This is a genomic window from Nocardia sp. NPDC004278, from assembly GCF_053602975.1.
Genome location: NZ_JBSGEQ010000032.1, coordinates 1 through 56,805, shown reverse-complemented (window position 1 = coordinate 56,805; position 56,805 = coordinate 1). Strand labels below are relative to the sequence as shown.

Genomic DNA, 56,805 nt, shown 5'->3' with positions numbered 1-56,805 from the left:
ATGCAGGCCCGCGGCGAAAACCCAGGCGCCCGCGGTGCGCATCTCGTCGTTGAGCGCCGCCAGATCGCGCATGATCTCGTCGAGATTGTCCGGCGGCGACCCTTCGCCGGGCTGATAGATGGTGAGCAGGTACTGCTTCATGGCTCCTCCTCATCCCCGCTGATAGGTGGCGATCACCACGCCGGTGGTGGTCGTGACGCTGTCGACAAGCCGCAGTTCGCCGAGGTCGACGCTGTCGAAGAGGCGCTGCCCGCCACCGACCACGATCGGATGGATCAGCACTAGATACTCGTCGACGAGATCGTGGCGCATCAACGTTTGCATCAGATTGCCGCTGCCGAGCACCACGAGATCCTGCTCCAACTTCGACACCGCGGCGACGATATCGTCGCCGAGCAGGGTGGAGTTCTGCCAGGGCAGCGGCTCGATCAGGGTCCGGGATGCGACGAACTTCTCGGTTTTGTCCAGCACCTCGGTGAACGGGTTGTCGGTCTGCTGCGGCCAGAAGCCGAAGAAGTCCTCGTACGTCCGCCGCCCGAGCAGCAGCGCACTGTCATGATGGGCCGCCATATGTTCGGCGATCACCCTGGCCTGCACGGGATCGTTGAAGCGATGCCCCCAGCCGCCGTACCGAAACCCGTTCCGGGTGTCCTCGTCGGCCCGGCCGGGTGCCTGCATGACGCCGTCCAGGGTGATGTGCTCGACCGCGGTGATCTTGCTCATGGGAGTCCTTTCAGCTGGCCGGTCCGTTACCGGCTGCACCTCCTACACGAATTGCTCCTCGCCGAATCGACATCATCGACAGAATTTCTTCGAACGAATTATTCCGAGCCCGTGATGGCCTGGATTTCGCGGTAGGTCGGGATGCCCGAAGGAATGGCCCCGCCGTCGCGTACCGCTCGTGCGATATCGACGATCCCGGCCAGCGCCGCCCGATACAGCAGCGATCCCGTGCTGATCCGCCGCACACCCAATGCCGCGAGCTCCGCGATCGACGGTCCGGCCACCGAGTACAGCATGTTGATGGGCAACGGCACCGCCGCGACGATCCGGGTGATCTGCGCCGGATCCGTCACACCGGGCACAAAGATTCCATCGGCACCGGCCTGCAGGTAGGTCTCGGCCCGGGCCAGCGTCGAATCCTGTTCCAGCTGCAGCCAATACGTATCGACCCGGGCATTGACGAACAACTCGGGCACACGGGATTTGATCGCGGCGATCAACTCTGCCTGGTGCCCGGCATCGGCCAGCGCCGTATCCGCGCGCCCGTCTTCGAGATTCACCCCGGCAATGCCCAAAGCGGCAAGCTGCGTGACGTATTCGGCGACCGTCTCGGGGTCCTCGCTGAACCCACCCTCGATATCCACGGTAACCGGCACCGGCAAACGCGCGAGTCTCGTTGCCAGCGCGAGTGTTTCATCGCGCGTGACACCGGCCCCGTCGGTGAGCCCCGCCGCCACCGCGACGCCGAGACTAGTGGTGCCGATTGCCGAGAACCCCTCGGCGGCCAGCACCGCAGCCGAGCCGAAGTCCCAGGCATTGGGCAGCACCAGCGGCTCGGCACGGTGGTGCAGGTCGTGGAAAGTCTTCGTCTTGTTCATCAGGACCTCTCGATGATTCCGGCGGCAATGGCGATGGCATGGTCGCGACCGGGGCATATATGCGGCCCCGCGCCGAATCCCAGGCCCGTGAGATCGACTTCGACCAACTCCTCGTCGACAACCCGTCGAGTGCGGCGCACCGGCGGATCCTCGACCATGGTGCGTGCGATGACCTCGTCCGCGGTGCCTTCGAACCGGCGCGCGTTGTCCACCAGCGCCCCCGTCGCCTGACAAGCCTGGATCAGCAGACCGATCCGAGCGGCCGCGCGCTCGTCGGCCACCCCGCCGCAGGCGGCCACCAACTCGGCGACGGCCCGGTCCGCCTCGGCGCTGTCGGGTTCATGGGGCTGGTAGTGCGCGGCGGCAATCGCGACTGCCGATACCGAGATGTCCGGAATCCCAAGGGTCTCCGCCAGCACTCGGACATGGGGAAGGTCGCCCTCGACCATGCGGACCCGTTCGCGCAGCACCTCGGGCGACAATCGAGCCAATTCCGCGACGACCAGCGCGCGCCGCCGATCATGCTCGACCCCATCGCAGAATCGGGCGACATGGGCACGCAGCCAGCCGATGCCGACAGCTCGCGCGCTCCGCGGTACCGCGGGCATCGGTGCGCCGGTCAAAACCTCCCGCACCCGATCGGGCTCGGTGATCAGATTCATGCCGCGACGGTATCCCCCTGACGTTTCGGTGGCCGCCGAAATAACCCGGCGCGATCATGGTGTGGTGCAGACCCGAGGAGCCGAACTGGCGGGACTGGCCACCCTGCTGGCCGATCGCACCCGCGCCGATATGTGCCTGGCCCTGGTCGACGGCCGTGCCTGGACGGCCGGGGAACTGGCGCGATATGCCGGAGTCGCGCCGTCCACCGCGACCGAGCATCTGAACCGGCTGCTGGACGGGGGTCTGCTCGTCGAGCGCCGTCAAGGCAGGCATCGGTACGTGCAGTTGGCGAGCCCGCAGGTGGCCGAGCTGTTGGAGACGATGGTCACCCACCTGGAGCCGTCACACCCCGAGCCGACGACGCTGCGCGCGTCCACCGCCGCCGCGGCCCTGGCCCGTGGCCGAACCTGCTACGACCACCTCGCGGGCCGACTCGGCGTCGCCATCACCGACGCGATGATCGAACGCGACCTGCTCGACGACGATGGCGGCTTCGCCCTCACCGAGGCCGGGGTGGCGTGGCTCACCGGCCCGATGGGCGTCGAAGCGACGACACTGCACGCGACGCGTCGTCCGGTCGCGCGCCCCTGTCTCGACTGGACCGAACGCCGCACCCACCTCGGCGGTGCCGCCGGAGCCCAGCTGTGCCGCCGGTTGCAGGCACTGGATTGGGTGCGGCGCGTTGGATCCGGCCGTGCCGTGCGCCTCACACCGACGGGCGAAACCGGCCTGTTCGAGGCGCTCGGCATCGATCCCGGGTCAGTTGCTTGACGGAAAGTTTCGTTCCGCACGGACCGCCTCGGCTCGGGAGCGCGCCCAACCCGTGCGCTACGTCGCGACCGGCCTGCCTGTGGTGGCCCAGATCGTGACGAGCACCGGTCTGATGGGATAGAGACGCTGGTCGCCACCACGGTGCTGAGTTTCCGGCTCACCGTCCGTCCGCACGGAGTGTGCCGAATCTCATCAACGCGATTGAAGCGGCTTCATCCCGGGTATGACGGCACGGGCAGGAACCGAACGACCCGGTGACCAGGGTCCGGCCGGGCGATGCGGCACCCGGTTCATGAATGGGCTTGCATAATCGTGCATAATCATCACATGGTTGATTCGTCGGGCAACCCGGTCTTGCGGGTTGCGGTGGCCGGTGCGAGTGGATACGCCGGTGGTGAGGTGCTGCGTCTGTTGCTGGGCCATCCGGCCTACCACGACGGGCGCCTCGTCATCGGGGCGCTGACCGCCGGATCGAATGCGGGCAGCACGCTGGGGGAGCTCCAGCCGCATCTGCTGCCGCTCGCCGATCGCGTCCTCGCGCCGACCACGGTCGACGAGCTGGCCGGTCACGACATCGTCTTCCTCGGCCTGCCCCATGGGCAGTCCGCCGCCATCGCGCAGCAGCTACCGGCGTCCACGGTGATCATCGACTGCGGTGCCGACTTCCGGCTGACCGATGCGTCGGCATGGGAGAAGTACTACGGCAGTCCCTATGCGGGCAGCTGGCCGTACGGGCTGCCGGAACTGCCCGGCGGACGCGACCGGCTCCGTGGCACGACCCGGATCGCCGTGCCCGGTTGCTATCCCACGGTCGCCAGCCTCGCGCTGGCACCGGCGATCGCGGCCGGAATCGTCGAGCCGACGGTGAATGTGGTTGCGGTGAGCGGTACTTCGGGCGCGGGACGCAAACTCGACGTCGGCCTGCTCGGCTCGGAGGTCATGGGTTCGGCGCGGGCCTACGGCATTGCGGGCGCGCACCGGCACACCCCGGAGATCGCGCAGAATCTGAAGGCCGCGGGTGGCATCGACGTCGCCGTATCGTTCACCCCGGTGCTGGCGCCGATGCCGCGGGGCATTCTCGCGACGTGCACCGCCCCGACCAAGGTCGATGCCGAGCAGGCACGGGCGGTTTATGAAAAGGCCTACGCCGAAGAACCATTCGTGCATCTGCTGCCGGAAGGCACACTGCCGCAGACGGGTTCGGTGGTCGGCTCCAACGCCGTCACCCTGCAGGTCGCGGTGGATCCCGATGCCGGGCAGCTGGTGGTGATCGGCGCGATCGACAACCTCACCAAGGGCACCGCGGGCGCCGCGGTCCAATCCATGAATCTGGCGGTCGGATTCGACGAGACCGCAGGACTTTCCACCGTAGGAGTGGCACCGTGACGACGTTCGAAACCGAGACCGGCAAGCTGGTCCGGACCCAGGGCGTAACCGCGCCGCTCGGCTTCCGGGCGGCCGGCATCGCCGCGGGCATCAAGGCCAGCGGAAAACCCGATCTGGCATTGGTATTCAACGAGGGTCCGGAATATGCGGCGGCTGGCGTGTTCACCCGCAACCAGGTGAAGGCCGCACCGGTGCTGTGGTCGCAGCAGGTGCTCAGCGGCGGCCGGTTGCGCGCGGTGATCCTGAATTCCGGTGGAGCCAATGCCTGTACCGGTCCGGGCGGCTTCCAGGACACCCACCAGACCGCCGAGGAACTGGCCACAGCGCTGAGCAATTGGGGTACCGAAACCGGCGCGGGCGAAATCGCGGTCTGCTCAACCGGTTTGATCGGCGACCGACTGCCGATGGACAAGGTGATTCCGGCCGTCACCGAAATCGTGCACGAGATGGGCGGCGGCATGTCCGGCGGGCTCGATGCGGCACACGCCATCATGACCACCGACACCGTGCCCAAGGAAGCGGCGTTCCACCACCGCGACAAATGGAATGTCGGCGGTATGGCCAAGGGTGCTGGCATGCTCGCGCCCTCGCTGGCGACCATGCTCGTGGTGCTCACCACCGATGCCGTCGCGAGCGCCGAACAGTTGGATCGCGCGCTGCGCAACGCGACTCGGCTCACCTTCGACCGGCTCGACGTCGACGGCTCCTGCTCCACCAATGACACCGTGCTGCTGCTCGCCAACGGCGCCAGCGAGGTCGCACCGGCACAGGAGGAGCTGGACGCAGCGGTACTCGCGGTGTGCGACGATCTGGCCGCACAGCTGATGGCCGATGCGGAGGGCGTGACCAAGCGGGTGCTGATCACCGTCGCCGGTGCGGCCTCCGAGGACGAGGCCCTGATCGCGGCGCGCGCCGTCGCCCGCGACAGTCTGGTCAAGACCGCGCTCTTCGGCTCCGACCCCAACTGGGGTCGAGTGCTCGCCGCCGTCGGCATCGCCCCGGTCACCCTGGATCCGAACCGGATCTCGGTGTCGTTCAACGGAAATCCGGTCTGCGTCGACAGCGTCGGCGCGCCCGGTGCGCGCGAGGTCGATCTGTCCGGCGCCGATATCGAGGTGCGGATCGAACTGAATGTCGGTGACGGCATCGCCACCGTGCGGACCACCGACCTGTCGCACGGCTATGTCGAAGAGAATTCGGCATATAGCTCATGAGCGAGCGCAGCGAGCGAACAATCAACACAGCCAGCTTCGCTGGGCATGGCGGAGCTGAGCGCAGCGAGGCGAAGCCATGACCAGCGAAGCTGTGCAGGACCTTTCGGCATTGGACAAGGCGCACGTCCTCGCCGACGCGCTGCCGTGGCTGCAGAAGTTCCGCGACAAGATCGTGGTCGTCAAATACGGCGGCAATGCGATGGTCGACGCGGACCTCAAACAGGCCTTCGCCGCCGATATGGCATTCCTACGCACCGTCGGGGTGCATCCGGTGGTGGTGCACGGCGGCGGACCGCAGATCAGCGCGATGCTGAAAAAGCTGGGTCTGCAAGGCGAATTCCGCGGCGGCTTCCGCGTCACCACACCCGAGGTGATGGATGTGGTGCGGATGGTGCTGTTCGGTCAGGTCGGCCGGGAGCTGGTCGGGCTGATCAATGCGCATGGTCCGTACGCGGTCGGCATCTCCGGTGAGGACGCGCGGCTGTTCACCGCGACCCGGCGCACCGTCGATGTCGACGGCGAGGCGACCGATATCGGTCTGGTCGGCGATGTCACCGAGGTGAATGCCGATGCGGTGCTCGACCTCATCGGCGCGGGCCGCATTCCGGTGGTCTCGACCATCGCACCGGACGCCGATGGTGTGGTGCACAACATCAATGCCGATACCGCCGCCGCCGCACTCGCCGAGGCGATCGGCGCGGAGAAGCTGGTGATATTGACCGACGTCGAGGGCCTGTACACGAACTGGCCGGACCGATCGTCGCTTACCTCGTGCATCGATACGGCCGAATTGGCCGGGTTGCTCCCGCGCCTGGATGCGGGCATGGTGCCCAAGATGGAGGCCTGCCTGCGCGCCGTGCAGGGTGGGGTGCCGACCGCGCATGTCATCGACGGTCGGGTCTCGCATTCGGTGCTGTTGGAACTGTTCACCGGAGAAGGAATCGGAACGATGGTGACGCCCGCCCCGCTCCCCATGAGCGCGGCGGACACACTGAACGGAACGAAATGATGAGCGACACAGCAGAATTGCAAGAGCGGTGGTCTGCCGCGCTGATGAAGAACTATTCGACACCCAAGGTCGCGCTGGTGCGCGGTGCGGGCGCGGTGGTCTATGACGCGGACGGCAAGCGCTACGTCGATTTCCTCGGTGGTATCGCGGTCAATAGCCTCGGCCATGCCCATCCGGCGATTCTGGAAGCGGTCACCCAGCAGCTCGGCACGCTCGGGCACACCTCGAATATCTACGCCAACGAACCGGTCATCGAACTGGCCGAGCGGCTGCTCGCGCACTTCGGCGACGGTGAATTCGGCGATGGCCACGGCCGCGCGTTCTTCTGCAATTCCGGCACCGAGGCCAATGAGGCGGCCTTCAAGATGGCGCGGCTGACCGGGCGGCGCAAGATCATCGCGACCGATGAGGCCTTCCATGGCCGGACCATGGGCGCGCTCGCACTCACCGGGCAGCCCGCCAAGCGCACACCGTTCGAGCCGATGCCGCCCGGTGTCGTGCACGTGCCCTACGGTGATGCCGAGGCCCTCGCGGCGGTCGTGGACGAGGACACCGCGGCGGTATTCCTCGAGCCGATCATGGGGGAGAGCGGCGTTGTCGTGCCGCCCATCGACTATCTGGTGAAGGCCCGCGAGATCACCGCGCGCCACGGCGCGCTGCTGGTGCTCGACGAGGTGCAGACCGGTATCGGGCGGTGCGGAAGGTTCTACGCGCACCAGGCATTCGGCATCGTGCCGGATGTGATCACCCTCGCCAAGGGACTCGGTGGCGGGCTGCCGATCGGTGCGGTGCTGGCCACCGGACCGGCCGCCGACCTGCTGACCCCGGGCCTGCACGGCACCACCTTCGGCGGCAATGCCGTCTGTGCCGCAGCGGCTTTGGCTGTCTTGCGGACCATCGATGAGACCGATCTGCTCGTGCACGTCGAATCGGTCGGCAAGCGGCTCAGCGATGGCATCGAAATGCTCGAGCACCCGCTGATCGATCACGTGCGCGGCGCCGGTCTGCTGCTCGGCATCGTGCTGAACGACGATGTTTCGGCCGAGGTGGAGAATCGGGCTCGCGATGCGGGCTATCTGGTGAATGCGCCCAAGCCCAATATCATTCGGCTCGCGCCGCCATTGGTGCTCACCGAGACGCAGTCCGATAATTTCGTCGCCGATCTGCCCGATATCCTCGACGGGGCGATCGCCGATGCCAAGGGGGACAAATGAGTACAGCATCGCGTAGCGATTCCGTGAGGGGTGGCGGTCGGGAGACGGCTATTCGCCACTTCCTGCGCGACGATGATGTGACGCCCGCCGAACAGGCCGAAATCCTTGCACTCGCGGCGGAACTGAAGAAGGATCCGTTCGCCCACCAACCGCTGGCAGGGCCGCGCGGAGTCGGTGTGATCTTCGAGAAGAACTCCACCCGCACGCGCTTCTCCTTCGAAATGGGCATCGCTCAACTCGGCGGGCATGCGGTAGTGGTCGACGGCCGCGACACCCAGCTCGGCCGTGAAGAGACCCTCGGCGATACCGGCAAGGTGCTCTCGCGCTACGTCGACGCGATCGTGTGGCGGACCTTCGAGCAGGTGCGCCTGGACGAAATGGCCGTCACCGCAACGGTTCCGGTCGTGAACGCGCTGTCCAATGAATTCCATCCGTGCCAGGTGCTCGCCGATCTGCAGACCCTCGTCGAGCGCAAGGGCAGCCTGACCGGCCGCAACCTCGCCTATTTCGGTGACGGCGCGAACAATATGGCGCATTCGCTGCTGCTCGGCGGCGCGACCGCGGGGTTGAACGTAACCATCGCCGCCCCAGCGGGTTTCGAGCCGCTGCCGTGGATTCTGGAGGCCGCGCGCAAGCGTGCCGCCGAGACCGGCGCCACCATCACGCTCACCGGCGATCCGGTGGCAGCTGCGGACGGCGCGGACGCCCTCGTTACCGACACCTGGACGTCCATGGGCCAGGAAAACGACGGCCTCGATCGCGTCGGCCCCTTCCGTCCCTTCCAGCTCAATGCCGACCTGCTGACCAGGGCCCAGCCGGATGCCGTTGTGCTGCACTGCCTTCCGGCGCACCGCGGCGAGGAGATCACCGACGACGTGATCGACGGGCCGCACAGTGTGGTGTGGGACGAGGCGGAGAATCGGCTGCACGCGCAGAAGGCGCTGCTGGTGTGGTTGCTGGCCAAGCGAGGTGAGGCGCAGTGAGCGCACGCGAGCGAGCATGGGCCGCAGGGCCGACGGGCACGGTTGCTCGGCGTGACCAGCCCCGCGGCCGATCCAACGTGGCCAGCTTTGGGATCGCGGACAGACGCAGCGACGGGGTGTGGTCATGACCGTCCAACCCGACGCCGGTAAGTCCGCTCCCGCCATCGCCCGCACCCGCGCCGGTCGGCAGTCCCGAATCATCGAACTGCTGACCGCGCACGCGGTCCGCAGCCAAACCGAACTGGCCGCCCTGCTCGCCGCCGAGGGCATCGAAACCACCCAGGCCACCCTCTCCCGTGACCTCGATGAACTCGGCGCCGTGAAATTGCGCGCCGCCGACGGCGGTGCGGGCGTCTACGTGGTTCCCGAAGACGGCAGTCCCGTCCGCGGCGTCACCGGCGGCACCGACCGCCTCTCCAAACTGCTCGGCGATCTCCTCGTCTCCACCGACGCCAGCGGAAATATCGCAGTACTGCGCACCCCGCCCGGTGCCGCCCACTACCTGGCGAGTGCCCTGGACCGAGCGGCTCTGCCGTTCATCGTCGGCACCATCGCAGGCGACGACACCATCGCCGTCATCGCCCGCGAACCGCTCACCGGCGCCGAACTAGCCGCCAAGATCGAGGCACTTGCCTGAGTAGTCTCTTGATCGGCCCGTTCTGCTCGGTTGCCGTCGTCATGCCCACCCCGAGGGTATCGTGATGTACACCCCCTCGGTCCGCTGAGGCGAGTCCGGAAAACACTGCGGGCCAGCGTCATTCGGATCTGCTTAGATCGCACATCCACATCGAGAACAGGATCTCGGAGCTATCCTCCATGCTGTCCGCGAACCGCGGTTCGTAGCATCGTCAGTGTCCGGGCAGCCCGCCCACCAACACTCCATGACGTGGTGAAGGTGCTGCGAATCCTTGATCTGCCAGCGTTCGTCGGCCTACGACTATGCGGCGAGCCTGGCCGAATCGTTCTGGCGCGGATAATCGATGAGCTGGAGATGGCGGCCCACGGTGAGAAATACCGGCCACCGCCGACTGAGAAACTCTGGACTAACGCCGTACCGGCTACGACAGGTCGAGATGGCGATTCATCGACATCGCAGCATCGGCCAGCTCCGGCAGTTCGATCACGCTGACGCCGTTCTCCTTCAACTTCTCGACACCGATGCAGTCCTCCACGAATGTCGACGGTTCACGCCATGCGATCACGACTACTGGAATTCCGGCCTGCAGAATGCGATCGGTGCACGGCACCCGGTTTTTGGTGGCCCGCTCCGAGCATGGCTCCAGCGTGCTGTAGATCGTTGCGCGCTTCAGCCGCGCATCGTCTGCGTCGAGTTTGTCGAGCGCAGATTCTTCGGCGTGTATCTTCTCGTCAGTCTCGCGGGAATAGCCGGTCGAGATCTCCTCGCCGTCGGCAACGATCACGGCGCCGACTGAGAAGGCGCCTTCTACGACCGGGCACAGCTTGGCGAGCTCGATAGCCCGGTTCATCCAGTGAGTGTGGTCGAACTCGGTCACCGGTCTGTCTCCTTTGATGGTTGGTAGCGCAACAGGGCGACGTCGCCGATTTGGGTGACGTCGAGCAGATGCATCCTGCGCGTGGACCCGCCGGGGAAGGTCGCTGGGTTCGTGAACCGCGGTGCCTCCGGGTCGCCGACGAGCGTAGGCCCTATCGCGATCTGTAGTTCGTCGGCGAGCCCGGCCGACAAGAATTCGGTGTGCATATGGCTGCCGCCTTCGACCATCAGCCGCTCGACCCCACGCTTACCGAGATCGTCCAGCAGGGCACCGAAATCGACTGCCGCGCCGAGTGATACAACCTCGGCGAGGTTCGCGAGCCGGGCAGTGATCTTCGCCGCGCCCTCGACGGTGGTGTATACGACGGGCCGCTGCTCGAGGGTGCCGTAGTGCCAGAACTTGGCCGAACCCGCCGCACAGGAGCATGGCGGTGATCCTCGCCGCAGGCCCGGACGCAGTCATGGACCTCACTACCAACCCCGAAGGGGTGGCGCTGCGCGCCGACTTGAAGGAAATCGTGGGTGTGCCGCTCGGCGCATGCCTGACATACGATCTGTTCGCCAATCCGCGTAAGAGGCTGGGCCGCAATGAATTCCTGGAGCGGTTCGAACTCGGACTGGCTCCTGGCGTCGACTTCGTGCTCATCCACGCGGGCATCAACCCCACACTGGTCGAGATGAGCGTGAAGTCCGATCGGATCATGCCCACCACCTCGCGCGGCGGCGGCCTGCTCGCCCGCTACATGCGGATGCACAACTGCGGCAACCCGCTGATCGAGTACTTCGACGGCATCATCGACATCTGCCGTCGACATGAGGTCGTGCTGGACCTCGGCGACATCTTCCGTCCCGGCGCTACCGCGGACGCAGGCGACGAATTGAAATGGCTGGAAGTCCAGCTGCTCGCCGAGCTGCGCAAGGACGCACTCGCCGGGGGCGTGCAGGTGCTGTGTGAGAGCGGTGGACATATACCGCTGCACCGGATCCCGGAGCTGATCCCTGCCTACAAGGAAGCCCTCGGCGGTGCACCGCTGTGGCTGGCCGGGCCCATGGTGATCGACAACGGCGTGACCCTCGACGACACGGTCAACGTCCTCGGCGCCGCGGCCGCAGGGCAGTGCGGCGGCGACATGTTCGCCTCGATCACCCACAACGAGCACTACGCCATGCCGACCGCCCCCGACACCGCGACGTCGGTGCGCATGGTCCGTGTGGCGATCGCCGCACTGGATCTGGTGCGCGGCTGGGAACCCGAGATCGCCAAGCAGCGCGCGATCAGTGTCGCCCGCCGCGCAAACGACTGGGAAATCCAGCAAGGCCACGCCCTGTACCCGGGGCTGGCGGGCAACGTGTTCATCCAGCATGGTCTCCGAAAAGGTGCCCCCTGCACGATCTGTGGGTCACTGTGTCCACACATCACCGCGAAGAAGGAACATGAGGAGACACCCGTCGCGGCCGCGCCGGTACTTCTGCCCATGCCCGCGGCAGGGCCGCGTGGTGAGGTCGGACCTGACGACGACGCAGACCCCAACGGCGACACCGATGCGGGCACACTCGCCGCGACCAGCCAGACGGAGGCGTGAGGTGAAGACTGTAACCCTCGCTGAGCGCATCACCTCGCGGCTATCCAACGCGCCCGAACTCGAGCACGCGGCTCGGGGCATCGCCGACGATCTGCGGTCGCTCGGACATTGCGTACCGGCCGACGATTGGCTGATCGTCGGCGGCTCCCTGGCCCGTGGCGAACCCACCTTCATCCGCCACCAAGGCGATCCGCTGCTGATCAGCGACGTCGATTTCCTCTACGTCCACTATGGCGACGCACCGTCGATGTCTGTCGGGGAGTTGCGGATCCTCGCCGAAAAAACTTTCCCCACAGTCGATTTGATGACACTGCCACTCGGCGACTACCGCGCCATTCAGACCTCACTTGGATTCGATTTCAAGGACCTCGGCCTGGCCGTCACCGACCACGGCCTACCTGAGCACGAATCGGTGCAGCTCGACACCCGCGACGCCTACGAGATCCTGCTGTACTACACGCAGGCGTATTTCTGGCTCGGTCTCCATGAACAGTGGTGCACCGGAACGGATTCGGTGCACTTCCACCTCATGGTGAACCGACTCTGCATGAAGATACTGCGGGCTACTGCCATGATCGACGGCGCATACGCACACCACGATTTCGATTCGATGGCACCACATCTAGCCGAGCAGATGCGCGCCGAACTCCACTGGCGGCGCGATCCGACGCAACCGCCCAAGGATCCAGGACGGTTCTGGACGTACTTGTATGACGCGTTCCAACGGTTCGACACCGAGTTCGGGCAGCCGCGCGCCGACGCGGTCAACTACAGCCGCTACGCGACGACCAGTAGCGGCCGGGTGGTGGCTCGTCATCATCAAGCTGTGCACGCGCTCGCGCGTGCCATGGCGGACGCATGGATCGCTGCACCCGACTCTGCCGCGTTGGCTACGGTGAAGCGTCGTGCCTGGGAACGGATCACGGGCTGGACCGGAAGCGGACGCCAACGCAGCCCGGAGGACTACTTCCTAACACACAAGCAGGAAATCCACGATCACCTACTCGCCATGAAAGTGCAGGTCAGATAAGTGAAGCTGCTGGTCACCGGGGGTGCGGGCTTTGTCGGCGCCACTGTCACGAGGATGCTGATCGACGCTGGGCATGAGGTGGTCGTGGTCGACGACCTCTCCCGCAACGACGACCGGCAGATTCCCAACGGCGTGAAGTTCATCCAACTGCGCGTCCAAAACGTGGCGGAAGTCCTCACCCCCGGGGCCGGGTTCGATGCCGTGCTCCACTTCGCCGGACTTATCGCCGCTGGGGAGTCGATGGAGCACCCCGAATGGCACTGGGACAACAACACCCGTGCCTCGCTCGCGCTGCTGGACGCGATGCGTGCCGCCGACGTAGGCAAGCTCGTGTTCTCCTCCACCGCAGCGGTGTACGGCGAGCCGACCGGGCTGCCGCTGGTCGAAACCGCACCGACGAACCCTGTCAACACCTATGGCGACACGAAGCTGGCGATCGACCGGGCAATCACCACGTTCACCCGCGCGTTCCCGTTCGGCGCGATCTCGTTGCGCTACTTCAATGTCGCGGGCGCACACGACTGCGGCGACGGCACAATGATCGGCGAACGTCACGATCCCGAAACCCATCTGATCCCGCTTGCCCTGGATGCGGCGATCGGCCGGGCCGACAAGCTCTCGCTGTTCGGCGACGACTACCCCACCCCCGACGGCACCTGCGTGCGTGACTACATCCACATCACCGACCTTGCCCGCGCACACCTGCTCGCCCTCGATGCTATCCACCCCGGCGAGCACAAGATCTACAACCTCGGCAACGGCATCGGCTTCTCGAATCTCCAAGTAATCAAAGCGATTCGCGAGGTCACCGGAATACCGTTCGAGATCGAGAACGCGCCACGGCGACCGGGTGACCCGGCAACCCTCTACGCCTCATCCGAGTTGGCGCAGCGCGAACTCGGATGGACGCCGGAGAAACCCGACATCGTCGAAATCGTCCGCGATGCATGGCGATTCCATCAACAACGGGGCTGAGCACGCCAGCACACCAACAGTAGGGTGCATTGGCGATGCCGTCGAAGGATGGAGATGACGATGGAGGCCAGCGTATCTCGCAGGTGCTGAGGTTTGTCTGCCGATTTGTACGTCGGGTCGAGTGGAGTAGCCGAGTTGTCGTTCATAGTGTTGGAACTTCGCTGGCCGGGCGCACGCCTCGGATTCGATTGCTACAAGAGCTGACCGAGGGCCCGCGCTCAATCGAGTCTCCGGGCTAGCGAGCGCTCGAGACGAGTGCGTATGCGAGCCGCCGATGACGACGGCCCGGCAGGAAGACGTTCGGCTCAGCCGAAGGGGTATTGGCCGCCACCGCCCGGCGAGCTGTGGCCGGGGGTGCCTACGTTGATGATGTCCTGGATCAAGTCGACGAGGGCGCGGCCGACGTCGAGGACGGCGTTGCCGAGAGTGCTGAAATCGCCTGCGATGAGGTGCAGCATGTCGTACATCCTTCTGCCCGCCCAGATGGTGTTGTTCTAAGGGTAGGGCACGGCGCAAGCGGGACCCGGGTGTGAATGGGCTTGCATCGTCATGCATAATCATTTGTACGACGGTGTGGGCCGCCTGACGTGCGATGTGTGCGTTCGGTGCGCGCCGCGCCCACCGCCCGCCGCTACGGGCACGACCTGCAGACAAGCACGAAACCGAGGAGCACATAGACATGTCCGAGCGCGTCGTACTCGCCTACTCCGGTGGGCTCGATACCTCCGTTGCGATCAGCTGGATCGGCAAGGAGACCGGCGCCGAGGTCGTGGCGGTCGCCATCGATCTGGGCCAGGGCGGCGAGGATATGAACGTGGTGCGCCAGCGCGCGCTGGACTGCGGTGCGGTCGAGGCGATCGTGGTCGATGCGCGCGACGAGTTCGCCAACGAGTACTGCCTGCCGACCATCCAGGCCAACGCGATGTACATGGGCCAATACCCGCTGGTGTCGGCGATCAGCCGCCCGCTCATCGTCAAGCATCTGGTGGAGGCCGCCAAGTTCCACGGCGCGAGCACGGTCGCGCACGGATGCACCGGTAAGGGCAACGACCAGGTGCGTTTCGAGGTCGGCATCGGCGCGCTCGCCCCCGATCTGAATGTGATCGCGCCGGTCCGCGACTACGCCTGGACCCGGGAGAAGGCCATCGCCTTCGCCGAGGAGAACCAGCTCCCGATCAATGTCACCAAGAAGTCGCCGTTCTCGATCGACCAGAACGTGTGGGGTCGCGCGGTGGAGACCGGCTTCCTGGAGGACCTCTGGAACGCGCCGACCAAGGACGTCTACGACTACACCTCGGACCCGACGGTCAACTTCGAAGCGCCGGACGAACTCATCGTCACCTTCGACAAGGGTGTGCCGGTCGCCATCGACGGCCGCCCGGTCAGCGTGCTCGAGGCCATTGTCGAACTGAACCACCGCGCCGGACGTCAGGGTGTCGGCCGCCTCGATATGGTCGAGGATCGCCTCGTCGGCATCAAGAGCCGCGAGATCTACGAGGCCCCGGGTGCCATCGCGCTGATCGCCGCGCACCAGGCACTCGAGAATGTCACCATCGAGCGCGAGCTGGGCCGCTACAAGCGCCAGGTCGAGCAGCGCTGGGGCGAGCTGGCCTACGACGGCCTCTGGTTCTCCCCGCTCAAGCGCGCGCTGGACGCGTTCGTCGCCGAAACTCAGGAGCACGTCACCGGCGAGATCCGGATGGTGCTGCACGGCGGTTCGGTCGTGGTCAACGGCCGCCGCTCCGAGCAGTCGCTCTACGACTTCAACCTGGCGACCTACGACGAGGGCGACACCTTCGACCAGTCGCTGGCGAAGGGCTTCGTGCAGATCCACGGCCTGTCCTCGAAGGTCGCGGCGCGTCGCGACCTGAACCAGAAGTAGCAAGCGCGCGGGCCGAGGACGGACTCCGTCCGCCGGTGACCACTAGGCTCGAACGGGTCGGCGCAGCGGTCGCCGACCCGAAGGGAGCACCATGCGGACCGACGACGACAGCTGGGATATCGAATCGAGCGTTGGCGCCACGGCCCTTGGCGTCGCGGCAATGCGAGCCGCCGAGAGCCGCCGTCCGGATGCACTGTTCCATGACCCGTATGCCGAAATGCTGGTGACCGCCGTCGGTTCGGAATCCTGGACGCGCATCGTGCGCGGCGAGATCCCGGATCTCGAGGAGGCCGCGATAGCGTCGATGGGACCCATTATCTCGGCGCTGCTCGCACGCACCTGCTACCTCGACGCCTACTCGCAGGAGGCGGCCGCCGACGGCATCCGGCAGATCGTCATCCCCGCCGCAGGACTCGATGCCAGGGCCTATCGGATCGAATGGCCGGTCGGCACAACGGTTTTCGAGCTGGATCTGCCGAAGGTGCTGGAGTTCAAGGAGAGCGCGCTTGCGGACTTCCCGCCCGCGGCTCAGCGCTGCGCGATCGCGGTGGATCTGCGCCAGGATTGGCCAGCGGCGTTGCGGGACAATGGATTCGATCCGGCCGTGCCGACCGCATGGCTGATCGAAGGACTGTTGCGTTACCTCCCCGCGGACGCCCAGGACCGGCTGTTCGACAGCATCGCGGCATCGAGCGCACCGGGCAGTCGCGTCGCGATCTACCGCTCATCCGGTTCCGCGCCGGACCCGAAGGCATTGCAGGAGGCGCGATCCGTCGGGGTCGACGTCGGGGTCGATGTCGGCGAACTGTGGTACTCCGATGAGGGCCGCAGCGATCCGATCGACTGGTTCACCGAACACGGCTGGACCGTGTCGCGCGCCGATCCGGCCGAGGTGCTGCGCAGCCGCGGCCGGGATGTACCCGAAGCGGCCGCCAGCCAACTGAAGACCCACATTTTGTTCACCGCCCAACGACCCGGAGGAGACAGCACACGATGACGCAGAGCGGCAGCACCAACGAAGGGGCGCTGTGGGGCGGACGTTTCGCGTCCGGACCGGCCGCGGCAATGGCCGCGCTGAGCAAGTCGACCCAGTTCGACTGGGCGCTGGCCCCCTACGATATTCGCGCGTCGAAGGCGCACGCGCGGGTGCTGCACAAGGCCGGACTGCTGTCGGAGAGCGACCTCGCCGCCATGTTGGCCGGACTTGATCAGCTTGCGGCGGACGTGGATTCGAGTGCTTTCGTCCCGGTCGAGGCCGATGAGGATGTGCACGGCGCACTGGAGCGCGGGCTGATCGATCGGGTCGGCGCCGAACTCGGCGGGCGACTGCGGGCCGGGCGTTCGCGTAATGACCAGGTGGCCACGCTGTTTCGGATGTGGCTGCGCGATGCGGCCCGCCGGATCGCCGCCGGACTGCTCGATATCGTGGACGCACTGGTCGCCCAGGCCGCCGCGCATCCGGACGCGGTAATGCCGGGCAAGACGCATCTGCAGGCCGCACAGCCGGTGCTGCTCGCGCACCATCTGCTTGCGCACGCGCATCCGCTGCTGCGTGATATCGATCGGTTGCGTGACTTCGACAAGCGCGCGGCGGTCTCGCCCTACGGATCCGGTGCGCTGGCCGGCTCCTCGCTCGGACTGGATCCGGAAGCCATTGCGGCCGAACTGGATTTCCATGCCTCGGCGGCGAATTCGATCGACGCCACCTCCGCGCGCGATTTCGCGGCCGAGGCGGCGTTCGTACTCGCCATGATCGGTGTCGATCTGAGCCGGATGGCCGAAGAGGTGATCATCTGGAGCACACCGGAATTCGGCTACGTCACCCTCGCCGACGCCTGGTCCACCGGCTCGTCGATCATGCCGCAGAAGAAGAATCCGGACGTCTCCGAGCTCACCCGCGGTAAGGCAGGTCGTCTCATCGGCAACCTGACCGGACTGCTGGCGACCCTGAAAGCGCAACCGCTGGCCTATAACCGGGACCTCCAAGAGGACAAGGAGCCCCTGTTCGATTCGGTCGCCCAGCTGGAACTGCTGCTCCCGGCGATCGCGGGCCTGGTCTCGACCCTGACCTTCCACACCGACCGCATGGCCGAACTCGCACCGGCCGGTTTCACCCTCGCCACCGATATCGCCGAATGGCTGGTCCGGCAGGGCGTTCCGTTCCGCGTCGCACACGAGGCGGCGGGTGCGTGCGTGCGTGCCGCCGAGGCGCGTGGCGTCGGCCTGGACGAGCTGACCGATACCGAGTTCGCCGCCATCGACCCGGCGCTGACGCCGCAGGTCCGCGAAGTGCTCACCGTGCAGGGCTCGATCGCCTCCCGCAATGCCCGTGGCGGCACCGCGGGTGTGCAGGTCGCGGCTCAGCTCGACGAGATCCGGCACGTGGTCTCGGAATTGCGCGGGTAATCGACCGCTCAACCGGGACTTCCAAGGGTGGTGCTGTCCGAACCGCCAGGGGTGGTGCCGTCCAGACGGCCAAGGGTAGGGCGGCCCGGACCGTCAAGCGCGGTGTTGTCCGGACCGCCAAGGGGAGTGCAGCCTGGACTGCACCACACCAGGAACGTGCGGCTAGGAATTGCCGTCGCGCCATACTTGGCCGGGCCGCAGGCGCAGGCGCCGCAGGATGCGCTGGGTTGTCACTGTCGAGCGTCCACGTTGATCGACGCCGGACCGAAGTCGTGGCCGAGCAGATCCGCCACGTGCAGCAGTGGTGCGGCGAGCGCCGGGGTCGCGTCCGGGTGACGCAACTGGCCCGGGCGATAGCTCAGCAGTTCCTGACCGGCGAGGCTCCAGTCGGGGACGGCTCCGGCGAGATGCGCCTCCCGAAGTGGCCTGCCCACCAGCCAACGCGCATACCCGGGATCGGCCGAGGCAATCCGGAATCGCGAGTCGAACCGTTCGTCGCCCGTCGCCGTCGGTTTGTCGCCGAACAGTGACCGACCGAGCTTGGACATGGCACCTCGGCTGTGGACCGAGGCCGGGGGCAGCGGGCGATCCAGCAGTACGACAACCACGATGAAGCGGTGCGTATGGGTCTTCGTATGGGTCTTCGTATGAGTTGTGGTGGAACCCTCGCCCAACGCGGACGACGATGTCGACGTGGATGACGACGATGTCGACGTGGATGTCGTCTCGTACGAATAATCCGCCACAGTCACCCAGCGGCCACCGATCTGCCCGGTCAGCGTCACACCGACGCGCTGTCGACGGTGGCCGGGCAGACGCGACATCCACGGAGCCCGCGAACTCTCCACGAAGGTCCACCCGTGCTGCGTCGCCCACTGCCGCAGGCCCGCCCTGCGGGCGCGCTCGGCGCGCATCGACAACGGAATCGCCACCGCCAGAAGCGCGACAACCAGCACAATCGGCACGACGATCAGTGTGATCACGACCGCCGTTGCATCCATAACTCCTCCTCGTCCGACTACCGCAGCGGTAGGCGATACCTGTGCCGGACCTGTCGCCAGGCAACCCCGCGACCGGAGTCTGCACTATCGACCTTTTAATCGAGACATCCAAAACCTTGCGGCCACAACCACATACCAGCGCCGCACCCGCCCCGGTTACGCTGCGCCGATGACCCTGCTGTTGCTCGCGCTGGCCATAGCCTCCGAGATCACCGCGACCGTATCCCTCAAGCTCTCCGAGGGTTTCACCAAACTGGTGCCCTCGATCATCGTGGTCATCGGCTACGGCTCGGCCTTCTTCTTCCTCTCCCAGGCGCTGAAACGGGGCATGCCGATCGGCGTCGCCTACGGTATCTGGTCTGCGGTAGGGGTCGCGGCCATTGCGGTCATCGGTGTGCTGTTCCTCGATGAACGGCTCTCGCTGATCCAGGTCGGCGGCATCGCACTGGTGATCATCGGCGTCTTGGCGCTGGAACTCGGTGGCGCCCAATGACATCCGCTCGCAACTTGTCGGTGGGTGGCTGTTGAATGCCGACTCATGAGAAGACATTTCGGGGCAGGGACCTTCACGCCGGATAGGCAGGCACCGCCAGCGGCGGTGCCGTTCGCGGGCAATGCTCCGGTGGAGGCGTTGGCGGCGTACGGAATCGAGCTTCCGGCGGCGTCGGTGGTCGATCGAACGGTCGCCGGGGCTCCGGTGTGGGTGGTATCGACCGAGCCGGGCTATGCGGCGACCGAGCTGTGGGAGCAGGTGCGGGAGGTGCATCCGAAGACCGGACTGTGGCCGCTGCTGACCAAGACCGATACCTGGTACCGGACCGGGCCCGAGCACGGTTGGGAGCGTTCGCGCGACCTGTCGGTTCCGGAGTTCATCGCGAAGACCGACGGTGCGGACTGGCTGCGCGAACAGTATCGCGAACTGTCGGCCGAGGATTGGTCGATTCCACGGGGCGGACCGGATTGGGCCGATCTGGATCTCGAGCTCTACGACTACGAAGGATTCGATTGGGCGGATGTCTGGAATATCCGCGACGATTGCGAGGAGTTCGATCAACTGGCGCTGGTGCCCGCCGCGAATTCCTGGCTGGTCCCCTATGAACTGCAATGGTCGGGTGCGCTGAACCACGATATCGACGGTGCGGACCACGCCCTGGTGCTGCGGCGGTGGGCGGCCTCGGAGCGCGGATGTGAGGTCGTCGCGCTGGAGTCCGACACCATGTGGCTGCGCGTCGAACACGAGCCGCAGCTGAGTGAGGGCAGTGCGCTCGCACTGGCACTCGAGGGGTATCTCTACTGCGCGGACGCGGCCGAACAGGATCGTGATTCACTCGACGAACTGGCCGAGTCCATGATGCGGCAGCTCTGGCGCTTCTGGTGGGACTGATCGGTTTCGTTGCGCCCTGCGCATTTTGCCGAATTCGTCCCATGAGAGGTGCCGGCGAACGTAGCATCGGCCGATGGATTGGACGCTTGCTCACGTGAGTCGACGTGGGTGACGGGATGGCATCGGATGCGGGCGATGTGGTCCTCGAGGCCCAGGCTCTGGTGAAACGCTACGGTAGCGTCGAGGCGTTGCGGGGAGCCAACTTTCAGGTCCGCGCCGGTGAGGTCGTCGCATTGATCGGCGACAATGGCGCAGGCAAATCCACGCTGGTGAAATGCCTTTCCGGGGCCGAACAACCGGATTCGGGGGCAATCCTGCTCGACGGTGCGGAAACCGTGCTCAGTACGCCGACTGCCGCCCGCAAACTCGGCGTCGAAACGGTCTACCAGGACCTCGCTGTCGCGCCCGATCTGGATCCGGCCGCGAATCTGTTTCTCGGCCGGGAACTGGTTCGCCGCGGATTGGCGGGCAAACTGGGCATGCTCGATAAGGGTGCGATGCGGACCCAGGCCGTCGAACATTTCCGGCGACTCGGCGTCACCTTGCAGCGCACCGATGTGCCGATCGGTGCGCTGTCGGGCGGCCAGCGCCAGAGTGTGGCCGTGGCGCGCGCGGTGATGTGGGCCAGCAAGGTCGTCTTCATGGACGAGCCGACCGCGGCCCTCGGCGTGGTGCAGCGCGAGCGGGTGCTCGAGGTGATCCGCAAGGTGCGCGATCAGGGCATTGCAGTGGTGCTGATCAGCCACAATATGCCGGAGGTGCTGGCCGTGGCGGACCGGATCGAAGTGCTGCGCCTCGGTAAGCGGGTCGCTCGGTTCGTCGCCGCCGACGCAACGCTCGAGCAGTTGGTCGGCGCGATGACCGGAGCACTGTCAGATGAGGACGCCAAATGAGAGAAGCATCGCGAAGCGATTCGATGAGGGGTGGCGGTCGGGTGACGGGTGGGCGAGAAGCATCGCGAAGCGATTCGATGAGGGGTGGCGGTCGGGTGACGGGTGGGCGAGAAGCATCGCGAAGCGATTCGACGAGCGGTGGGTCCAAAGCCGCGACCGCCGAGGCCAATGGCGGCCCCGACCTGCCGGAACGCACTGTCCTGCAACGGCTGCTCGGCGCGAGCACGCTGTGGATCGGGGTGGTGCTCGTGGCGCTGTGCGTGGTGTTCAGCATCATCCGTCCCGATGCCTTCCCGACCCGCTTCACCCTGCAGACGCTGCTGATCGAAACCTCGGTGCTGCTGGTGCTTTCGGTCGGGATGACCTTCGTGATCATCACCTCCGGCATCGACCTATCGGTCGGCATGGTGCTGATCTTCGCCGGGGTGCTCGGCGCGAAGACGATGGAATGGCTGAGTCCCGATGAGAACGCCACCGCGGCGGGCTGGGGAATCATCGGCCTCGGCCTCCTCATGTCCGTTGTCGGCGGCGGCATTTGGGGTCTGCTCAATGGAATTCTGGTGGCCAAGGCCAAGATTCCGCCGCTGATCGTCACGCTCGGTTCATTCGGCGCGGCACTCGGTGCGGCACAACTGATCACCGGTGGCGTCGATACCAGAACCGTCCCCGATAAACTCCGCAATTCCTTGGGTTTCGGGACATCGCTGGGCGGGGTGCCGAATCTGGTGCTGGTCGCCACCGCGGTGACGCTGCTCGCCGCCTGGGTGCTGCACACCACCCGATTCGGCCGCTACACCTACGCGATCGGTTCCAATGAGGAGGCCGCACGGCGTTCGGGTATCGCGGTCACCCGCCACCTCGTGCTGGTCTATCTGATGACCGGATTACTGGCCGGGCTGGCCGGATTCATGAATCTGGCCTACTTCGGCACCACCACCATCGGTGGGCACGGCACCGACAATCTCGATGCCATCGCCGGTGTCGTCATCGGTGGCACCAGCCTTTTCGGAGGTATCGGCACGATTGTCGGCACGGTCATCGGCGTCTTCATTCCGTCGGTCTTGCGCAAGGGTTTCGTTATCGCGGGGGTGCCGGTGTTCTGGCAGCCGATCGCGGTGAGCGCGGTTCTGGTCGGGGCGGTGTGGTTCGACCAGCTGCGCCGCCGGGCACGGGACCGCAAATAGAGAGGTACGCAGTTACAACACTGCGCGATAGGAAAGTAAGGCGGAGGTAGCCAGATGAGGGTGGCGAAGCGGACCGCGGTGGTGATCGGCGCGATGGCGGCGGTCGGCACGCTGGTGGTGGGATGTAGTGGGTCGGTGAGCAATTCCGGCGGAACGGATACCAAGAAATTGGTGTTGATTCCCGGCGTCGCCGACGAACCGTTCTACATCTCCATGCAGTGCGGCGCACAGGACGAGGCGAATAAACTCGGCTACAAACTGGAGACGCAGGCACCGACGAAATTCGATGCGGGCGCGCAGACTCCGGTACTGACCGGTGTGGTGGCCAATAAGCCCGGCGGCATTCTGATCGCGCCGACCCATGCGACGGCGATGGCGAATCCGATCAAACAGGCCAAAGACGCCGGGATCAAAATCATCGAGGTCGATACCGCGCTGGACGACACCTCCATCGCACTGTCGTCGATCGCATCCGATAACAAGAAGGGCGGCGAACTCGCGGCACAGACCCTGGCCAAGCTGATCGGCGACAAGGGGCCGGTGCTGGTGATCAACACCAAGGCCGGAACCTCCACCACCGACGCGCGTGCGCAGGGTTTCGAAGATGCGGTGAAGGCCTACCCGGGTGTTACCTCGCTGGGGGTGCAGTACAACAATAATGAAGCGGCGCAAGCTGCTTCGATTGTCACCGCGACCCTGGCCGCCCATCCCGACCTCGCGGGCATCTTCGCCACCAATCTGAGCTCGGCCGAGGGCGCGGCCACCGGGTTGCGCAATGCGAATAAACTCGGCCAGGTCAAGCTGGTCGGCTTCGATGCGAGCCCGAAACAGGTCGAGGACCTGAAAGCCGGTACGGTACAGGCACTTATCGCCCAGGATCCGGGTGGAATCGGCGCGAAGGGCGTCGACCAGGCCGCGGCCGCGCTGGAAGGTAAGCCGGTCACCCGCAATATCCAAACCGATATGGTGGCGATCACCCAGGCCGATATGGATACGAACTCGAAGTACTTCTACAAGCGGAAGTGCTGACCGCTCGACTCGGAACCGTACTGAGTGTGCACTTTTCGACGAATCCGGCAATTTCCGTCGGGCTTGCGAAACGTGCACACTCGGCGCGGCCGGTCGCCATGCGCTCAGTCCTCCACCCGCACCGTGTAGCCCGAATTCTCCAGTGCGGCGAGCACATCGTCACGATGGGCCGGACCGCGCGTCTCCAAGGTCAGCGATACCTCGACCTCGTCGACCGCGAGCCATCCGCCGGTCCGTGAATGCACCACATCGACGACGCTCGCACTGGTCTTGCCGACCACCGCCAGCAGTCCGCTGAGCGCACCCGGCCGATCCGAAATCGTCACGCGCACGGCGAGATAGCGGCCGGCGGCACCCAGACCGTGCCCGATGATCCTGGTCAGCATCATGGGGTCGATATTGCCGCCGGACAGTATCGCGCACACCGGACCCTGCAGCCCGAGTTCCTCGGGCGCATAACTCATCAGGGCCGCCACCGCCGCGGCACCCGCTGGCTCGACGATCAGCTTCGCCCGTTCCAGACACAGCAGCAGCGCCTTGGACAGCGCATCCTCTTCCACCGTCACCACCGCGGGCACATGCGCGGCCACATGCGCGAACGGCACCTCACCCGGCAGCCCGACCGCGATACCGTCGGCCATGGTCGACATGCGCGCCACCCGCACCGGCTTACCCGCCGCCAGCGAATCCGGCCACGCGGCCGCCTCCGCTGCCTGCACCCCCACCACCCGCACCTGCGGTGCGACATGGTGCAGTGCGATGGCGACCCCGGCCAATAGCCCGCCACCGCCGGTCGGCACGAGTACCGTGCCGACATCCGGTATCTGCTCGATGATCTCCAGGGCCACCGTCGCCTGTCCGGCCACGATATCGGGGTGGTCGAACGGATGGATCAGCGTCGCACCGGTCCGCTCGGCGTAATCCAATGCGGCGTCCAGTGAGTCGTCGACGGTCTCACCCACCTGCCGCACCTCGGCCCCATACGCCTTGGTGGCCACCAACTTCGGCAGCGACGCGCCCACCGGCATGAATACCGTCGACTGAATCCCCAGCGTAGCGGCGGCCCACGCCACCCCCTGCGCATGATTTCCGGCGCTGGCCGCGACCACGCCCTGCGCCCGATCCGCCGCCGGAAGATTCGCGATCCGGAAGTACGCACCTCGCGGCTTGAACGATCCGGTCCGCTGCAAGTTCTCGCACTTCAGCCGCACCTCCGTCCCGGCACATTCGGATAACACCCGTGACGCGACCACCGGCGTACGCCGAATCACCGGCGCCAATGCCGCCGCGGCCGCCTCGATCCGCTCCAGTCCCAGCAACTCCATGCGCCCATGCTGCCAGCCCCCAGGCCGAATGCGGGGCTACATGTCGAAATCATCCGATGATTGCGGCAGTGGGGTCGCACGCTCAGCATCCGCCGCTGCACCGAATCCGCATGAGCCCGCAGGATCGGCGCAACAGTGGGCGCTCAGGCCGAGGTGCTGGGCCGACGACACCGTCAGCTGGAGTGCTGCATCGCCACCAGCTCGGGTGTCGGTGCGGCGCATCGCCTCCAGCAGCTCGAGGGTCTTCACCACATTGCCCTGCTACCCTCCGGGTGCCGCAAACTGGTGATTCTGTCGGCGGGAGTGTGCTCCGCCTTTCACCCAGCTTTCGCGATGTTGTGTGCGATCGTGCCGAGACGTGCCAACCGAGCGTCGCCCAAGGGGGTGAGCTTCCCGCCGAGACGGTTGGTGACGAAAGCCAGCGACATCCCGGTCGCCGGATCGGCGAACGCACCGGAGCCGCCGAGCCCGAAATGGCCGAAGGCGGCGACGGGTTCGGCCTTCGAGGGCTTCATCGGAACGCCGTGGTAGCCCAACGCCCACGGAATGCGGAAGGCGAGAACGTAATCGGGAGTGAAGACCTGACGCCGGGTGATCTGCTCGATGGTTTCCGGACGCAACAGCTGGACATCACCCAGCTGACCATTGGTTGCGAGCGCGCTGTACATCCTGGCCAGCGCGCGCGCGGAGAACACGCCGTTGACGCCCGGCATGACCGAATCGTGCAGGCGCGGATCGGAAACCAGATCGGCGAACCCGCGCGGCGTGGTTTCCACGGCCGCCGCGAAACGGGTCCGGCCCATGAGCCGGGCACTATTTTCCCAACTCATTCCGGCGACGGTGAGCCGGGGAAAGTTGGTGGCGATCCGGCCGCGCTCGGCTTCTGGCACGCGGAACCAGAGTTCTTCCGCGGCAAGCGGTTCCGCGATTTCGGTGCGCAGAATCTCGGTGAAGTCCGCGCCGGTGACCCGGCGGATGAGCTCGGCGACCAAATGCCCGAAGGAAATTCCGTGATAGCCGCTGGTGTAGGTGTGGCGCGGATCGGGGGAGCAGGCCGCGAGAGCGGCGGTGACCTCGGCGTCGTCGAAGAACCGCTCCACCGGTCCAGGCAGCAGTGCACGCAACCGGTGCAGACCCGCCCGATGCGTGAGCATCTCGCGGACCGTTATCCGCTGCTTACCCGCGGCCGCGAATTCGGGCCAGTAGGTGGCGACCGGCTCGTCGTAATCGAACAGTCCGCGCTCGGCCAGTCGGTGCGCCAGCGTCGAGACCACGCCTTTTCCGGTGGAGTAGGCCATGGCCACGGTATCGGCGGCCCACGGCACGCCGGGATGTGCGAACCCGGCCCATACGTCCACCACCGGTTCGCCGTGCTGGTAGACCACGAGTGCGCCGCCGCCATCGCTAGGGCGCCGGAACAGCCTGTCGAATTCGGCGACCAGGCGCACATAGCGACGATCCACCGACTGCGTTGTCGTAAGTGTCATCGGAATACCCCTGTCGTTCGACCGACTAACAGCATGACACGGTGGTTATGGCGCCTTCGAAGGTGCCGATATCCGAATCGAGCCGACCACGCGACCGGTCGGTTCGGTGAACGTTTCCTGACTGTCACATCGGGCCCCGCGATCGCAACACGGCTCGCATAGCGTGTCCGCATGCCACCGAGAAGACGATCGGCGCTGCTCGCGAGGCTGGTTGTCGATGAACCAGGCCGACCGCAAGTGATCCTCGGCGAACTTCGCCGAGTGATTCTCGACGGGGCCGCGCCGCCGTGCACCGTCATTCCGCTGCGCGAGGTCGCCGAATTATTCGGCGTCAGCCATATCCCGGTGCGGGAGGCGCTCAAGACATTGATCGGGGAGGGGCTGGTCACGCATCAGCCACACGGCGGGTACGCGGTGGCCCAGCTGACCCCCAATGAGCTGCGCGAAATGTATATCGTGCGCGAGACCCTGGAAACCGCTTCACTGGCAGCAGCCGCTCGCAATGCCACCGCCGCCGACCGCGCGCAGTTGCTCGAGCTGAACTCGCTATTGGAGCAGGCGATTCGGGACGACGACCCGGTCGCCTACCACCGCCGATCGCGCGATTTCCACGTGGCACTGACCAAACCGTCGCGCATGTTCCGGCTGCTGCACATGCTGGAGTCGGCGTGGAATGTCACCGAGCCGGTGCAGTCGATGGTGCATATCGGCCGTGCCGACCGGGTACGCCTGCATACCGATCACGCCCTGATGCTCGACGCGTTCATGGCCCGCGACGTAGATCGTCTGCTGCTGGCGGCCGAACAGCATCACAGCAGGTTGGCGACGGTCATTACGACGCTGCCCACCGATACCGGCCTGCTGGCGCCGGAAGATATATCTGTCGCGCAATAGCCGGGCAATAACTGCGCAATGGTGGGGCAATGCGTGGTTTCTACCGTCGTTTCGATCACAGTTTCGCCCTCGGATGGGACACACCATGACCGAAACGCTCACCACACCGGTCGCACCCGCGGCACCGTCAGCACCTGCCTACGACCCACGACTGACCAATGCGGACCTGGCACCGCTGCGCGAGCAGACCTGGGGTTCCTACAACATCTTCGCCTTCTGGATGTCGGACGTGCACAGCGTCGGCGGCTACGTCACCGCGGGCAGTCTGTTCGCGCTCGGACTGGCCAGTTGGCAGGTGCTCGCGGCGCTGCTGATCGGGATCACGATCGTCTATTTCTTCTGCAATCTGGTCGCCAAGCCGAGCCAGGTCACCGGCGTGCCGTATCCGGTTATGTGCCGCAGCGCGTTCGGGGTGCTCGGCGCCAATATCCCGGCCATCATCCGCGGTCTGATCGCCGTCGCCTGGTACGGAATTCAGACCTTTCTCGCCTCGGCGGCGCTGGATGTCGTTCTGGTGAAGCTATTTCCGGGATTGGCACCGTATGCGGTCGTGGATGACTACGGGTTCCTGGGACTTTCGCTGCTCGGGTGGGGCAGCTATCTGCTGCTGTGGGTGGTGCAGGCCGGTGTGTTCTGGCGGGGCATGGAATCGATCCGGAAGTTCATCGACTTCTGCGGTCCGGCTGTGTATGTCGTGATGTTCCTGCTCTGCGGATATTTGATCGCCAAGGCGGGCTGGAGTGCCATCGATCTGAAACTGGGCGAGGTGAAGTACACGGGTTGGGCCTCGGTACCGGTCATGCTCGGCGCGATCGCACTGGTGGTCTCCTATTTCTCCGGCCCGATGCTGAACTTCGGCGACTTCTCCCGCTACGGAAAGAGTTTCGCCGCGGTGCGGCGCGGCAACCTGCTCGGGCTGCCGGTCAACTTCCTGCTGTTCTCGCTGCTGGTCGTGATCACCGCATCGCTGACCGTCCCGGTCTACGGTGAGCTGATCACCGATCCCGTTGCGACGGTGGCACGTATCGACAGCACCTTCGCGATCGTGCTGGGCGCGTTGACCTTCACCATCGCCACCATCGGCATCAATATCGTCGCCAACTTCATCTCCCCGGCCTTCGACTTCTCCCATGTCAGCCCGCAGCGGATCAGCTGGCGCGCGGGCGGCATGATCGCCGCGGTCGGCTCGGTCCTGATCACGCCATGGAACCTCTACAACAATCCGGAGGTCATCCACTACACCCTCGAGGTGCTCGGGGCGTTCATCGGCCCGCTGTTCGGCGTGCTCATCGCCGACTATTACCTGGTGCGCAAGCAGCAGGTAATAGTCGACGACCTGTTCACCCGGTCGGAGACCGGAACCTATTGGTACAGCAAGGGGTACAACCCCGCCGCGATCATCGCCACGGCCGTCGGCGCGATCGTCGCGGTGATCCCGGTGTTCGTCAAGGATGTCACCGGCATGTACACCGCCGCGCAGTACAGCTGGTTCATCGGCTGCGGGCTCGGCTTCGTCACCTACTACCTGCTGGCGACGCGAACCCGACTGGCAGTCAAGGGGGTCGCTGCCTGATGCGCATCCGGGTCGTCAACCCGAACACCACGCGGGCGATGACCGACACGATCGAGCAGTGCGCCAAGGCCGTGGCGGGCCCGGGCACACTGCTCGACGCGGTCACCGCAGAGATGGGTCCCGCCTCGATCGAAAGCCACTACGACGAAGCGCTCAGCGTTCCTGGCGTGCTGGCCGCCATTGAGCGCGGTGAGCAGGAGGGGGTCGACGGCTATGTGATCGCCTGCTTCGGCGATCCGGGCCTGGACGCGGCCCGTGAACTGGCCAGCGGACCGGTAATCGGGATCGCGGAGGCGGCCATGCATACGGCCAGCCATCTCGGCCGCGGCTTCAGCATCGTCACCACACTCAGCCGTACCATCGGCCGCGCCACCGATCTGGTGGACCGCTATGGCATGCGATGCCACTGCCGCGGCGTGCACGCCTGCGAAATTCCGGTGCTCGCGCTGGAGACCGATCCGGACGCCCGCAAAATCGTCACCGAGGCCTGCCGCGATGCCGTGGACGCCGACGGTTCCGACGCGATCGTGCTCGGCTGTGCGGGAATGGCGGACCTGTGCAACCACATTCGCGACGAGATCGGCGTCCCGGTGATCGACGGCGTCGCCGCCGCCACCCTGACCGTGCAGTCGCTGATCACCCTCGGCCTGCGCAAATCGGGTAGGGGAGAGTTCGCCACTCCGCCACCCAAGCCGTACACCGGGCCGCTGCGGTCGTTCGGCTCGAATCCATGAGTGCGGGAAGGGATTCGGTCAGGCGGTGGCCGCGGTGAGGGCTCGCTTGGCGGCATCGGGGTCGTCGACATCGACGACCAGACGGGTGAAGCCGGGGCCAGCAAGGTCGATGAGAATGGCCTGGCCGTCGAATCTGGTGTCCCAGAACTCTTTTCGGCCCCTACCTCGGTAGGTGCCCGCGGCGATCACGCCGGGAAAGAAGGTGCCGGGCGCGCGGACCCACGGTGGGCGCAGGTCGACCGGTGCGGTGGTGATCTCGGTGATATCGGCCAGCTCGAAGGTCACATGCTCGCGCAGCGCCAGCAGACGGTGCCCGCCGAGTACGCGAACCGTCACCTTATCGTCCGCGACTTCGAGTTCGACCATCGTGCACCTCACTAATTTCACAAGCTCGTACCCGATCGAGGATGCAAGTCGGACCTGGCTGGACGCTGTGCCGTTCCTGTGAGTTCTCGAAGGTTTGTGCAGTGTGACAAGCACCGTATCGGCGGGATGCGAGTCCAGATATTTGCCGAAACGTAGATATGCGCATTAAAGCATGAAATACGACAGGAAGGAGTGGTTGCGGCCGGACCCGCATGTGTCGATCCAAAGGAACAGCAAAGAGGCGAGGGGCCGGCTCGTGCTCAGCTCGACTTACCGCCCAAAGAGGTGACGAAGCTCGGATTGCGACCGTGGTCTGTACTCGCAAAGACCACGCCACGATGCGGCCAGCGCGTGCGCGGGAATCGCTTTCCGTCTTTCGCCACACGGCATTGGTCCAGCATCCGCACTGCCACCTGCTGGCAACCGCACGGGCGGCGAGTCCGGACCGGGCAGCCACACGCGTGGATCAACACCGACTACAAGATGACGCCGGAGGTGATCGGTGGCTGCCTCGGCCGCGGCCCGCGTACCGGCATGGGCCGGGCCAGCGGGACCGACTGCTCAGATAGCCCGTACCGCCTCGTCCGCGATCTCGAGCACACCCAGCAGCCACGGCGTGTAGCTCTCGGGATGGTCGGCGATTGCGTCGCGTAGGGCATCCGGCTGGATCCACGCGTAGTCGGCGACTTCGGCCGGATCGGGTCGCGGCGCGGCGCTCTGCAAGAACTCCGCACTCAACCGGCCGATGAGCACATGATCCCATTCGTGTTCCACGCGACCGGTCGCGGAATCCTCGGCGTGATACCGGAAGATGCCGACCTCGGTAAGTGCGGCGGCCAACCCGAACTCCTCACCGAGCCGGACCGCGGCGGCCGCCGCCACCGGCTCATTCGGCGCCGGATGCCCACAGCAGGTATTGGCCCACAGCAGCGGAAACCGCGTCTTCACCGCGGCACGCTGCTGCAGAAGCACCCGCCCCGCGCCGTCGTAGAGCAGCACCGAGAACGCGCGGTGCAGCAGTCCCGGCGCGGTATGAGCCTGCGCCACCGGGCACGCACCGACCGCGTACCCGGCGTCGTCGACGAGTTCGACGGGCAGGGCCTCGCGGTCGGTGATCGGCTTGGTCAGCGTTTCCGTCACCGGCCCACCTTATCGGCGGCAATGAGCAGGTACTGGAAGCTGCCCTCCCGGTAGGCGGTCAGGAACGGCGTCTCCACACCGGTCGCCAGCTCGGATTCGGTGCGCAGCTCCCAGTAGGGGATGGTTGCGGCGGTCAGATCGATCACATTGATCGGCACCAGATTGTGGTCGGCCATGGCCCGGAAGTACTCGCTGCGCGGATGGATCATGCAGCCGTAGTGGGCGTCGATCCAGCTGACCGAGGACGAGCGCCCGCCGCTGACATCGTTGGAGCAGCCGGTGATGCAGACGTAGCGACCTCCGGGTTCGAGCAGCCGGGAGAATTCGCCGAACAGTTCGGCGAGATCGACGTACATGGTGGTTTCGTTGGTCCAGATGCCACGCATCGATCCGGTGTCGAAGCCGGTGTCCAGCATGTTCCGGAAGTGGAAGCGCACCCTATCCGCCACACCGCGGTGTGCGGCCTGACCCTTGGCGAAGCCGACCTGATACTCGGAGATGGTGACGCCGTCGACCTGACAGCCGAACCGTTGATCGGCCATGAAACTGGTGCCGCCGCGGCCGGATCCGCCATCGAGCAGCCGATCGCCCGGCCGGATATCGCCGAGGTGGTCCAGCAGCAGCGTGGCCTGCGCGGTCTCCAGGCGGTGCAGTTCCTTGACGATCCGCTCCTCGCGGGTGTCCTCCGATCCGGCCAGCGCCGCCTGATCGGGTTCGCCGATGCCGTAGTGGTGGTGGAAGAGTCCGTCGACCTCCCCGAGTTTGACATTGACCCGGTCGTCGTTCGGGTTGTTGTTCCAGTACTCGGCAACGGCCTTCTGGTAGCTGGTGCGCAGGACGGACCCCGTGTCCGGATTGAGCATGGTCATGCCTGATCATCCTCTCGTCTTGTTGCGTTACTACTGATTTCGTTGCGGTACTGGCTAATTCGACTCGTGGTAGCGCTTACTCGCGGCGTGCCAGGCGCGGTTGCCGCCCATCCAGGCCCACAGTCCGCCGAGGAATCGGCGCAGTTCGGCCGATCCGCCGGCCGCCAGCGGCCCCGCCTCCTGTTCGAATCGGTGCACCAGCTCATCGTGGATGGCGGCCGTGCGCACCACCGCCTCGCGCCGGGAGCACCGCTCCTCCGCCGCCAAGACCGTCGGCAGGTTGAATTCCCTACCTTCCGAACGGTCTTCGCGCGCCATCGAGTACAGGTCGTTCACCATCTGACTGGCGAGCGCGGCCGTGGTGACCACCCGGCGCACCCGCGGATCGGTGTACTCGGCGGCCTGGAGCTCATATCCGCCGACCACATCGATCGGTGCCATACACGGCAGGAAACTGTGCGGTTGCCGGTTGGCGAGGTACTCCCATACCGGTGGCATGCGGTGTGCGGCCCGCCAACCGGCTTCCGCACCGAGCGCGATGAACCATCCGGCGATCTCGGTGCGCAATCGGGCGAGTTGAGCCGGGGTCGCATACCGGGACAAATGCTCGAAGGACGTGCGAAACGCGCGCAGGATCGGATCGGCCTGCATGGCCCGTTCCAGCTGGGGCGCGTAGCGCGCTGGCAGATAAACAGGATCTATTGCGGCGGCGGCCAATTCGAGCCGCGGACCGAGTTCGGTCTCGGCGCTGGAGGGTGTGCCGTCGGGTGCGGTGTCATCGGCTCCGGCATCACAGTAGTAGTCATCGACCGCCCATTCGGAGACCGCGCATTTGGCGGCGGCGAGCAGCCGGTCGGGATCGTTGCTGTCCGGATGGGCGAGCATGATCAGGCGGCCGAAGTCGGCATCGCGCAGTTCATCCAGTCGCCCGGCGTAGAGGCCGATATCCCCGGCCCAGGCGATGAGCCCGTCATTGACCAGTTCGGCCAATGCCGGGTCGTCGCGCAGCGGCGGCGGACAGTACAGCGGTGGAATCGGTGCCGCGGTGCCGTGCAGGTAGGCCGACGCGGTACCCAAACCCGTGGGGCCGAAGGGAATTCGACTCCGCGCGGATTTCTGCTCGGTTGACGTCGATCCTGTCGGCGCGGCCCCCTGCGCCGCGCCGACAGTGATCGATGTGGCATCGAGCGCCACTGGAGGCGGCTGGAAACCAGCCGCCCGGATAGTAGGTGTGCATGCGGGGTCGGGTACCTCAGTAGTAGGTAATCCCGCTTCCGCAGACGCGGATGCGGGGAGTAGGAGCGCAGCCGCGCCGAGTCCGCTGGGTCCGAGGAGGCGGCGCGGAGCAGGTGTCGTAGGTTCGGTGGACCGGTCCAGCTCGGGCGAATCAGCTTCCACCACCTCGGCTTCGGATGATCCGTTCGATTCGGGTAATGCTGTGCATTCGGGTATTTCCGTGCTTTCAGGTGTAACAGCGGCCTCCGTTGGTTGCGGAGCCGCTAACGGTAACGTCGGCGGAGCGGTGGCATCGAGATTCGATAACAGCGCGGCAACCGCGGCGGCCACATCACTCGTGGCCGCCGGTGCCGAGACACGCGAGAGCACCGACATCGGTCACCACCCGGTCATTCCGCCTGCCGGGCGACCAGGACGTTGTCGAGCACGCCCAGCGCGTCCGGCACCAGCACTGCCGCCGAGTAGTAGCAGCTGACCAGGTAGGAGATGATCGACTGATCGTCGATGCCTTTGAAACGGATGTTCAGGCTGGGCTCGTATTCATCCGGAATGCCGGTCTGATGCAGTCCGATGACGCCCTGATCCTTCTCGCCGGTGCGCATGGCCAGGATCGAGGTGGTCTGGGTATCGCTGACCGGAATCTTGCTGCACGGGAATATCGGGACCCCGCGCCAGGCGAAGACCCGGTGTCCGTCCACCTCGACCGGATCGGGATAGAGCCCGCGCCTACTACATTCACGACCGAAGGCGGCGATTGCTTTCGGATGTGCCAGAAAGAGTTTCGTGCTGCGCCGCATGCTGAGCAGTTCATCCATATCGTCCGGCGTCGGCGCGCCGGACTCGCTGTAGATGCGTTGCTCGAGGTTGCAATTGTGCAGCAGTCCGAAATCGGGGTTATTGACCAGATCGCTCTCGCGACGCTCGTAGAGCGCCGCGATGGTGAGCCGCAGTTGCTGCTCGACCTGGTTCATCGGGTCGTTGAACAGGTCGGCGACCCGGGTGTGCACGCGCAGGACGCTCTGCGCCAGGCTGAGTTCGTATTCGCGCGGGGCAGCGTCGAGGTCGACGAAGGTGCCCTGGAGCAGCGGTTCGCCCGAGTGTCCCGAGGAGATCTCGATATTCGCCTCGCCCTTGGTATTTTGCGGCCGGGACGGTGCGGCGGCCACCCGGGACAATTGCTCGCGGAGTGCCGGGGTGGATTCCAGTATTTCGTCGAGCGTTTGCCGGGGGAGAACCAACATGGTGGTCTGAGTGACGGTTTTGACGGTAACCGGCCAAATAGCCGACTCGTCGACGAGTGCCTCGGCACCGAAGAAATCCCCTCCAGCGAGCATCCCCAACTTGGTTTGCTCGCCGTATTCTCCGGTGCCCATCTTGCTCAGTTTGCCGTGCACGATCAGCATGACCTGATTCATTGGATTGCCGAATTCGGCGACCACGGTGTCGGGTCCGAGATCACGCTGTTCGAAGCGCTGGGCGAGTGCGCGCAGTATCTCCTCGTCGTCGAAGTCCCGCAATTGCGGAAGTTCGGTGAGTTCCATCGGGATCACCCTGGCGTGCGAGCCGTCGATGACGAACTCGACCTCGCCGTTGCCCACGGTATGGGTCAGGCGGCGGTTGACTCGGTAGATACCGCCGTTGACCTGCGTCCACGGCAGCATGCGGGTGAGCCAGCGCGAGGTGATGCCCTGCATCTGCGGCTCGGACTTGGTGGTGTGCGCGAGCTGCTGGGCGGCACCGGTGCTGAGGCTCTTGCGAACGTTGTTTTCTGTTTGGACTGGCATTTCGATGGTCATGCTTTGTCCTCACCTGAGATGGTCACCGAGACGGGCGATTATGGTGCACTGGTAGTCGACGGCACTTCAGATTCGGTTGCTGTTCACAGCAATTCGACAGGCGGCATGCCTGTCGAGGCTGAGACGAGGTGGTTGCCGAGAGACAGAACGGACCGAGACATGAAAAAAGGACCGACTCTCTCGTGCGAATTGGCTTACGCGACATTGCGTTCCGAACGGCATCGATCCTAGACCGCGAAAGATGCTGTGCGCAGGGAAATTTCGGAGAACAAGCCATGAGTATGCCGGTCTGTTTTCTGGATGGTTACGACATGAACTCGATACGGACAACCGCAGATAACGTCCTGGGATGAATCCGGACTTCTGGGACGTGTCTGAACGGTCGGTATCTTTCTGCGCGCCGTGTCCATACGCATGCGGCGAACATTCGGAAGATCGGCCCCACCTGGCATGGAACCGGTCACAGCGGACACATAATGGATACACGGTGTGGGAAGCTCGTCTGAGCACATCGGGGTGTGTGATGCGGGTCACTTTGCAGGGTAGGGCCAGGAGCGATCGTGAAGTTCAATGCCAAGAGTGTGGTCGGGTCGGTGCAGCGGTTGATGGCGACGGCCCAGAACGGCCTCGAGGTCATCCGCTTCGGCGGGTTGACCCACGATGTCGAGGGTTCGCCGTTCGAGATAGTGGAACGGCGCAGAATGTATCGGCTGCGCCATTACTTCCCGGACGATACGACCCCGGGGCGTCCGGTCGCGGTCTTGGTGCCGCCGCTGATGGTCAACGCCGACATCTGGGATGTGAACGCCGAGGACGGTGCGGTCGGCATTCTGCACCGCGGCGGAATCGACTGCTGGGTGGTCGATTTCGGTTCGCCCGCCAGTGAGGAGGGCGGCTGGGAACGGGATCTGGCCGATCATGTCCTCGCGATCAACAGCGCCATAGATACGGTCTGCGATGCGACCGGCAGCAGCGTGCATCTGATGGGCTACTCCCAGGGCGGCATGTTCGCCTATCAGACCACCGCCTACCGGTTCGGCAAGGGTGTCGAGAGCATCGTGACCTTCGGCAGCCCGGTCGATGTGGTGGCGGGGATGCCGTTCGGACTGCCGTACGGCATGGTTTCCGACGTCGCGGAGTTCCTGGCCGACCATGTGGTGACCCGGCTGCCGATCACCGATTCCATGGTCCGGCTCGGCTTCCAGATGCTCGACCCGATGAAGACCGCCAAATCGCGCATCGACTTCGTGCGCCAGCTGCACGATCGGGAGGCGTTGCTGCCCAAGGAACGTCAGCGCCGATTCCTCAACAGTGACGGCTGGGTGGGGTATGCGGGCCCGGCGGCGGCCGATCTGCTCAAGCAGTTCGTGGCGCACAACCGACTGATGCTGGGTGGCTTCGTGATCCGGGATCAGCCGATTTCGCTGGCCGAACTGAAGTGCCCGATCCTCGCCTTCGTCGGCGAGGTAGACGATATCGGCCAGCCCGCCGCGGTGCGCGGCATCGTGCGGGCCGCGCCCAATGCCGAGGTCTACGAAGCCAGTTTGGTGGCGGGACATTTCGGCCTCGTCGCGGGCAGCATGGCGACCCGGCACACCTGGCCGCTGGTGCGTCAGTGGATCGATTGGATGGACGGCGATCAGCCACTGCCGCCGGAAATCGCGCCGATGACCGAACATGTCGCGACCAACCGGCCGAGTTCGGCGGCCACCCGCGTCGTACATACCGCGGCCACCCTCGCCGAGGCGGGCGCCGGTGTCGGCAAGGCGCTGGAAGGTATCGCCAGCAATACCGTGCGCGGTTCCATCGAACTGGCCGGTGAGGCCGCACGGACGTTGCCGCGGCTGACCCGGCTCGGCATGATCCAGCCGCATACCCGAATCTCATTGGGCCGCTTGGTCGCCGAGCAGGCGCGCCGCGCTCCGCTGCGTGATCTGTTCCTCTTCGACGATCGCGTGCACACCAATGCGGCGGTCAACGCGCGTATCGATAATGTGGTGCGCGGGCTCATTTCCGTCGGCATCCGCCCGGCCATTCGGGTCGGGGTGGTGATGGAGACCCGGCCGAGCGCACTGGCCACCGTCGCCGCGCTCTCGCGCCTCGGCGCGGTTGCTGTGCTGCTCGCCCCAGGCAGCGAACTGGACCGGGCCATCGAGCTCACCGGTATCAAGGCCCTGGTCTCGGATCCGGAGAACCTGCGGTCCGCGGCGGCCACCGGTACCCGGGTGCTGGTGCTCGGCGGCGGTGATGCGCGCACCCTCGATATTCCGGTGAGCGAGAACGTGATCGACCTCGAGCAGATCGATCCCACCCGGGTGCAGCTGCCCGCCTGGTACCGCCCGGATCCGGGTCTGGCGCGCGAATTGGCCTTCGTGCTCGTCACCGGCACCGGCGACCGGCTCGAGGCCAAGTACATCACCAACCACCGCTGGGCCCTATCCGCCTTCGGCACCGCGACCTCGGCCGATCTGGATCGCAAGGACACCGTTCTATGCCTTGCGCCGCTGCATCATTCGTCCGGTCTGCTGGTGAGCCTCGGTGGTGCGATCGCCGGCGGCAGCCGGATCGCGCTGGCCAGATCGCTGGATCCGACCCGGTTCGGCGAGGAGGTGCACCGCTACGGCGTCACGGTGGTCACCTACACCTGGACCATGCTGCGCGACATCCTCGACGCCGAGGTCTTCCCGGCCGGGTATCGCTCACCCACCCCGTCGGCTCCGTCGACTGCCACCCCCATGTGGCATCCGATCCGGCTGTTCATCGGCTCGGGCATGCCCGCCGGGCTGTGGCGGCGCACCACCGAGCAGTTCGCGCCAGCCCGGGTGCTGGAGTTCTACGCGTCCATCGAGGGCGATGTGGTGCTGGCCAATGTGACCGGTGTGAAGGCGGGCTGCAAGGGCCGCCCGGTGCCGGGCACCGCCAAGGTGGAACTGGTCGCCTACGACCCGGTGACAGGGCAGATCCGGACCGACGCGTCCGGCTTCGCGCGCCGCTGCGCCGATAACGAGGTCGGTCTACTGCTCGGCAAGGCGACCGAGGGCATCGACCTCTCCGACGGCGGACTGCGCGGTGTGTTCACGGCGGGCGACGCCTGGATGCCGACGGAAAACCTGTTCCGCCGCGATGGCGATGGCGACTACTGGCTGGTCGATCGCCGGGATACGGTGATCCACAGCGCCCGCGGACCGGTATTCACCCAACCGATCGTCGATACCCTCAACGACATCACCGCGGTCGATATGGAGGTCGCCTATGGCCTGCCCGTCGGCGAGCACGCGCTGGCGGTGGCGGCGGTCAGCATCCGTAAGGGCTTCCGGCTGGAACCCAAGGATGTGACCGAGGCGGTGCGGGCCCTCGATCCGGACCAGCGCCCCGACATCGTGTACATCGTCGGTGAGATCCCGCGCAGCTCGTCCTACCGCCCGTCCACCCGCGCGGTGCAGGCCCAGGGTCACCCGCGGCCCGGACCCGATACCTGGTGGTACAACCGGGAATCGGACGCCTACGAGGTGCTCACCGAAGCCGAGGCGGCCGCACTTCTCGGCACCGACTGACCGTTGCCCGGCGTCCCGGCGAAAGCCGGGACCCGGCGCATGGATTCGGTGTTCACCGCAGCGATAAAACCCGCGCCGGATGCCGCCGTCGACGCCCGCAAGTGCGTAGCGTGGATACCAAGTCCTCGACGACGACGGAGGTTTCGAGATGTCGTGGAAGGTTCAGCTCGGCATCGGCATCCTGGCTTTGCTGGGCGTGCTGATGATTGTCGGCTTCGTGCAGAGCGTGATCTTCTCGCTGGTGCCCGTGGTGGTCCTACTGCTGCTCGGCTACGGCGCGTTCCGGCTCTACGTCGCCAGCCGAGGCAAGGCCGAAACGCCGCCGCAGCTGCCGCAGGCTACACCACCCGCGCTACCCGCCCGGCCGACGAAGGATGCGGCGACCAGACTTCGCGAGATCCGCGATGAGGCCGCCCGTCAGCAGCGTCAGCAGCAGTAGGGACGGGTTACGGGCTATAGGCGGTGACGGCCTCGACCACGCGACCGAGCTGAGCCTCGGTCAGCATCGGCCACAGCGGCAGCCGCAGAATCGTCGAGGAGAACCGCGCGCTGCGCGTGCACGGCACCGGTGTCCGCCCGTACTTCAGTCCGGCCGGACTGGAATCCAGCGGGATGTAGTGGAACGGGGCGACGATGCCCTGCGCGGCGAGATGCCGGATGAGCCCGTCACGTGACTCTTCGCTCGGCATCTGCAGGAAGAACATGTGCGCGGTGTGTTCCCGATCCTCGGGCACCGTCATCAGCCGCGCGCCCGTGCGTTCGGCCCAGTCCGGCAGTTGTGTGGCGTAGGTGTCCCACACCCGGTGGCGCTGCACCTGGATCGCGTCGAATTCATCGAGCTGCGCGTCGAGTACGGCCGCGTTCAGTTCGCTGGGCAGATAGCTGGAACCGATGTCCTGCCAGGAGTATTTGTCGACCTGACCGCGTAGGAAGCGGGCCCGGTTGGTGCCCTTCTCCCGCATGATCTCCGCGCGGCCCATCAGGATCTCGTCGGAGAGCAGCAGCGCGCCACCCTCACCGCAGTGCACATTCTTGGTGTCGTGGAAGCTCTGGGTGCCCAGCGTGCCGATGGTGCCGAGTTGGCGACCGCGCCAGGTGCCGCCGAGGCCGTGCGCATTGTCCTCGATGAGCGCGATGCCGTGCTGCTCGGTGAGCGCGAGCAGTCGCGCCATATCGGCGGCGACACCGCCGTAGTGCATGACCACGACCGCCTTGGTCCGGTCGGTGATCGCCGCGGCGACCGACTCCGGGTCGATATTGCCGCTCGCCTCATCGATATCGACGAAGACGCACGTCGCACCGCGCAGCGCCATCGAGGTGGCCGCCGAGGTGAAGGCGAAGCTCGGCACGATCACTTCATCGTCGGGTCCGAGTTCGAGCAGCAGCGCGGCCAATTCCAGGGCATGCGTGCAGGAGGTGGTCAGTAGCGCGTGCGGTGCCCCGGTGATGTCCTTCAGCTTGGCCGTCGCGGACGCGGTGAACTTGCCGTCGCCATGGCTGTGGTCCGAGCCGAGTACGGCCTCGATGTTCGCCAGCTCGCGGCCAGCGCGGAACGGCCTACTGAAGATGATGCGCTCGTTCACTCCCCTTTGCCCTTCTCACCCGCGGCTGCCGGTACCGCGTCGGTGACTCGATGGGTCGTGTCCGGCGCCTCGATGGTAGCCGGGCGCGGAGTGGGTGAGTCCACGGTCAGATAGAGCGGCTTACCGACCAGAATGTGTAGTGCCACACCGAGATATTCGGCGATGAGGCCGAGCGAGAACAGGATCGCGCCCGAACACAGCAGCATGACCACGATCATCGAGGCCCAACCCTCGGGATCGTTGTTATGGCCCGCCAGCTTCTGGACGATTATCACCGCTGCCATGATCCCGCCCGCAAGCGCCAGCGTGCCGCCGAGCAGGCTGACCAGCCGCAGGCCGCGAGTTCCGCTGCACAGCACCATCTTCCAGAACAGCGAGAACAGCCGCCGATAGTTGTATCCGGACTCCTCGCGGCCCTCGGCGCGCAACAGCACCGGCACCGAGACGGTATTGCCGACCACCCAGGTCAGAGCCACATCCAGGTAGGCGCCGTTGGCGGCGACCTCGGCGAGCTGACGGCCGATATCGCCGCGGATCAGCCGGAAGCTCTCGAACCGTGTCGAATCCGGGAAGGCGAAGATGGTGGCGAGTACGATCTTCGCGCCGCGCGAGGTGAGGTTGCGCAGGAAGCCGTGCGGGCGGGTGTTGGTCGGCTTGGAGTAGACCAGGTCGGCGCGTTCGGCCAGCGCTGCGTCCAGGAAGGTTGCGATGAAGGCGGGATCGTGCTGACCGTCCTCGTCCATCGTGACGATCCACTCGCCGCGCGCGGCCGCCATCCCGGCGATGGTCGCGGCGTCCTGGCCGAAGTTGCGGCTCAGCCACACCGCCCTGACTTGCTCGTAGGTCTGCTCGAGCTGCTGCATGACGACATCGGAGCGGTCCGGGCCGTTGTCGTGGACCAGGATGATCTCGTCGACGATGAAGGTGGTGCCATCGGGTGTGATGGTCGGCTCGGCGAACTTGTCGAGTTCGGCGACGAGCGCGGCGATCGTGTCCTCGCCCCGGTAGACGGGCACGACGACGGAGACCGAGTGCCGGTGGCCGCTCTGGGACCGGGCAAACGGACGCTCGCTCGATGTCCCCGGAACCGGCCGGGGCGTACGTGCGGTGGGAATCGGCATTGGCGAGATCGACTTTCGATGACGGTGCGTGCCGGTACTCGTCGCTGGTGCTGAGCCCGAGCCGTCGTGAACTCTAACATGGTGCCCACCGCGCCCAGTCGGCCCGCTGATCATGTTCGGAGCCGACCGGATTCGGGCCACGGGCCAGCGGGCGATGCGAGCGAACGGTGTTGCACTGTAGGGTCTGGAACTCGTGGTGGAAAGTAGCGTCCCTGCCCCGCGGGACGTGTACAAATGGGGCATCATTACCGCGCTCGGGGTGATCGCGGGATATGTTGCGGTACTGCTGGCCAACGTCCGGCATTTCTACACCGACGACACGGAATCGCAGTACGCCCCGCTATGGGTGATGCTCGGGCGGCAGCTGCGCGACGGACAGCTGCCCGCGCTGGTCCCCGAGCATTGGATGGCGGGCAATTACACGATCGAAGAGGCGGGTCTGCTCAATCCGCCGCAGCTGCTGATCGATCTGATCGCGCCTTCGGTCGATAACCTCGCGCTGTACGCCACCGTGGTCAAACTGATCTTCGCGGTCATCCTCGGCCTCGGCGTGTACCGGATCTGCCTCGTCTATGGCGCGAAGCCGGCGTGGGCGGCGGTCGCGGGTGTCTCGATTCCGTTCACCGGGTGGCTGCTGTTCTTCGACGAGGCGAGTTGGTTCACCGCCTTCACCGGCACCGCATGGATGGTGCACGCCTGGGCCTCCGGTGTCAGGTACGCACGCGGCCGCAGCGGTCCGATTCCGACATTCGTCTTTCTGTATCTGGCCATTTCGGTGCAGTACATCTTCCCGGCCGTGGAGGCCGGGCTGATGATCGGCGCGGTGGCGGTCGGCGAACTGGTCTATCAGAAGAAGTGGCAGCCCGCGCTGCGGCTGCTGACGGTGGCCGGTTTCGCGGCGCTCGCCGGGCTCGCGACCTATCTGCCGAGCATGCTCTCGGCAAAGGTGACCTGGCGCGGCACCTCCCAGATCAATAACGACCAGTTCCTGACCGTGCCCTGGTCGGAGTCGCTGAACGCCAGCCTGCCGACCACCATGCCCGCCTACAGTTCCTGGTGGGGCTACATCCAACCACTGCCGGTGGTGTACATCGCGTGGTTCCTGATTCCGGCGCTGGCCTTCGTCGATTGGGGTAAGGCGCGCGCGGGCGCGCGCGAGCTGACCGCGCCTGCGTTGGTCGCAATCATGGCGCTGATGTGGACCGCCGGACCCGGCACCATCGGCCCGCTGCGCTGGCCCGCCCGGGTGCTGCCGATGCTGGCGCTCGGACTGCTGGTGCTGGTGTGCGTGCTGCTCGGGCGCTATGCCACCTTCACGGACTGGCGGCGGCGCGGCATTGCCGGTGCGCTGCTGCTCGGACTGCTACTCGCGCGGACCTTCTCGGCGGATCCGCACCGCATCGGCTGGCATCTGGTCTCGGTGGCCGCCGTCGCGGCGCTCGGAGCCGCTGTGGTGTGGCTCGGCCGCAACCGGGGGACGGCCGCGGCTTGCGCGTTGGCCGTCGTTGCGGTGTTCCCGATCGCATTCCTCCAGGTGAATATGGTGCAGCCGACGCCGATGAGCTGGAACCTGCCGGAGAACCGCGCCGAGATGAAGCGCGCCTTCCCCAAATTCCCCGGCACCACACTGCAACTCGCTGATCGCGGACTGATCCAGCCCAATGAGCGCACACTGCAGGGCGCGTACGGATCGCTGGTATTCGGTAACTACGCCAAGGATCTCGAGCTGACCTACGTCAGCGGCTACACCCCGAACGGGCACTATTGGTTCGGCGACATGCTCTGCATGCGCTGGGATACCAGTGTCTGCCCGGATGCCTATCGCCGCGCGTTCGCGACCGAACCGACCACCGGCCGGACCATCGTCGATCTGATGAAGGTGGACCGGGTGGTGCTGCAACGAGCGCTGTACCCGGATGCACGCAACCAACCCGCGCCGCCCGGCTGGAAGTGGGTCGACTACCCGGGCCATGAGCGCTATATCGCGGTGCTCGAGCGCGAGAACGGGCTGGTCTCCACCCAGAACGGCCGGGTCGCCGATACGACGGGCGTGACCGCCACGTCGGTCTCGGAATCGGATATGACCAGCCGGGTGCGGGTGAATTCGGAGAACGGCGGGCAGGTCGTCTTCGCGCGGCTCGGCTGGCCGGGCTACCGGGTGACGCTGGACGGTAGGGACATTCCGATCAGGGTGGTCGCGAAAATCTTTGTGACCGTGGATGTTCCGGCCGGTACCAAGAACGGCGACCTGGTCTTGAGCTGGCGTCCGCCCGGCTGGAAGATCGGCGGCGCTACCGCGGTGCTCGGCCTGGCCGGACTGGGTGTGCTGCAGTGGCTGTATCTGCGGAGTCGGCGGCCCGATGACGAGCCCGCCGACCTGGCGACCGCGGATGCGGAGACGCCGGAACCGGCGACGGCCCAGCCCGATCTGGCAGACGCGATCCGGTGACCACGGGTGCGGCGAATTCGGTGAATGCGGGCGCGGGAGATCCGGTGGGCTCGGACGCCGCGAAGGCGGTGGTGCCGAGGCCAGCGGAGTCCGAGGACCTGGGACCGCTGCTGCGCATCGTCAAGCGGCAGGAGATCGCGTTCGCGGCCGTCGGCGTCGTGAATACCGCGCTGGGGATGGGGCTGACCGTCATGTGGTTGGCGATCCTCGGCGCGAGCGTGCCACCCGCGGTCGCGGTGGTCCTGGCTTACGCCATCAGCATCGTGATCGCATTCGTACTGCATCGGACGTTGGTTTTCCGGGTGCGCGGCCACGTGATCCGTGATTTCCTCCGGTTCGTCGGCGTGAATTCCGGTGGCCTGCTGATGAATATGGCGTTGCTGTCGCTGGCCGTCTCGGTACTGCACCTGCCGAGTAAGCCGTCGGCGGTGGTGGTGATGGGACTTGTCGCGATCGCCAGCTATTTCGGTCATCGCTACATCTCGTTCCGGCGGGAGCCGTCGCCATCGGCCGGTTCCGGTGCGGAGCCGTTCTAGGCGACGGGTAAGTTATCGATCATGCCGGAGGAAACCGCCTTGGACGCCACACTGTTGAGCCTGCTCGCCTGCCCGCAGGACAAGGGTCCGCTGCTGTTGGTCCGCGATGACAAGGGCGCCACCGCGCTCTACAACCCACGCCTGCGCCGCGCCTACCCGATCGAGAACGGCATCCCGGTGTTGCTGATCGATGAGGCCCGCGATGTCACCGACGCGGAGCACACCGCCTTCACCAGTCAGCACGCCGACGCCTGATCGGGCATGCGCTCGATGGCACACCATCGCGGGTGCCACCGGGCGTTCGTATGACCCGCACAACGATGGCAGCGATCCGCCGAGCGGGCGCCAACTCGGCCGGTACCCGCTGAACGCCGATCATGTTGTGGCGGTATCGATTTCACCGGTGAGATAGCGCTGGAGAGTAGGCCCCACCGCGGCGACGAGATCGGCCAGCGGCATGGACGCCAGCGGCTCGATTTCGAGAATCTTGCGCGCGACCAGCACCCCGATCATCTGGGTGCCGACCAGAGCGACCCGGGCTCGGCCGTCATCCTCGGGCGTCGCGATCCGCACCCGCACCCGTTCGAGCACGATATCCAGCACAAAGGTCCTGGCCAGCGCGTCGTCACCGCCCGCGAGAATACTGCGCACCACCGCGACCACCCCGGGACCGGCGGGGGAGTCCCATACCGCGACCACCGAGCCGATAATGGTCTCCCCCAGCCGATCCAGCGGTGCGACATCGATCCGGCGCAGCGTCGCCTCCGGATCGACCGGCAGCTCGACCACCGCGGCGAACAGCTGCTGTTTCGTCCCGAAGTAGTGGTGGACCAATGCCGGATCGACCCCGGCGTCGGCGGCGACGGCACGGATCGAGGTCTTATCGAAACCGCCCTCGGCGAAGCGGGTGCGGGCGGCGGACAGGATCGCCTCGCGGGCGCCGGATTGTCCTGGCCGACGCCCGGAGCGGGTGCCGCGATCGCCGTTGGTCGCCTCGGTCACGCGGTCCGCCGCCGTAGGGTGGCCGCGCCGAGGCATAGCGCGACAATGGCGAATCCGGCGACGACCAGCACATCCCGGACCATCTGCCCGGTGACCTCCGGATGTGTCGAAACCTGTTGCAGCGCATCGACCGCGTAACTCAACGGCATCACATTGCTGATCGCCTCCAGCCAGCCCGGCAGTTGCCCGCGCGGAACGAGTAGCCCGCACAGGAAGATCTGCGGTGCGACCACCACCGGAACGAACTGCACGGCCTGGAATTCGGTGCGCGCGAAGGCACTTGCCAATAGACCGAGCGCCACACCGCAGATCGCGTCGACCATCGCGATCACCACCACCCAGGCCGGACTGCCCGCCGCGTTCAGGCCGAGCAGACCGAAGGAGACCAGACAGGCCACCGCCGCCTGTGCGGCCGCGGCCACCGAGAAGGCGGTGCCGTACCCGGCGAGTAGATCGAGCTTCGACAGTGGCGTCGTCAGCAGCCGCTCCAGCGTGCCGGTAGTGCGTTCGCGCTGCATGGCGATCGCGGTGATGATGAACATGACGATGAACGGCAGGATACCGAGCATGCTGATGCCGACGCGGTCGAAGATCGGCACCGGGTTGAGCGGATTGGCCGGGGCGTTTTGGTAGATGAAGTACAACAGTGTCATCAGCACGGCCGGAACCACGAGAATCATTGCGACAGTGCGGTGGTCGTTGCGCAACTGGCGCAGGATGCGCCCGGTTGTCGCGGCGTACGGCCGCAGCGTCGGCGTCCGGCGTGGGGGTACGAGGGTGGTAGTCATGCCGCACGTCCCATCGTGATCAGGGTGAGGAATGCTTGTTCGAGGTTCTGTTCACCGGTTTCGGTGCGCAGTTCGTCGGGGCTGAGTTGGGCGAGGAGTTTGCCTTCGCGCAGCAGCAGTAGTTTGTCGCAGTGCTCGGCTTCGTCCATCACGTGGCTGGACACCAGGAGCGTTGTCCCGTTCGCGGCCAATTCGTGGAACTGCTTCCACAGATCGACGCGCAGCACGGGATCCAGACCGACCGTCGGCTCGTCCATGATCAGCACCTCGGGCTGCGCGACCAGTGCGCAGGCCAGTGAGGCGCGGGTCTGCTGGCCGCCGGACAGTTCGTCACCGCGCTGACGGGCATTTTCGAGCAGGCCGACCGCGGCGATGGCCTCGTCGGTGTCATCGCGGTCGCGGCCGTAGAGCGCGGCGTAGTAGGCGACGTTCTCGCGCACGCTGATATCCGGGTAGATGCTCGGCGCCTGGGTCACGTAGCCGATCCGGCGCCGCAGTTCCGCCGCGCCCGCCGGAATGCCGAGCGCCGAGACCTCACCGGATTCCACGATCTGGGTGCCGACAATGCTGCGCATGAGGGTGGTCTTGCCGCATCCGGACGGTCCGAGCAGTCCGGTGATGGAGCCGCGCGGAATCGTCAGCGAAATATCGTGCAGAACTTCGCGGCCGCCGCGGCGCACGCAGAGGTTGCGTACCTCTACAGCGGGAGATGAGTGCAGGTCCGTCATGAGACGCCTCAATTCATCGGGTGTTGAATTCACTGTGTGATGAATTTAGCGCGCCGCGGGCTTCGCGTCTAGTGATGGCTTTGGTTATGTGCCGGAGTTCCGGCCGACTGTCCCGGCTCGACCACGGCAAACTGGCCCATCATGCCCTGGTCCTCATGCCAGAGCAGATGGCAGTGATACATGTACGGCGAGTTCGGATCGGCGGGTCCGTCGAACCGCAGCGCGATTTTCGCCCGCGCGTTGGGTGGCAGGAAAATGGTGTCCTTCGGTCCGGTCAACGCATCCGGCGGCGGCGCGCCGTTCAGTTCGAGGACTCGGAACTGCACATCGTGGATGTGGAAGTTGTGCGGCATGCCGTCGCTGTTGTGCACCGTCCAGGTCTCGGCCGTACCCCTGGTGACGGTGAAATCGATTCGGTCCATTGCCATCGGCTTGCCGTTGATTCCGCTCAACTGCAGCTCGAAGTTGCGTTCGGTCACCGAGTCGGAACCGTCGGGGGTCGACGGATGTGCCAGTGCCACCGGCATTTCGGGCGAGGGCCGCAGTGTCGGCGCCGCGCGCAACTCGACGATGTCGAAGCTGTCGTCACCGCCTGCGAAGCGCTGCGCCCAGAAGTCCAGCCCCGCATCGAGTTTCGTACTGCGCAGCACCGTCCGCTCACCCGGTCGCACCCGGACCACGATCTCGGCGCGCTCGCCCGGCGACAATCGCACCCGGTCCAGCGCGAAGGGGCGTTCCAGCAGGCCGCCGTCGGTGGCGACCAGCGAGAATCGGCGGTCGTCGGCGAACCCGAAGGTGTAGACCCGCGCGGTCGACGCATTGAGTAACCGCAACCGCACGAGTTCGTCGCCGACATTCCGATACGGCGTCAGGGTGCCGTTCACCATGGTCCGGTCGCCGAGGAAACCGATATCGCGGAATATGCCATGAGACGAATCGAGCTGGTTCCCACGGAATTTCACGTCCTGGACAATGATGGGCAGATCGTCGACGCCATAGTTCTTCGGCAACGAAAGCCCTTCGGACACCTCGTCATCGAGCAGGAACATGCCCGCGAGCCCATGCCGGACGTGCTGTTCGGTTGCGCCGTGCGGATGTGGGTGGTACCAGAGTGTCGCCGCGGGCTGATCCACGGTCCACTGCGGTGTCCACATGCCACCGGCCTGCACCATCTGATGCGGTCCGCCGTCCATCGCGGCCGGCAGATGCATGCCGTGCCAGTGCACGGTCGACGGCTCCGAAAGTTTGTTCCGAACTTCGACTTCCACCCGTTCGCCGCGTCGGGCCCGCAGCGTCGGCCCGAGATAGTCGCCGTTGAACCCCCATGTCTCGGTGGCTTGCCCTGGACGGAATTCCCTTCGCCCCGAGCGCATATCGAGTTCGAACACGCGGGTGCCATCTTCTCGGATCCGGGACTGGGACAGCGGCGGGATCGCGAGCTCATTGCTGAAATCGGTACTGCCGACTGTGGATACGACCGCGCTGTGATACACCCACGTGACGCAGCCGCCGACCGAGAGCAGCGATACCGTTGCGAACGCCGCGACAATCAGGAGCAACCGCCGCAGCCAGCGCGGCCGGGAAACCGAAGACATGCGACGACGGTAGGGATCGGCGCTACCCGCCCACATCCGGGAGCATCCCGATTTCTTCCCTGATTCCGGTGGGTCAGTCGTCGGCGAGTTCGGTGGCCGCGTCGTACCCGGCCGCGGCGGTGCGGCGCAGGAAATCCGCGATCAGATCCAGTTCGGCCTCGGAGTAGCGATCGCACAGATCGTCCATGCGGCTGTTCATGCCCGAGAGCATGCGGTGAGCTCCGGGTTGCGGTACCGGGTGGCACGCATGGTGACGGCGCGGCGGTCGGTGGCTTCGGGATCGCGTTCCCGGGTGATGAAGCCCCCGCGCTGCAGGCGATCGAGCACGCCGGTCATGGTCGCCGGATGCATTCCGGCCAGCCGGGCCAGGGCGCCCGGGCTGAGCGGGCCGTGCCGGTTGATCAGGTCCAGGCAGTTCCAGTCGGCGTCCTCGAGTGCCGTCTTCGTGCCGAACTGCCGGTTGAGCAGCGACAGCTGGATGTTGAGATCGCGCAGCGACGCCTTGGCCGATTGCCGATGACGCCGCGCCTCCGCCTTGTTGCGTCTGCCATATTGTATGACTCTAAAACTAGTTGTTATGGTTTCCATATGATACGACGCTCGGATGGATCGGCGTCGAAGGCATATCGAACATCAGGAGTAAGTCATGCGCATCATCGTTTTCGGAGCCAATGGCCCCACCGGGCGGCTGCTGACCGAGCAGGCCCTCGCCGCGGGGCATGACGTCGTCGCGGTCACCCGTCGTCCGGATGAGTTCCCGATCGAACACGGTCGGCTCACGGTCTTCGGTGGCGATGTCCACCAACCGGATTCGGTCGATACCGCCGTCGCCGGTGCCGATGCGGTGTTGTCCGCATTGGGCGTTCCGTACAGCAAGGAGCAGATCACCACCTACTCCGAGGGGATTCGCCACATCATCGCCGCGATGCGGCGGCACGGTGTGCGCCGGATCGCGGTCGTCTCGTCGAGTGCGGTCGATCCGAAGCGCTACTCGGAGGCCGGGTTCCTGTTCAATCGGGTGCTGCAGCCCTACGTCGTGCGCGTCATGGGCAAGACGCTCTACGACGATATGCGGCGGATGGAGGCGCTGTTGGCGGCCAGCGATCTGGAATGGACGGTGGTGCGTCCCGGTGGGTTGTACGCGCTGCCCGCCGTCACCGATTACACGATGGTCGAGGGGCATGCCGATCACCGGTACACCGCGCGCGTCGACCTGGCCGCGGCGCTGTTGCGACTGGCCGAGGGCGACCTGTTCGCGCGCAAGATCGTCAGCGTGGTCACCACGACCGACAACCCGAGCCTGTTCCAGTTGATCCGAACCGAGGCGCTCGGAAAGCATTGATCCCGATGTTTCCGCTGGTAGAGGTCTAAATCAGCGGTATCAACAGCACGTGATGCGCGTCACATCATGCGACTGTCACGTCCAAGGTAGGTGGTTTGTCCCATGGTCGTCACCAACCGAGAAACCTGCCCCGGTGACACCGACCATGGGAGCAACTATGAATACAGCATCGCGTAGCGATTCGTTGAGGGGTGGCGGCCGGGTGACGGGTGAGCCCACCACGCATCGGATCGTCGTACTCGGCGCGGGCTACACCGGCATGCTGGCCGCCATCCGGCTGGCCCGGCGGACTCGCAAACTCGATGTGCAGATCACCATCGTCAATCCGTCGTCGCGCTTTACCGAGCGGCTGCGCATGCACCAGGTGGCCGCAGGCCAGGAGTTGGCCGACAATCAGATTCCGGAGATCCTGGCTGGCTCGGGCATCGAATTCGTCCAGGGCTGGGTGAGTTCGATCGATCCCGAGGCCCAGCGGGTCTACCTCGACGGCACCGCTACCTTGTGCTACGACGAGCTGATCTACGCACTGGGCAGTAGCACCGACACCAGCATCGTGCCCGGCGCCGCCGATCACGCCTGGACCCTGAACGATCCGCGCACCGCGCACCGTTTCTCCGAACATCTTGCACTGGTCGCGGCCAATGGCGGCACCGTCGCGGTCTGCGGCGGCGGTCTGACCGGTATCGAGGCGGCGGCCGAAATCGCCGAAAGCTTTCCCGGCGCGAAGGTCACACTGATCAGCAGCACCGAACCGGGCGCGATGATGGGCGATAAGGCCCGCGCCTATCTGAACAAGGCGCTCGACCGGCTCGGCGTCACCCGCGAGATCGGCCAGGCGGTCACCAAGGTGCTGCCCGATGCGGTCGAACTCGCCGATGGCGAACTGGTCTCGGCCGATCTGACCCTGTGGACCACCGGCGTCCGGGTTTCGCCGCTGGCCGCGCAGGCGGGCATCGAAACCGACGCACGCGGACTGATCGTGGTCGACCCGACCCTGCGCTCGGTCTCGCACCCCGCTGTCCACGCCATCGGTGACGCCGCCGCGGTGCGCCAGGCCTGGGGGCAGATCCACGGCACCTGCCAGTCCGGCCTGCCGACCGCCGCCTACACCGCCGATGCCATTGCGCGGCAGTTGAAAGGTAAGTCGGTGCAGCCGTTCCGGTTCGGCTACTTCCACCAGCCGGTCAGCCTGGGCCGCCAGGACGCGGTCATCCAGTTCACCAAGGCCGACGACACTCCGGGGCGGTTCTACCTGACCGGGCGCGCCGCGGTGCTGTACAAGGAAGGTGTGAGCAGCAGCCCGGTACCCAGCTTCAAGCTCAGCAAGAAGATGACGGTCTCGGTCCAACTGTCCACGGGTGGCAAGGCGACTCGCCAGACCGCATGAGGAACCGGCCCGGATCAGTCGCCCGCCATCCCAGGCGGGCGGCAGGGTCGGCTGTCGCGTTCGTCCGGACATCTCGATTTCCAGATCCGGACCTGGATCAGGAGCATGAGCCCAATGGTTGACGCTACGCACGCGCAGGATCCCTTCATCGAACACCGGCGGCTGCTCTTCTCCACCGCCTACCGGATGCTGGGCACCGTCACCGATGCCGAGGACATCCTTCAGGACACCTGGCTGAAGTGGAATGAAACCGATCAGTCGACCGTCCAGCATCCCAAGTCCTATCTGGTGCGCACGGTCACCAACCTTTCGTTGAACCGGCTCACCTCCGCCAAGGCCAAACGCGAAACCTACGTCGGCCCATGGCTTCCCGAACCCCTGTTGACATCACCGAATATCGCCGAGGAGACCGAATTGGCCGATACCGTCTCCACCGCGATGCTGGTGGTGCTGGAAACCCTGAATCCCGTGGAGCGTGCAGTATTCCTGCTGCGTGAGGTCTTCGGCTACAGCCATGCCGAAATCGCCGACACCCTCGACAAGCCCGAGGCCACCGTCCGCCAGATCGCGCACCGGGCCCGCTCACATGTGCAATCGCGTCGTCCGCGTTTCGACACCGATAAGGCCGAGCGCGCGCATATCACCGAACAGTTCATGTCCGCCTGTAACGGGGGCGATCTCAACGCGCTGATGGATCTGCTCGCCCCCGATGTGACCTCCTGGTCCGATGGCGGCGGTGTGGTCACTGCGGCCCGGCGTCCGCTCTACGGTCCGGACCACGTGGCCCGCTGGGTTCTCGGTGTACTCGCCAAGCCGACCGTCGCTGGCGTCGTACTCGAACCGGCGCATATCAATGGCGAACTCGGCGCGCTGGCGCTCATCGACGGAAATCCGGTGGCGGCGTTCACCTACGACATCATCGATGGCCACATCCACAACCTGCGTTTCCAGGTCAACCCGAACAAGCTCAAGGGGCTGTACATGGGGACGGATGCGCTCGGCTGAGACCGCCTGAACGGCTGACCGTTCGCCTCCGGCAAAGCCCCGGCCACTCGGCGCGCCGTACCCGGCGCACCGTTCTACGCTCGTGCCGTGAACAGCAAGACCGCGCAAACCGACGTGGACGGGGGACAGGTCCGGGTTTCCACCCTGGAACTCTTCTTCGATCTCGTCTTCGTTTTCACCATCACCCAGTTGACCCATGTTTTCACCCACCATCCGGGGTGGGCGTCGTTGGCGCAGGTAATGGTTCTGTTCGGGGTCATCTGGTGGATGTACAGCGGATATGTCTGGCTCACCAACGAGGTGGCGCCGAACAGTTCGCAGCGCCGCACCCTGCTGCTGATCGGCATGTTCGGATTCTTCGTGCTGGCGCTGGCCATCCCGGACGCCTTCCACGGCACCGGCCTTGCATTCGGGCTCGGCTACGTCCTGGTCAATACCGTGCACACCGTGCTGTTCTGGGTCAGCGGTGGCGCATCGGCTACGCAGGCGATCAAACGCATCGCGCCGTTGAACGCGCTCGCCGCGGCGCTCGTACTCGCGGGCGGTTTCGTGCACGGATGGTCGCAGTACCTGTGCTGGTGCGCGGCGTTTGCGGTGCAGGTGCTCAGCCCCTATCTGGCCGACACCCGTGATTTCGTGGTGCGGGCCAGCCATTTCTGCGAGCGGAACGGGTTGGTGATCATCGTCGCCATCGGCGAGTCGGTGGTCGCGATCGGCGTCGGTCTGGCGGGGGAGAAGCTCACCGTGCTATTGGTCGCCACCGTCGCGCTCGGCCTCTGCCTGGCCTATGTGCTGTGGTGGGCGTACTTCGGTATCGATGACGACCGCGGCGAGCTCGCGCTGGCCGCGGTCCCGGACCGGGAACGCTCACGTCCCGCGGTACTCGCCTACGGCTACGCGCTCTACCCGCTGCTCATCGGCATCACCGTCACCGCCGCCGGCATCAATATGACCATCGCGCACGGCAACGAGCCCGCCTCCATCGCGGCCGCGTCGGCGCTCTCCGGCGGTGTCGCCCTGTATTTCTTCGGCCAATTCTGCTTCCGGCTCGCCCTCGGTCTGCCGCGCCCGTGGTCGCGGCTCATCGCTGCCGCCGCGGTGGCAGCGACCATCCCGATCGGTGTCGCGTCGGTGGCCTGGGCGCAGCTCGCGGTGCTGGTCGCGGTCGGCTACGCCGCGGTGATCATCGACGATCTGATCACCCTGCGCTCCGGCCAGCACAGCCGCTACGTTTGATGTCGGGAACAATGGTGAGTCGTGCGTAGTGAGGAACTCGCGGTCGAACCGCCCGCCGCGGCCCGGCGACTGCTCGGCTCGACGCTGTGGGCCGGACCGGTAGGCGTGCGGATCGTCGAGGCCGAGGCGTACGGCGGCGATCCGGCCGGACCATGGCCGGATCCGGCATCGCATTCCGGTCGCGGGCGAACCAAGCGCAATGCGGTGATGTTCGGCCCCGCCGGGGTGCTGTACGTCTATCTCAGCTACGGGATGCACATGTGCGTGAACGTGACCAGCGGGCCGGACGGCACGGCGAGCGCAGTGCTCATCCGGTCCGGCGAGGTGGTCGCCGGCTTGGAGACGGCGCGGGCGCGACGCCCCGCGGCCCGCACCGATGCCGATTTGGCAAGGGGCCCAGGCAATCTCGGTAGCGCACTGGGAATCACGCTGAGCGACTACGGAATTCCGCTATTCGATCCGGCGTCGCCGATCCGGCTGGAACTCAACGGCGCGATCGACCCCGCCGAGATCGCCAGCGGCCCGCGGGTCGGCGTCAGCAGTGCGGCGGATGTGGCGTGGCGATTCTGGCTCGCATCGCCTGCCGTCTCGGTCTACCGGCGCAGCCCGCGCGCGCCGATCGAGGCGATATAACGCCTGGTGACAGGATTCTTCGGGGCGAGCGATGAGTTTTCGCCGCGGTGTCCGTCCTATCCGTTGAACGCGCTCCACCCGGCGCAACCGACCCGAAGGAAAGACACCATGACCGCCATTGCCTCCGCCGCCCCGATCGCCACCGTCCCCGGCAAGAAGATGAATATCGCGCTGTGGACCGTACAGATCCTGATCGCGCTGTTCCTCATCGTCGCCTCCGCCGCCCCGAAGCTGTTGGGCGCACACGCGGCGGTCGAATCCTTCGACACCATTGGCTGGGGACAGTGGTTCCGCTACTTCACCGGCGTGGTCGAGCTTTCCGGCGGCATCGGCCTGCTGGTGCCCCGCCTGAACGGCCCGGCGGCCGTCGGCCTGACCATCACCATGGTGTGCGCGGCGCTGACCCAGGTGTTCCTGCTCGGCGCGCCCGCCCTGGCGCCCTTCCCGCTGGTGCTGGGCGCGGCGCTGGTCTGGATCGCCTGGCAGCGGCGCGACAGCATCATCGCGGTGCGCGACCTGTCGGCTCGCTGAATATCCGAATAACCCACACGATCGGCAGACCTCGGTCTGCCGATCGTTGTCGTGTTCCGGCCGATACCCGCTTTCGTGGGCCTTGTCGGCGGCCGGTTCATCGCCGCTGGGTGGTCCCGGAAATTCGTTCGACCTGCGCAGCGGCGCACGGTGACACTGAGGGGCATGCCGGTCGCGGGCACCGGTGCGGAAAGATAGGACAGCGTGAGCGAACGAAGTGAGCGAACCATGTGCCAGCGCGCCGCGCGCACGGCGGAGCCGAGCGCCAGCGAGGCGCAGGCGTGAGCGGCGACATCATCGACGAACTGACCTGGCGCGGACTGATCGCGCAGTCCACCGACCTGGACACCCTGCGCGCAGCGACGACCGCGGGCCCGCTGACCCTCTATGCCGGTTTCGACCCCACTGCGGCCAGTTTGCACGCCGGACACCTGGTCCCACTGCTCGCGCTGCGGCGCTTCCAGCGCGCGGGCCATCGCCCGATCGTGCTGGCCGGTGGCGCCACCGGCCTGATCGGCGACCCGCGCGACGTCGGCGAGCGCGCGATGAACTCGACCGACACCGTTGCGGAGTGGGCGGCCCGGATCCGCTCGCAACTGGAGCGCTTCGTCGATCTCGACGACTCACCCACCGGCGCGATCATCGCCAACAACATGGACTGGACCGGCCAGCTGTCGACCATCGACTTCCTGCGCGATATCGGCAAGCACTTCTCGGTCAATGTCATGCTGGCCCGCGACACCATCAAGCGCCGCCTCGACGGCGAGGGCATCTCCTACACCGAATTCAGCTACATGCTGCTGCAGGCCAACGACTACCTGCAGCTGCGCCGCAAGTACGGCTGCACGCTGCAGGTCGGCGGGTCGGATCAGTGGGGCAACATCATCGCGGGCGTCGAACTGAACCGCCGGATCGACGGTGCGTCGGTCCATGCGCTGACCCTGCCGCTGGTCACTTCGGCCGACGGCAAGAAGTTCGGCAAGTCGACCGGTGGCGGCAGCCTGTGGCTGGACCCGGAGATGACCAGCCCCTACGCCTGGTACCAGTACTTCGTGAATACCGCCGACGCCGATGTCGTGCGCTACCTGCGCTGGTTCACCTTCCTCTCCCGCGAAGAGCTGACCGAGCTCGAGGTGGCCACCGCCGAACGCCCGCACGCTCGGGAAGCGCAACGCAAGTTGGCCGAGGAAATGACGAATCTGGTGCACGGCGAGGCGAATACCCGTGCCGTGCAGTTGGCGAGTCAGGCGTTGTTCGGTCGCGCCGATCTGCATGAACTCGATGAGGTGACGCTGGGCGCGGCGCTGCGGGAAGCCGCCGTCGAGGGCGCGGTCGCCGAGGTCGAACCGGGAACCCAGAACACCATCGTCGATCTGCTGGTGGCCACCGGTCTGTCGGAAAGCCGCGGTGCGGCACGTCGCGCGGTGAACGAGGGCGGGGCATCGGTGAACAACGAGCGGATCTCCGATCTCGAATGGACCCCCGCCGATGCCGACTACCTGCACGGACGTTGGCTGGTGCTGCGCCGCGGCAAGCGGAACTTCGCTGGCGTACTGCGGGCGGGCGCATAAAGATCACGTGGCTCGGGTCACATTCTGGTGGCCCGAGCCCGCATTTCGGACGCTCAGATAGCCTCTGACCTGCGAAATGACATGCTTGTAGTGCGGATTTGACTCGGCGTTCTCCGCCGCGTAACTTTATCCAAGTCAGAGCGACACGGACACCGACCCGGAGCTGAAAGGCCTGGGAAACGAGGTAGGACGAGGAGCGCCTGACGGCCAGCAAGACCGGATCGGACGAGTGGCTTGACTCTGCTCGGGTGATTGGCTAGGCTGGGAAAGTTGCCTCAGGAAGCCCCCAGTGAGAATCTAGGGTCAACCTGCGTGCGCCTGTTCTTTGAGAACTCAATAGTGTGTCGATGAATGTCAGTGCCAAATATTTTTTGGTTCCGGCTCCTCATACCCCCGTGTGGTGGGGCTGGACATTTAAGTCAGCAAATACTTTTGCTGGCGTTTGATTTGCTAGGTTTTCGGACTCTAGTTTAGATACTTTTGATTGCGCTCTTCGGGGTGTGATTGTGAGTCTTCAACGGAGAGTTTGATCCTGGCTCAGGACGAACGCTGGCGGCGTGCTTAACACATGCAAGTCGAGCGGTAAGGCCCTTCGGGGTACAC

General features: G+C 65.8%; 56 protein-coding genes and 1 rRNA gene (1 of these 57 only partly in view). 34 read left to right on the top strand and 23 right to left on the bottom strand.

Annotation, left to right across the window (positions count from 1 at the left end; genetic code table 11):
* From ACWEO2_RS34735 to ACWEO2_RS34720, 4 genes are all read right to left on the bottom strand, one after another.
* Positions 1-141, bottom strand: partial view of a YciI family protein gene (locus tag ACWEO2_RS34735; protein WP_452409228.1) — the 5' portion only. The gene continues 201 nt to the left of window position 1, outside the view; the window shows 141 of its 342 coding nt (coding positions 1-141); its start codon is at positions 139-141; the stop codon falls past the left edge of the window.
* A gap of 9 nt (positions 142-150) precedes the next feature.
* Positions 151-723 (bottom strand): dihydrofolate reductase family protein, encoded by a 573-nt coding sequence (locus ACWEO2_RS34730; RefSeq protein ID WP_452409227.1) that lies wholly within the window; start codon positions 721-723, stop codon positions 151-153.
* 98 nt (positions 724-821) lie between these two features.
* Positions 822-1,601, bottom strand: coding sequence for an isocitrate lyase/PEP mutase family protein (locus tag ACWEO2_RS34725; RefSeq protein WP_452409226.1), 780 nt, complete (start codon positions 1,599-1,601; stop codon positions 822-824).
* Entirely contained in the window at positions 1,601-2,263 is a 663-nt protein-coding gene (locus ACWEO2_RS34720; RefSeq protein ID WP_452409225.1) for a hypothetical protein, read from the bottom strand. Before ACWEO2_RS34720 ends, ACWEO2_RS34725 begins: the two co-directional genes overlap by 1 nt.
* A gap of 64 nt (positions 2,264-2,327) precedes the next feature.
* Between ACWEO2_RS34720 and ACWEO2_RS34715 the strand changes: the two genes are divergently transcribed.
* From ACWEO2_RS34715 to ACWEO2_RS34685, 7 genes are all read left to right on the top strand, one after another.
* Positions 2,328-3,035 carry an ArsR/SmtB family transcription factor gene (locus ACWEO2_RS34715; RefSeq protein WP_452409224.1) on the top strand — a complete coding sequence of 236 codons (708 nt, stop codon included), beginning with the start codon at positions 2,328-2,330 and terminating at the stop codon, positions 3,033-3,035.
* A gap of 327 nt (positions 3,036-3,362) precedes the next feature.
* Positions 3,363-4,421, top strand: a complete 1,059-nt coding sequence (argC, locus tag ACWEO2_RS34710; RefSeq protein WP_452409223.1) for an N-acetyl-gamma-glutamyl-phosphate reductase — start codon at positions 3,363-3,365, stop codon at positions 4,419-4,421.
* Positions 4,418-5,635, top strand: a complete 1,218-nt coding sequence (argJ, locus tag ACWEO2_RS34705) for a bifunctional glutamate N-acetyltransferase/amino-acid acetyltransferase ArgJ (RefSeq protein ID WP_452409222.1) — start codon at positions 4,418-4,420, stop codon at positions 5,633-5,635. Before argC ends, argJ begins: the two co-directional genes overlap by 4 nt.
* A gap of 76 nt (positions 5,636-5,711) precedes the next feature.
* Entirely contained in the window at positions 5,712-6,644 is a 933-nt protein-coding gene (argB, locus tag ACWEO2_RS34700) for an acetylglutamate kinase (protein WP_452409221.1), read from the top strand.
* On the top strand, positions 6,644-7,858 hold the full coding sequence (locus ACWEO2_RS34695) for an acetylornithine transaminase (protein WP_452409220.1): 1,215 nt from the start codon (positions 6,644-6,646) through the stop codon (positions 7,856-7,858). The genes argB and ACWEO2_RS34695 overlap by 1 nt, the downstream gene beginning before the upstream one ends.
* Positions 7,855-8,841, top strand: a complete 987-nt coding sequence (gene argF, locus ACWEO2_RS34690; RefSeq protein WP_452409219.1) for an ornithine carbamoyltransferase — start codon at positions 7,855-7,857, stop codon at positions 8,839-8,841. Before ACWEO2_RS34695 ends, argF begins: the two co-directional genes overlap by 4 nt.
* Positions 8,842-8,965: 124 nt before the next feature.
* Positions 8,966-9,478, top strand: coding sequence for an arginine repressor (locus ACWEO2_RS34685; protein WP_354953026.1), 513 nt, complete (start codon positions 8,966-8,968; stop codon positions 9,476-9,478).
* Between the two features lie 421 nt (positions 9,479-9,899).
* On the opposite strand, the gene ACWEO2_RS34680 is transcribed toward ACWEO2_RS34685, so the two are convergent.
* Both ACWEO2_RS34680 and ACWEO2_RS34675 read right to left on the bottom strand, forming a co-directional pair.
* Positions 9,900-10,355 (bottom strand): deaminase, encoded by a 456-nt coding sequence (locus tag ACWEO2_RS34680; RefSeq protein ID WP_452409218.1) that lies wholly within the window; start codon positions 10,353-10,355, stop codon positions 9,900-9,902.
* Positions 10,352-10,687 (bottom strand): RibD family protein, encoded by a 336-nt coding sequence (locus ACWEO2_RS34675; RefSeq protein ID WP_452409266.1) that lies wholly within the window; start codon positions 10,685-10,687, stop codon positions 10,352-10,354. The genes ACWEO2_RS34680 and ACWEO2_RS34675 overlap by 4 nt, the downstream gene beginning before the upstream one ends.
* Positions 10,688-10,785: 98 nt before the next feature.
* On the opposite strand from ACWEO2_RS34675, the gene ACWEO2_RS34670 reads away from it, so the two are divergent.
* The 3 genes from ACWEO2_RS34670 to galE are packed head-to-tail and all read left to right on the top strand — an operon-like array spanning position 10,786 to position 13,942.
* On the top strand, positions 10,786-11,937 hold the full coding sequence (locus ACWEO2_RS34670) for a phosphomethylpyrimidine synthase ThiC (protein ID WP_452409217.1): 1,152 nt from the start codon (positions 10,786-10,788) through the stop codon (positions 11,935-11,937).
* 1 nt (position 11,938) lies between these two features.
* Positions 11,939-12,967 (top strand): hypothetical protein, encoded by a 1,029-nt coding sequence (locus ACWEO2_RS34665; protein ID WP_452409216.1) that lies wholly within the window; start codon positions 11,939-11,941, stop codon positions 12,965-12,967.
* A complete protein-coding gene (gene galE / locus ACWEO2_RS34660; RefSeq protein WP_452409215.1) occupies positions 12,968-13,942 on the top strand; it encodes a UDP-glucose 4-epimerase GalE in 975 nt (324 codons plus the stop codon). It begins immediately after the preceding gene.
* Positions 13,943-14,247: 305 nt separating this feature from the next.
* Here the strand turns inward: galE and ACWEO2_RS34655 are convergent, their stop codons facing one another.
* A complete protein-coding gene (locus ACWEO2_RS34655) occupies positions 14,248-14,400 on the bottom strand; it encodes a hypothetical protein (protein WP_354953022.1) in 153 nt (50 codons plus the stop codon).
* Between the two features lie 221 nt (positions 14,401-14,621).
* On the opposite strand from ACWEO2_RS34655, the gene ACWEO2_RS34650 reads away from it, so the two are divergent.
* The 3 genes from ACWEO2_RS34650 (at position 14,622) to argH (ending at position 18,230) form a co-directional block, all read left to right on the top strand.
* Positions 14,622-15,824, top strand: coding sequence for an argininosuccinate synthase (locus ACWEO2_RS34650; RefSeq protein ID WP_452409214.1), 1,203 nt, complete (start codon positions 14,622-14,624; stop codon positions 15,822-15,824).
* Positions 15,825-15,915: 91 nt separating this feature from the next.
* Positions 15,916-16,821, top strand: coding sequence for an SAM-dependent methyltransferase (locus ACWEO2_RS34645; protein WP_452409213.1), 906 nt, complete (start codon positions 15,916-15,918; stop codon positions 16,819-16,821).
* Positions 16,818-18,230 (top strand): argininosuccinate lyase, encoded by a 1,413-nt coding sequence (gene argH / locus ACWEO2_RS34640; protein ID WP_452409212.1) that lies wholly within the window; start codon positions 16,818-16,820, stop codon positions 18,228-18,230. Before ACWEO2_RS34645 ends, argH begins: the two co-directional genes overlap by 4 nt.
* Before the next feature lie 230 nt (positions 18,231-18,460).
* Here argH and ACWEO2_RS34635 read toward each other — a convergent pair whose 3' ends face one another.
* Entirely contained in the window at positions 18,461-19,231 is a 771-nt protein-coding gene (locus ACWEO2_RS34635) for a hypothetical protein (RefSeq protein WP_452409211.1), read from the bottom strand.
* Between the two features lie 169 nt (positions 19,232-19,400).
* On the opposite strand from ACWEO2_RS34635, the gene ACWEO2_RS34630 reads away from it, so the two are divergent.
* The 5 genes from ACWEO2_RS34630 (at position 19,401) to ACWEO2_RS34610 (ending at position 23,721) form a co-directional block, all read left to right on the top strand.
* Complete coding sequence (locus ACWEO2_RS34630) at positions 19,401-19,724, top strand: DMT family transporter (protein ID WP_354960064.1); 324 nt, start codon at positions 19,401-19,403, stop codon at positions 19,722-19,724.
* A gap of 45 nt (positions 19,725-19,769) precedes the next feature.
* Positions 19,770-20,615: a DUF4253 domain-containing protein gene (locus tag ACWEO2_RS34625; protein ID WP_452409210.1), complete on the top strand. Its 846-nt coding sequence runs from the start codon at positions 19,770-19,772 to the stop codon at positions 20,613-20,615.
* 116 nt (positions 20,616-20,731) lie between these two features.
* The gene (locus ACWEO2_RS34620; RefSeq protein WP_354960066.1) at positions 20,732-21,508 is read left to right on the top strand and encodes an ATP-binding cassette domain-containing protein; all 777 of its coding nucleotides are present in this window, start codon (positions 20,732-20,734) and stop codon (positions 21,506-21,508) included.
* Positions 21,509-21,603: 95 nt separating this feature from the next.
* A complete protein-coding gene (locus tag ACWEO2_RS34615; RefSeq protein ID WP_452409209.1) occupies positions 21,604-22,692 on the top strand; it encodes an ABC transporter permease in 1,089 nt (362 codons plus the stop codon).
* Between the two features lie 54 nt (positions 22,693-22,746).
* Entirely contained in the window at positions 22,747-23,721 is a 975-nt protein-coding gene (locus ACWEO2_RS34610) for an ABC transporter substrate-binding protein (RefSeq protein ID WP_452409208.1), read from the top strand.
* A gap of 104 nt (positions 23,722-23,825) precedes the next feature.
* Here ACWEO2_RS34610 and ilvA read toward each other — a convergent pair whose 3' ends face one another.
* Both ilvA and ACWEO2_RS34600 read right to left on the bottom strand, forming a co-directional pair.
* The gene (ilvA, locus tag ACWEO2_RS34605) at positions 23,826-25,046 is read right to left on the bottom strand and encodes a threonine ammonia-lyase (protein WP_452409207.1); all 1,221 of its coding nucleotides are present in this window, start codon (positions 25,044-25,046) and stop codon (positions 23,826-23,828) included.
* A gap of 317 nt (positions 25,047-25,363) precedes the next feature.
* The gene (locus tag ACWEO2_RS34600) at positions 25,364-26,533 is read right to left on the bottom strand and encodes a serine hydrolase domain-containing protein (RefSeq protein ID WP_452409206.1); all 1,170 of its coding nucleotides are present in this window, start codon (positions 26,531-26,533) and stop codon (positions 25,364-25,366) included.
* A gap of 171 nt (positions 26,534-26,704) precedes the next feature.
* Between ACWEO2_RS34600 and ACWEO2_RS34595 the strand changes: the two genes are divergently transcribed.
* From ACWEO2_RS34595 to ACWEO2_RS34585, 3 genes are all read left to right on the top strand, one after another.
* A complete protein-coding gene (locus tag ACWEO2_RS34595) occupies positions 26,705-27,427 on the top strand; it encodes a GntR family transcriptional regulator (RefSeq protein WP_452409205.1) in 723 nt (240 codons plus the stop codon).
* 85 nt (positions 27,428-27,512) lie between these two features.
* Positions 27,513-29,000: an NCS1 family nucleobase:cation symporter-1 gene (locus ACWEO2_RS34590; protein ID WP_452409204.1), complete on the top strand. Its 1,488-nt coding sequence runs from the start codon at positions 27,513-27,515 to the stop codon at positions 28,998-29,000.
* Positions 29,000-29,734 (top strand): aspartate/glutamate racemase family protein, encoded by a 735-nt coding sequence (locus tag ACWEO2_RS34585; RefSeq protein ID WP_452409203.1) that lies wholly within the window; start codon positions 29,000-29,002, stop codon positions 29,732-29,734. Before ACWEO2_RS34590 ends, ACWEO2_RS34585 begins: the two co-directional genes overlap by 1 nt.
* Positions 29,735-29,752: 18 nt before the next feature.
* Here the strand turns inward: ACWEO2_RS34585 and ACWEO2_RS34580 are convergent, their stop codons facing one another.
* The 5 genes from ACWEO2_RS34580 to ACWEO2_RS34560 form a co-directional block, all read right to left on the bottom strand.
* The gene (locus ACWEO2_RS34580; protein WP_452409202.1) at positions 29,753-30,100 is read right to left on the bottom strand and encodes a hypothetical protein; all 348 of its coding nucleotides are present in this window, start codon (positions 30,098-30,100) and stop codon (positions 29,753-29,755) included.
* A gap of 561 nt (positions 30,101-30,661) precedes the next feature.
* Complete coding sequence (gene idi / locus ACWEO2_RS34575) at positions 30,662-31,240, bottom strand: isopentenyl-diphosphate Delta-isomerase (protein WP_452409201.1); 579 nt, start codon at positions 31,238-31,240, stop codon at positions 30,662-30,664.
* The gene (locus tag ACWEO2_RS34570; RefSeq protein WP_452409200.1) at positions 31,237-32,109 is read right to left on the bottom strand and encodes a geranyl diphosphate 2-C-methyltransferase; all 873 of its coding nucleotides are present in this window, start codon (positions 32,107-32,109) and stop codon (positions 31,237-31,239) included. Before ACWEO2_RS34570 ends, idi begins: the two co-directional genes overlap by 4 nt.
* A 54-nt stretch (positions 32,110-32,163) precedes the next feature.
* Positions 32,164-33,720, bottom strand: a complete 1,557-nt coding sequence (locus tag ACWEO2_RS34565) for a family 2 encapsulin nanocompartment cargo protein terpene cyclase (RefSeq protein WP_452409199.1) — start codon at positions 33,718-33,720, stop codon at positions 32,164-32,166.
* 14 nt (positions 33,721-33,734) lie between these two features.
* A complete protein-coding gene (locus ACWEO2_RS34560; protein WP_452409198.1) occupies positions 33,735-35,141 on the bottom strand; it encodes a family 2B encapsulin nanocompartment shell protein in 1,407 nt (468 codons plus the stop codon).
* A 560-nt stretch (positions 35,142-35,701) separates the two neighbouring features.
* Here ACWEO2_RS34560 and ACWEO2_RS34555 point away from each other — a divergent pair.
* Together ACWEO2_RS34555 and ACWEO2_RS34550 are read left to right on the top strand one after the other, a co-directional pair.
* Positions 35,702-38,695, top strand: a complete 2,994-nt coding sequence (locus tag ACWEO2_RS34555) for an acyl-CoA synthetase (protein ID WP_452409197.1) — start codon at positions 35,702-35,704, stop codon at positions 38,693-38,695.
* Between the two features lie 148 nt (positions 38,696-38,843).
* A complete protein-coding gene (locus ACWEO2_RS34550) occupies positions 38,844-39,134 on the top strand; it encodes a hypothetical protein (RefSeq protein ID WP_452409196.1) in 291 nt (96 codons plus the stop codon).
* 7 nt (positions 39,135-39,141) lie between these two features.
* Here the strand turns inward: ACWEO2_RS34550 and rffA are convergent, their stop codons facing one another.
* Together rffA and ACWEO2_RS34540 are read right to left on the bottom strand one after the other, a co-directional pair.
* Complete coding sequence (gene rffA, locus ACWEO2_RS34545; protein ID WP_452409195.1) at positions 39,142-40,278, bottom strand: dTDP-4-amino-4,6-dideoxygalactose transaminase; 1,137 nt, start codon at positions 40,276-40,278, stop codon at positions 39,142-39,144.
* On the bottom strand, positions 40,275-41,399 hold the full coding sequence (locus ACWEO2_RS34540) for a glycosyltransferase (protein WP_452409194.1): 1,125 nt from the start codon (positions 41,397-41,399) through the stop codon (positions 40,275-40,277). The genes rffA and ACWEO2_RS34540 overlap by 4 nt, the downstream gene beginning before the upstream one ends.
* A 226-nt stretch (positions 41,400-41,625) precedes the next feature.
* On the opposite strand from ACWEO2_RS34540, the gene ACWEO2_RS34535 reads away from it, so the two are divergent.
* The 3 genes from ACWEO2_RS34535 to ACWEO2_RS34525 are packed head-to-tail and all read left to right on the top strand — an operon-like array spanning position 41,626 to position 44,639.
* A complete protein-coding gene (locus ACWEO2_RS34535) occupies positions 41,626-43,848 on the top strand; it encodes a hypothetical protein (protein ID WP_452409265.1) in 2,223 nt (740 codons plus the stop codon).
* A complete protein-coding gene (locus ACWEO2_RS34530) occupies positions 43,845-44,384 on the top strand; it encodes a GtrA family protein (RefSeq protein ID WP_452409193.1) in 540 nt (179 codons plus the stop codon). The genes ACWEO2_RS34535 and ACWEO2_RS34530 overlap by 4 nt, the downstream gene beginning before the upstream one ends.
* Positions 44,385-44,405: 21 nt before the next feature.
* A complete protein-coding gene (locus ACWEO2_RS34525) occupies positions 44,406-44,639 on the top strand; it encodes a Trm112 family protein (RefSeq protein WP_354961354.1) in 234 nt (77 codons plus the stop codon).
* 120 nt (positions 44,640-44,759) lie between these two features.
* Here ACWEO2_RS34525 and ACWEO2_RS34520 read toward each other — a convergent pair whose 3' ends face one another.
* The 6 genes from ACWEO2_RS34520 to ACWEO2_RS34495 all read right to left on the bottom strand — a co-directional run bounded on the left by ACWEO2_RS34520 (position 44,760) and on the right by ACWEO2_RS34495 (position 49,085).
* Positions 44,760-45,386 carry a TetR/AcrR family transcriptional regulator gene (locus ACWEO2_RS34520; protein WP_452409192.1) on the bottom strand — a complete coding sequence of 209 codons (627 nt, stop codon included), beginning with the start codon at positions 45,384-45,386 and terminating at the stop codon, positions 44,760-44,762.
* Positions 45,383-46,174, bottom strand: a complete 792-nt coding sequence (locus ACWEO2_RS34515; RefSeq protein ID WP_452409191.1) for an ABC transporter permease — start codon at positions 46,172-46,174, stop codon at positions 45,383-45,385. Before ACWEO2_RS34515 ends, ACWEO2_RS34520 begins: the two co-directional genes overlap by 4 nt.
* Positions 46,171-46,902: an ABC transporter ATP-binding protein gene (locus ACWEO2_RS34510; protein WP_452409190.1), complete on the bottom strand. Its 732-nt coding sequence runs from the start codon at positions 46,900-46,902 to the stop codon at positions 46,171-46,173. The genes ACWEO2_RS34515 and ACWEO2_RS34510 overlap by 4 nt, the downstream gene beginning before the upstream one ends.
* A 68-nt stretch (positions 46,903-46,970) precedes the next feature.
* On the bottom strand, positions 46,971-48,497 hold the full coding sequence (locus ACWEO2_RS34505) for a multicopper oxidase family protein (protein ID WP_452409189.1): 1,527 nt from the start codon (positions 48,495-48,497) through the stop codon (positions 46,971-46,973).
* Positions 48,498-48,570: 73 nt separating this feature from the next.
* Positions 48,571-48,696: a hypothetical protein gene (locus tag ACWEO2_RS34500; protein ID WP_452409188.1), complete on the bottom strand. Its 126-nt coding sequence runs from the start codon at positions 48,694-48,696 to the stop codon at positions 48,571-48,573.
* Positions 48,693-49,085 carry a MarR family transcriptional regulator gene (locus ACWEO2_RS34495; RefSeq protein WP_452409187.1) on the bottom strand — a complete coding sequence of 131 codons (393 nt, stop codon included), beginning with the start codon at positions 49,083-49,085 and terminating at the stop codon, positions 48,693-48,695. The genes ACWEO2_RS34500 and ACWEO2_RS34495 overlap by 4 nt, the downstream gene beginning before the upstream one ends.
* A gap of 58 nt (positions 49,086-49,143) precedes the next feature.
* Here ACWEO2_RS34495 and ACWEO2_RS34490 point away from each other — a divergent pair, with 58 nt between their 5' ends.
* The 8 genes from ACWEO2_RS34490 to ACWEO2_RS34455 all read left to right on the top strand — a co-directional run.
* Positions 49,144-49,839: an NAD(P)-dependent oxidoreductase gene (locus ACWEO2_RS34490; RefSeq protein ID WP_452409186.1), complete on the top strand. Its 696-nt coding sequence runs from the start codon at positions 49,144-49,146 to the stop codon at positions 49,837-49,839.
* A 157-nt stretch (positions 49,840-49,996) separates the two neighbouring features.
* Positions 49,997-51,226, top strand: coding sequence for an NAD(P)/FAD-dependent oxidoreductase (locus ACWEO2_RS34485; RefSeq protein WP_452409185.1), 1,230 nt, complete (start codon positions 49,997-49,999; stop codon positions 51,224-51,226).
* 114 nt (positions 51,227-51,340) lie between these two features.
* Complete coding sequence (locus ACWEO2_RS34480; protein ID WP_452409184.1) at positions 51,341-52,231, top strand: RNA polymerase sigma-70 factor; 891 nt, start codon at positions 51,341-51,343, stop codon at positions 52,229-52,231.
* A gap of 87 nt (positions 52,232-52,318) precedes the next feature.
* On the top strand, positions 52,319-53,467 hold the full coding sequence (locus tag ACWEO2_RS34475; protein WP_452409183.1) for a low temperature requirement protein A: 1,149 nt from the start codon (positions 52,319-52,321) through the stop codon (positions 53,465-53,467).
* A 21-nt stretch (positions 53,468-53,488) separates the two neighbouring features.
* Positions 53,489-54,100, top strand: coding sequence for a DNA-3-methyladenine glycosylase (locus ACWEO2_RS34470; protein WP_452409182.1), 612 nt, complete (start codon positions 53,489-53,491; stop codon positions 54,098-54,100).
* A gap of 108 nt (positions 54,101-54,208) precedes the next feature.
* Positions 54,209-54,631, top strand: a complete 423-nt coding sequence (locus tag ACWEO2_RS34465) for a DoxX family protein (RefSeq protein WP_354961366.1) — start codon at positions 54,209-54,211, stop codon at positions 54,629-54,631.
* 281 nt (positions 54,632-54,912) lie between these two features.
* On the top strand, positions 54,913-56,202 hold the full coding sequence (gene tyrS, locus ACWEO2_RS34460; RefSeq protein ID WP_452409181.1) for a tyrosine--tRNA ligase: 1,290 nt from the start codon (positions 54,913-54,915) through the stop codon (positions 56,200-56,202).
* 514 nt (positions 56,203-56,716) lie between these two features.
* A 16S ribosomal RNA gene (locus ACWEO2_RS34455) occupies positions 56,717-56,805 on the top strand; the annotation flags it as partial.

Excerpts from the sequence above, each read along its gene's own strand:
- ACWEO2_RS34655 (WP_354953022.1), bottom strand. The coding sequence starts at position 14,400 with ATGCTGCACCTCATCGCAGGCGATTTCAGCACTCTCGGCAACGCCGTC.
- ACWEO2_RS34645 (WP_452409213.1), top strand. The coding sequence starts at position 15,916 with ATGCGGACCGACGACGACAGCTGGGATATCGAATCGAGCGTTGGCGCC.
- ACWEO2_RS34570 (WP_452409200.1), bottom strand. The coding sequence starts at position 32,109 with ATGACCATGCTCAATCCGGACACGGGGTCCGTCCTGCGCACCAGCTAC.
- ACWEO2_RS34510 (WP_452409190.1), bottom strand. The coding sequence starts at position 46,902 with ATGACGGACCTGCACTCATCTCCCGCTGTAGAGGTACGCAACCTCTGC.
- ACWEO2_RS34525 (WP_354961354.1), top strand. The coding sequence starts at position 44,406 with ATGCCGGAGGAAACCGCCTTGGACGCCACACTGTTGAGCCTGCTCGCC.
- argC (WP_452409223.1), top strand. The coding sequence starts at position 3,363 with ATGGTTGATTCGTCGGGCAACCCGGTCTTGCGGGTTGCGGTGGCCGGT.
- ACWEO2_RS34650 (WP_452409214.1), top strand. The coding sequence starts at position 14,622 with ATGTCCGAGCGCGTCGTACTCGCCTACTCCGGTGGGCTCGATACCTCC.
- ACWEO2_RS34625 (WP_452409210.1), top strand. The coding sequence starts at position 19,770 with ATGAGAAGACATTTCGGGGCAGGGACCTTCACGCCGGATAGGCAGGCA.
- ACWEO2_RS34610 (WP_452409208.1), top strand. The coding sequence starts at position 22,747 with ATGAGGGTGGCGAAGCGGACCGCGGTGGTGATCGGCGCGATGGCGGCG.
- ACWEO2_RS34465 (WP_354961366.1), top strand. The coding sequence starts at position 54,209 with ATGACCGCCATTGCCTCCGCCGCCCCGATCGCCACCGTCCCCGGCAAG.
- ACWEO2_RS34725 (WP_452409226.1), bottom strand. The coding sequence starts at position 1,601 with ATGAACAAGACGAAGACTTTCCACGACCTGCACCACCGTGCCGAGCCG.
- argB (WP_452409221.1), top strand. The coding sequence starts at position 5,712 with ATGACCAGCGAAGCTGTGCAGGACCTTTCGGCATTGGACAAGGCGCAC.
- ACWEO2_RS34685 (WP_354953026.1), top strand. The coding sequence starts at position 8,966 with ATGACCGTCCAACCCGACGCCGGTAAGTCCGCTCCCGCCATCGCCCGC.
- argH (WP_452409212.1), top strand. The coding sequence starts at position 16,818 with ATGACGCAGAGCGGCAGCACCAACGAAGGGGCGCTGTGGGGCGGACGT.
- ACWEO2_RS34590 (WP_452409204.1), top strand. The coding sequence starts at position 27,513 with ATGACCGAAACGCTCACCACACCGGTCGCACCCGCGGCACCGTCAGCA.
- ACWEO2_RS34515 (WP_452409191.1), bottom strand. The coding sequence starts at position 46,174 with ATGACTACCACCCTCGTACCCCCACGCCGGACGCCGACGCTGCGGCCG.
- ACWEO2_RS34635 (WP_452409211.1), bottom strand. The coding sequence starts at position 19,231 with ATGGATGCAACGGCGGTCGTGATCACACTGATCGTCGTGCCGATTGTG.
- ACWEO2_RS34620 (WP_354960066.1), top strand. The coding sequence starts at position 20,732 with ATGGCATCGGATGCGGGCGATGTGGTCCTCGAGGCCCAGGCTCTGGTG.
- ilvA (WP_452409207.1), bottom strand. The coding sequence starts at position 25,046 with ATGGAGTTGCTGGGACTGGAGCGGATCGAGGCGGCCGCGGCGGCATTG.
- ACWEO2_RS34485 (WP_452409185.1), top strand. The coding sequence starts at position 49,997 with ATGAATACAGCATCGCGTAGCGATTCGTTGAGGGGTGGCGGCCGGGTG.
- ACWEO2_RS34600 (WP_452409206.1), bottom strand. The coding sequence starts at position 26,533 with ATGACACTTACGACAACGCAGTCGGTGGATCGTCGCTATGTGCGCCTG.
- ACWEO2_RS34550 (WP_452409196.1), top strand. The coding sequence starts at position 38,844 with ATGTCGTGGAAGGTTCAGCTCGGCATCGGCATCCTGGCTTTGCTGGGC.
- ACWEO2_RS34490 (WP_452409186.1), top strand. The coding sequence starts at position 49,144 with ATGCGCATCATCGTTTTCGGAGCCAATGGCCCCACCGGGCGGCTGCTG.
- ACWEO2_RS34495 (WP_452409187.1), bottom strand. The coding sequence starts at position 49,085 with ATGGAAACCATAACAACTAGTTTTAGAGTCATACAATATGGCAGACGC.
- ACWEO2_RS34580 (WP_452409202.1), bottom strand. The coding sequence starts at position 30,100 with ATGGTCGAACTCGAAGTCGCGGACGATAAGGTGACGGTTCGCGTACTC.
- ACWEO2_RS34505 (WP_452409189.1), bottom strand. The coding sequence starts at position 48,497 with ATGTCTTCGGTTTCCCGGCCGCGCTGGCTGCGGCGGTTGCTCCTGATT.
- ACWEO2_RS34560 (WP_452409198.1), bottom strand. The coding sequence starts at position 35,141 with ATGACCATCGAAATGCCAGTCCAAACAGAAAACAACGTTCGCAAGAGC.
- ACWEO2_RS34540 (WP_452409194.1), bottom strand. The coding sequence starts at position 41,399 with ATGCCGATTCCCACCGCACGTACGCCCCGGCCGGTTCCGGGGACATCG.
- ACWEO2_RS34480 (WP_452409184.1), top strand. The coding sequence starts at position 51,341 with ATGGTTGACGCTACGCACGCGCAGGATCCCTTCATCGAACACCGGCGG.
- argF (WP_452409219.1), top strand. The coding sequence starts at position 7,855 with ATGAGTACAGCATCGCGTAGCGATTCCGTGAGGGGTGGCGGTCGGGAG.
- ACWEO2_RS34585 (WP_452409203.1), top strand. The coding sequence starts at position 29,000 with ATGCGCATCCGGGTCGTCAACCCGAACACCACGCGGGCGATGACCGAC.
- ACWEO2_RS34695 (WP_452409220.1), top strand. The coding sequence starts at position 6,644 with ATGAGCGACACAGCAGAATTGCAAGAGCGGTGGTCTGCCGCGCTGATG.
- ACWEO2_RS34730 (WP_452409227.1), bottom strand. The coding sequence starts at position 723 with ATGAGCAAGATCACCGCGGTCGAGCACATCACCCTGGACGGCGTCATG.
- ACWEO2_RS34500 (WP_452409188.1), bottom strand. The coding sequence starts at position 48,696 with ATGAACAGCCGCATGGACGATCTGTGCGATCGCTACTCCGAGGCCGAA.
- ACWEO2_RS34630 (WP_354960064.1), top strand. The coding sequence starts at position 19,401 with ATGACCCTGCTGTTGCTCGCGCTGGCCATAGCCTCCGAGATCACCGCG.
- ACWEO2_RS34565 (WP_452409199.1), bottom strand. The coding sequence starts at position 33,720 with ATGTCGGTGCTCTCGCGTGTCTCGGCACCGGCGGCCACGAGTGATGTG.
- ACWEO2_RS34595 (WP_452409205.1), top strand. The coding sequence starts at position 26,705 with ATGCCACCGAGAAGACGATCGGCGCTGCTCGCGAGGCTGGTTGTCGAT.
- ACWEO2_RS34720 (WP_452409225.1), bottom strand. The coding sequence starts at position 2,263 with ATGAATCTGATCACCGAGCCCGATCGGGTGCGGGAGGTTTTGACCGGC.